Genomic DNA, 57671 nt, shown 5'->3' on the forward strand with positions numbered 1-57671 from the left:
AATAACTGGTCCTCCCGGAACGCGGAAATCCGGGTCGTACCATTCCGGCTCATCACGTCTGATGGCAAGCAATGCCACACAGATTAGCCCATACATAATCAAATGAAGAAACGAAGCAACTTCTGCAAGCAATTGCACCTGTCTGGTCGCCGCTAAGACAATGATCGGGCCCCCAGCCATGCCCAATGCGATATGCGGTGTACCGTATTGTAGATTAATCTGGCTTGCTCGTTGTGGTAATAATGCGTCCTTTGAGACACCGTAAATCGCTCGAGACGTACTTAGTATCGATGCATTTGCTGATGACATTGTTGCCAGTAAGCCTCCAATAATGATTACTAGTGCGCCTGGTGTTCCCAACAATTCCCGTCCAATCTCTACCATCGCCGTCTCACCTGCTGCTTCTAGTGCTGTTTGATCAAACACATCTGTCGCGACGAAGATCGTTACTACGTATAGAGCTGTAACAATTAGAACCGAACCAATCATTGCCAATGGCAGGTTCCGACCTGGATCTTTCATCTCTCCAGCAACGGTCGCAACCTGCGCAAACCCTAGATATGATGTAAACACAAGTGCGGCAACTGAGAGAATTGGAACGACTTCCCAGACATTCTCAGCTTCAGAAGGAGGTGTGTCAGCGTCTACGATTCCGAACGCTTCTAGCATCCCGAATGCCAGAAACACAACCAGCATCGAAAGCAAGAGAGCAACAATTCCGTTCTGAAGCTTGGCGGCGTTCTCTGTTCCAGTAACGTTTAGTATGGTGAATCCAATTCCAAAAACCACCGCAAGCACGGATACAAGAACGCCTGAGCTTATACTAATTGAAATTCCAACCTCGGCGAGTGCATCTAAAGCGTAATACCCTAGCCCAACAAGGTAAAAAGCGGTCGCAAATACCAACCCAAGCCATAGTGATAATCCAACAATTGTCCCAGCTAGTGTACCAAGCCCCCGAGATATAAAATAATACCCTCCACCGCTTTTCGGCATCGCTGTTGCCAGTTCGGATGTTGGAAGTGCTACTAGCAATGCAACAACGCCTCCAACTGCAAATGAGGCTGTTGCCGCTGTGCCAACTTCTGACCCAGCAAGCCCAGGAAATACAAAGATTCCCGCTCCGATCATCGTTCCAATACCGATTGCGAGCCCACCTGCTAATCCGAGTGTTCGTTCAAGCTCAGAATGTTCTGTGATCGTCGCTTCATCGGTTTCTACAACTGATTCTTCACTGTGTGGCGGAGAATTTACTCCAGTATCACCTTGTCTTTCACCCATACAAGTGAATAATACGCTGGGCGACAGTTATATATGATGGCTAATTATGGCTTATTGATATTTACTTTTCCTAAACGGAAGTAACGTTAACCAATCACCTGTCAGTGTTTAGTACAAATGATAACTATCCAAACCTCCGCTCGGTATGAAATTTTTACTGACACAGGTTTGAGACAGACATCAATTCACGTATTTGTAGAAGCAATCGCGCTAGATCAGTATCAGGATAACTTATTGCCGAGGACCGATAGAGTCATTTTCCACGTAATACCTAATTTTAAGAATATATGTGACAGTAATTCTCTAACATTACTGTTTATGATATTAATAACCATTGCACGTCAAATATATTTTAGCATTGATCCAATCGAAATTAAGCATTAATTACGATTATAAATAGAAAAAATTAATTATAATAACAGATAGGGAATAAATGGAAAATGGGCAATCTTAGCTCTAGTCTATCTCGAGTATCAGGAGAATCGCTATTGTCTGGGAAAGTCTCTGTCTTTCCCGACACAGCACTACGACAACTGTTGGATGCCTTCTTGCGACGAGGGTTGGTTGAACCATGACACAGGGAAGCGAACAAAGCCAAATTGAACCGGACAGTGAGACGGACTATCTTGACTCCCCGGTTCACATGTTCCGACCATCAACCTCGTTTATGCGAGATCACCTCAAAACGATATGGGGACTTTTTGCGATTTGGCTTGTTGTTACATTTGGCCCTGTTACAGCCACCTGGGTCGCTACAGATACGATGACAAATATCTATGTGCTTGAATTTCAACTACACTACTTCCTAACTGCAATTGGATCTCCCGTCGGGGCTCTTGTTTTATGCGGAGTGTACGCTTGGCGACGCGACCAACTGGATGCGAAATACAATGTTGCACACTCATCTGAAACCGAAGACACAACCACACAGTCAGCCGTAACTGATGGAGGTGATCAGCTATGATTGATCCAATTTTACTTGACGCTGTTTCTGGATTCTTTGACGGTGGGTTCAAACTCATCCCGGCACTAACCCTTGCGGCGATGTTGGTTGTATTTCTGGGTGTTGGTTACTTTTTCCGTGTTGCTGCTGTCGATGATATGTGGGTTGCTGGCCGGTCCATTGGATCAATTGAGAATGGCATGGCCATTGCCGCTAACTGGATGAGCGTTGCAGCGTATCTTGGTGTTGCGTCAACGGTTGCACTACTGGGGTACTTTGGCCTTGCATATGTTGTTGGGTGGACTACTGGATACTTCATCCTATTAATCTTCCTTGCAGCCCAGTTCCGTCGATTCGGAAAGTACACTGCTCCGGACTTTGTCGGAGACCGTTACTATTCTGATCTTGGTCGAGCAATCGCTGCTACAACAACACTTCTAATTGCTTTTGTTTACATTATCGCACAGGGTAATGGCCTCGGCCTGATGGCTCAGTATATCTTCGGTGTCCCATATGAGTATGGTGTTATTTTGCTCATGTCGATTACAATTGGATACGTCGCTCTATCTGGGATGCTTGGGGCAACAAAAAACATGGCACTACAGTATGTTATCCTAATCTCAGCGTTTTTACTCGGGCTTTACGCCACTGGCTGGACTCAAGGGTGGTCTACTTTTATCCCATTCATTGAGTACGGTGAGCAAGCAACCGCGATGGCTGAGATTGAACGCCAGTATACTGAGCCCTTTACTGATGCCAGCTACTATCATTGGATTGCTCTTTGTGTGAGTTTAATTGCTGGAACATGTGGCCTTCCGCACGTTCTTGTTCGGTTCTATACTGCAGACAACGAGCGAAATGCTCGCTGGGCAACGGTTTGGGGACTATTCTTTACACTTCTGTTGTTCTTAGGTACAACGGTGTACGCCGCATTTGGATCCCGTTTATACCAAGAACAGGTTGGAGATTACACTGATATGACTGATACTGCCTCTGAAATTCTTGTTGTTTTCACAACGTACTTAGCTGGCTTACCCGAGTGGTTGGTTGGTATTGTCGCCGCTGGTGCTATTGCTGCTGGTCTCGCGACAACTGCTGGCCTATTTATTTCTGCCTCTTCGGCAGCTGCTCACGATATCTATACAAATCTGTATAAACCAAACGCGACGCAGCGAGAGCAGATGATTGTTGGTCGATCAACAATCCTCATTCTCGGTGCTATCGTTACGGTCTTGGCGCTTAACCCACCGGCGCTGATTGCTGAAGTCGTTGGTATGTCGTTCGCCCTTGCAGGTACCGTTTTGTTCCCTGTCTTTTTCCTTGGTCTTTGGTGGGAGAATGCGACTCGAGAAGGGGCAATTGCTGGAATGATTGTTGGCCTTATTATCGGCTTTGGATCGATTCTTAATGAAGTCCTTCCACAGTACATTGGAGCTATTTCAGGAGAAGCAATTTTCCCAACATTTGCTACTGTCGTTCCAGCGACTTCTTCGTCTCTTGTCGGTGTTCCGGCGGTAATGCTCACCATTATTATTGTCTCTTTGTTCACAGAGGAGCCACCTCAGGATGTCAAGCGACTTGTCCGCCAATGTCACAGTCCTCGTCCAATGGATGATATGCAATCAGCTGAGGAAGCAGTCGCAGACGGTGGAAATCCGCAGGACGACTAACCACCCAAAGCCATAATCTCCATTTATTTATACGACTGGGTTTGGTTAATTAATCCGTATTCATTTTGTATGGATGCCTATATCCTCTGTTACAGCAGGCATAATACTGAAATTCGACCATGCCATATGATGTCATTGGGAGAAGAACTGTGACCACTGTCACCAAACCGAACGATCAAAATAAGAATGTTTCCGTCGATGATCTTGAGGACCGCCACCGCCGACATCAAATTCTGTCGGACGGCACTTCGGTCGTCGCTACGCTATCTGCTACTGGGATTAACGATGATAATACAATCCATACCGTACTCACCATTGATGGGGAACCGTTTATAATAACCTTCGAACCTACACCAGAGGATGCAGCTGCTCTTGTTGCCCTCCACGAACAACGAGACATCCCCTTTGATGGCGATTTGTCTAACCTCGTAGGTGAAACGTTTAAAATTCGCTTTGAAGACTACCCAGATCGCGTCACGTTTGTCGATATTGACTATACGCTCTCAGTATCCGCCAATGACAATTTAGACCAGAGTTCCGTGGCTTCGCTTCAATCTACCTTATCTGAATCACATCGGCAAGCGATCTACAGAGCTGGCTATCATGACGACGCTAAGCATCAACCACTCGAAGCCACCGTTGATGGCATCGACGTGCTCAAAAATGGCAATACCCTCCAAGTACGAATTAAAATTCACGGGACATCGCTATACTGGCACGTGCCTATCCCAGATAATCTGGGGAGTTCTGGTAATACGACATATCACCAACTCGTCGAACAACTTGGCAAAGGATCTCCTTCTGAAATTCCGGGTGGGCGGCTTTTTCTTCTCCAAACTGATACGATTGGGCCAAATATTTCGCGACGTGGAGCACTTGCCGTTGTTGAGGATAGTATCTCCAGATGGCAAATATTCACCTCAGCATATGATGCTCGGGCGGCTGCGACCCGCACCGCCCCTTCCGATCCAACCCAATTCAGGACGACAGATGCCCAGCGTGGTTGGCTTATTGCGAAGGCATCCATATATGCACTACTTTTCATTTCACTGATTAGCGTGATTACAGAGAGCATCCTTCCAACGTTCAGTGCTGCAGCCATCTCGGTAATGCTAATTTTTTTTGCTGGTGTTGGACTATTTACTGGCGTTATACTCGTGTTACTAAATGACTAAAACTACAGGGGATGTGGCGCGAATGGACCGAGGTTCGTGAAAACCACAGTACGACATGAAGCTTCATACTGTGGTTTATAATTGCGTAGTTTGGCGGAAAGGCAACCATACCAAGACCACAAATGTGTTTTTAAATAGGTAAAAAGTAGATGAATAAACATTAAAGCAAATATTGCTGGTCAAATTTGGCCTAATATATCCACTTTTTGGATAGTGTGAACTACCATACATGTGAGTGTTAGACAGAAAAGTCACTTTCTATCTCAGTGGATTGGCCTGACAGTTGGGACAGGTGCACTCGTTCTCGCCCCTATCGGTTTGCTTGTGCTCGGAGCCAGAGAAGCAGCCACACAAAGTGATTTTTCATATATCCTTGCTGGACTTATCGTAATGATTGGAAGTATACTCATCAGCGTTAATTATGAATTCTCGTCTCGAACAATCTCACCTGACTGGTCTCTTGGACTAGAAAAGTCTCTGTACACTGGTATAATCAGCATCGTTATCGGCGCTGTCATGACGTACGGCTTATCACGACATGCTGGCTTTTCGGTAATTGTTGCTGCAAGCGTTGTTGGCATTCTTGGTGGTATTGTCGCTGGTAAGTACAGTTCACTTGTTTATTGCGGTGCGTTTGTCGGTATGACGTCTCCTTCCATCTTCGGTAGTTATCTTCATGTCGTTGGTGCTGCGATACTGGCAAGCTTTGTTTGGTACCTTTCCCGTCCGATGTTTCGGGGAATGGGAGGAAAGCTTGGCACTGTCGCATTTGTTGGGGTAATAATTTTAGTATTGTCTGGTGGATATTCTGTTGAGCAACACCACACTGCAGGACTGGAGACACTCTATCTTGCAATTATCTATTCAGTTTTGGGCGCATTAGGAACCTACTTACTACATACCAGCGGTAAGACAGATAATGTGATTGCATCAGCAACTGTCGGACTTGTTGGTGGTGCTATGCTCCCATTCATCCACGCTTCTGGCGAACTTCTCGCAGCAAGTGTATTTGCTGCTTCATTCGCTGGCATGAGTACCCCAGAGCGAATCCCAAGCTCCTCGTGGATGGCAAGTGTAGGTATTTTATCTGCTGTTGGTGTTGTTTATACAACAGCAACTAAAGACGGCTGTGGTGGATTGCTCGGAGCGATTGCTTTCGGAAGTTCGCTTATCATTTACGGCATTGTGCAGTTGCTGAGAAAATAAACTGTTCTGACATCAAGCGACAACTGTTTGATCCAAGTCTCGTGGCATCCGCCCCGAAACTCCGTGAGGTACCTCGGAGAAAAGTCCTAAGGCACATAGTTTACCTTCTCTGTAGACTTTGCGTGGTAGCGTATCATTGACATAACCCTTTTTTCCTTTCCAATTATGGTTTTATAATATGGATTCATTTAAGGGGGAAATATCAATATCGGACATCGAGTACGAGCCAATTAGTGTTAAAGACCTCCTCGTTCAGATGAAAAATACCGCCGAGTTAATGATTGATCTTTCTTATACTTCCGTCTTATACCAGAATGAGGAACTAGCAAATGAAGTACTTCGACTTGAGGAGCGAATGGATATTCTGGAGCTCAGAGCCCAGATGAGTCTTTTAATGGCTGCGCGAAATCCAACTGACGCAGAACAGCTTGCTCCCGTTCTTGGGATCGTTGCTGCAACAGACCAAATCAGCGATGCTGCCGGTGATATTGCTAAGGTTGTTCTTGAAGATGTAAGGCTTCCAGAAGCAATGCGTAGCTCTCTTCCAGAGGCACTAGAATTACTTGTAAAAGGTGTTGTTACATCTGATTCAACATATGCTAATCAAGCTCTTGACAGTATCGACCTAGAATCACAGACAGGTGTTCGAGTAATTGCTATTCGACGCGAAAATGAGTGGATTCTAAACCCAGGTCCACAGACCAGAATCGGTGTTGACGATGTTGTATTTCTTCGTGGCCCCAGGCCGACAATCGATGAAGTATATGAGAAACTAACTGGGGAAGCCTATACATCTCCTGTTTCTGAGCAACCACAAATTGATGACCTTGAGCGAGCGGTTGACACGATCGTCCATATGAAAAATCTTTCTGAGTTATCGGTAGACCTTGCTTATAGCAGCGTCTTATTTGATGATAAGGACCTTGCACAGGAAGTTCGGAATCTTGAGGTCGAAGTTGATGCACTTGAATCGCGGCTGGAGGCGTGGGTCCTTCAGGCGGCTAGTGATGCTAATGATCCCGTTTCTCTTCGCGGGTTGATCCATCTTAGCACAAGCACTGAGGTTATCAGCGATGCAGCGATTGACATTAGTGAAGGTGTTTTACGGGACATCACGACTCATCCAGTCGTACGATTAGCCGTACAGGAGAGTGATGAAGTAATTACTCGTATCCAAGTCGACGCAGGAAGCGAGTTGGATGGCACCCGTATCCTTGATGGCGTTCCTGATAAAGACATCTCAATGTCAGTTATTGCAATTCGACGAGATGATGACTGGATCCTTGCTCCTGAAACGGAACTTACGATTCAAGCAAATGATATTCTTATTGCCAAGGGCACACAGCGTGCTGCTGAGGTATTCCGCAATTATTCATAGTGAAGTACTCGGGGTCAAGCTTGAGGCACCCTGCCTGGTTTCTCTGTAGAATTCACGCCTGTAGAGACTGTGCTCCCTGCGTGGATAGCTGCCGGCAGCCGACCAGCTGTAAAAACAGTGCGTCACGAAACCAGAAAACCACCCCAAAGAGCATATCAACGCAAACAGAGGAGAAAGTTCATATAAACCCAACAACATACCCAGCAACGAAAATAAAGATCACCATCCCAAACACATCTACGATATTTGTCACAATCGGGATCGTAGTATCATCTGGATCAATACCGAGCTTAAATGATACGTATGTCGCTGAGATACTAAATATTACGGCGATAACTGCAACCGCATATCCACTTACAAGTGCAATAATTAGTAATTCTACAAGCGTTAGCGTAGATCCAATTACCTGACCAATTATCCATGCCCCGATCGCTAGCGCAGTAAATACTGTGCCAGCAAGTCCTAGTATAGCTATAATATTTGCTTGGAGAATTTTATCCCGAGGATCAAAATTCGCCGTTCCTAGATGTACTCGTGTTGATAATCTAGATGAAAGAATCGCCCCAAGATTACCTCCCATGTCCACCATCGTTGGAACCATTACAGCAAGAATTGCAAACTCCTCCAGCATTTCCTCCGCGTCGTCAAGGGTAATCCCAGCCCATAAAACAATGATTGAGAGAACGATCAGTAACGGAAACATGTTCCCGACGATCCGGCGCGTTTTCCAGGATCCAAGCGATCCCTGAGGGACTACCATCAGACAATCACCTCAATTGTAAATACGGCAAGCAGCAAAAATAACATTCCAAAGATATCTCCCAGTGTTGTCACAATTGGACCGACAAGATTGTCTGGGTCGTATCCGAGTCGATACCCTGCAAAAATTAGCACGAGTAGTCCGATAATCATCACAACTGACGTTAGTACTCCAGCGATGAGCATAATCCCCACAAACTCGTATAGAGCAGCAGCTTCTCGTCCTAATATCTCTAGGGCACCCCAAGAAATTACTCCAATTACAATTGAGATTCCAATTCCATTAATAAATGATGCAATTACTGCATTTACTAGTCGGTCATTCCACTCCAACTTCGGTTTGATCAGTCCCTGATGCAGCCCACTTGAAATTCGCCCGCCAAGTGCACCATACACATTTCCACGTGTCGCTAAAAACACTGGAACCATCACCAACAACCCCGGAAACCGTGCCACGCTGTCGAGTAACTCTTCTAAGACCAACCCAGCAAATAATCCACCTCCAAGGGCAATAATTAATATTGGTAATGACTCTCGATAGATCCGCCACATCTCTTGACGTGGATCCATGTTATGTACAATTTTGCCCATCCATGAAAATCGTTTGTGAACTGGTTTCCCTTCAAGCTCAAGACTTTGATAAATCGACTTGTGGATCGTTTGACTTCCCTCTACCCCTGTGGAAGTGGTATTCCTCCTTGTGGATTTCAGCTTGCTTCTAATCCTTCGGAGACAATGTTCCTTGCCTCACAGCAGAAATACGGGCAGCGATCGGCCGAGCGTCGCACGAAATACACAGGTCTTGTTTCACTGTATCTATGACACTTCGAGAGCTACGACATGACTGTTGCCAGGACGCTTATCTAACCATCTGGTAAAGTGTTCAAATATTGTGTCAAATATTATTTTGAGGTAAAATTAAATAACTTTGCCGAATATATTATAAAAATATTTTATTTTGCCGAAAAACAGTTGCTTGATAAACTTTTCTCGCAGATATTACCTTATTAACCTCGTTTAAATCATTATAAATCATGTTCATCCTTAATGTGGATGAATTCAGTAGGGACTGCACATTTCATCATATCGTATTTAGTGTGGTACTCTGGGGAACTGGCTAGTAAGGTATCAAAGTTTGTCGTCGGTATCCTTTATTTGGTACAACAATCGGCCCTCGTATCAGCCTGCCGCCGTCCTTCAAATTATCCTGGCCTGTCAGGTAAAAATTCACTTTCCGTTCGATTGGGCCATTCCTTATGTGTACCGCATGTGAACCGACTTTTCCATTTCGAAGGTGACTAACTATGGCTACAGATCCTGAATTTCCAACTGACCGTCCAAGTCAAAGCAGCGATGAGCCTGTTCCTCCCGAGGAGTATAGTGAGAGTGAGAAAATTGACTATGATGTCACACCTCCAAAAACGGATTATAAATCATTATTCAAGCACTTTGGACCCGGTATTTTACTGATGATGACTGGCGTGGGAACAAGCCACATTATTACTATACCCACCGCTGGTGGTCGATTCGCATGGGCTCTTCTATGGGCAATTCCGCTAGCCTATGCATTCAAGTGGTACGGTTTTCGGATGGCATACCGTTTCACGTATGCAACCGGAAAAAGCATCATGGATGCGATGAATGCAACGAAGCGTAAGTGGGCTTTGTGGTATGTTTTGTTAGTGTTTGGTGTACAAATGTTAATTGGCCAAGCAGGACGGTTGATTGCTGCAGCTGCTGTACTTTATTTTGCCTTTACAACGCCCGGATTTGTCGATCTGCCAATGTGGGTGTATGCTACAGGGATCGGCGGGATTAGCGTTGGTATTATTCTATCGGGTAAGTACCGCCTTGTTGAGTGGGTTGTCAAGATAATAATGGTGGTCGTTGTCATTGCGTTTGTGCTTGTCTACTTTGTCAACCCGCCTCCAGCTGATGCGTATGTTAATTTCTTCGTGATCGATGTGCCTCCTGAAGCATGGCTTGTCTTCGCTGCAAGCATCGGGCTTCTCCCAACCGGAATTGACGTCTCATTACAAGCATCTGAGTGGGGCTTAGCGAAAAAGAAAGGTCTACCTCGCCTGCGTCGCCGTCTTGAACAGGAGGGAGCAGCAAAAGATATCGATAAATTCAACGGTTCAACTGATGTCAGTGATTTCACCGTTGATTACGATCAGCTTTCTGACCGAACACGCGAATACTGCTACCGATGGTTCAGAATCGGCGTCCGTGACTTTGACTTTAGTAATGTTGTTTCGCTTATACTCGCCATAATTATTATGTCCCTATCGGTTGTTTGGATGTATCCGTCAGATGTTGAAGGAGAAGCTGCGATTGGAGAGATAGCTGCTATTTTTACTGAATCCGTTGGATCATGGATGATGGCTCTCTTCCTTCTCGGCGCGTTTGGAATTACATTCTCTACACAGTTCAACTATTTCGATGGTCGTCCACGAGTTATCTCTGCCGCTTGTCGAAACCTGTTCCCTAGAGTATCTAAATGGTCTGGAGTCGAGAACTCACCAGACGGAGCATCACGCGTCTGGTATTCTGAGTTGAATATCTGGCGTATTTCAATGATGTTGTCCTTTGTTGGTGCCGTTGCAATCATCGCTGGTGTTCCTGAACCCGTATTTGTTGTCTTGGTTGCCTCAGCACTTGCAGCCGTGATTGCACCAATTATCTTCTTCTTTAACTTCTGGTTCTGCCTGAAAGCAATCCCGGAAGACAGTGAGTTTTATCCAGCACAATGGGAGATTTACTTCACGTGGATCAGCCTCATTGTATTTACCTTCTTGATCATTCTTTCACTGCTAGCAATGTTCGATTTGATCGGTTGGATCATCCCAAATGCATAATTATATTCAGATAGTGTCATGCCAACATTTACTATAGATAAAGAACGATTTCTCGGGCTTGCGATCCTTGGTTTAGCTATTGGAATGGTCACGCTTGTAGGTTCATTCTTGTCTCCTACCCTCGGTCAATACTATATTGGAGATCTAGTCCAAGAAGAGTCATATGCAACAGTCCATGTCGATGAGTCAGATGAGAAAATAGAGATAACTGTTACCAGTCTTCTGAATGCTGATATGATCCAAGTACAACACTCAGCAATCAATGAGTCAGTGGCTACAACAAAGCTCAATGAAACAGGATCTGAACTTCACTTAGAACCAGAAAGTTCCTATCTTGATGCACCAATCGAAGAAGGAGATGTCATTGAGTTTGTTATTCATGTTGAGGATGATAGTGGCTTAGACGCAATTGACACCAGACAGTACGAAGTTAACCATACTTATCCCACGTGAAGATGTTCCGTAAATTGTCGCTCACACGTTAGCGAATGACTGTAACTGGAACAGCTGATCGACGAATAACTTTTTCCGCCACACTTCCGAGCAGCACTCGGTCAATTCCTTTACGACCGTGACTTCCGATAAATATATGATCGATGTCGTTGTCCATTGCGAACTCTACAATTGTGTTGTGTGGTGTGCCTTCGGCAAACTCGTATTTGGCATCAAATCCGGCATCGTTGAACTGCTGTTTAAATTCAGCAAGGTGGTCTTCGATTTCTTCCTGTTCGGCTGCCTCCTGATATACGCGGGTCTGTGTAACTGGAATTCCCGGTGCGACCACATGTAGTAGAGTAATTTTTGATCCCCAAAAATTATCCAGTGCAAACCTGACTGCTGCTTGACAGGGGTCTGAGTCGTCCACTGCGATCAACGCATGGGCATCATCTGCTGACATACAGAATCTATATGTTGTACTCAGTTTTATTATAAAGACTTTTGGCTCTGATCAAAATTTATCATGTTCCTTTATGATGAATAGATCAGAGACTATTGAATTTTATCCACTGTATTTTTATACTAGTATACGAGAAGTCTATGTCATTATTAAATGTATTGGTTGGTGTAATACGTACATTGATCCTCGATTATTCATGTAAGTATATGATAGTCACAACTCACACGTATGATTAATGTAGGTGTAAACGGATACGGAACAATTGGAAAACGAGTCGCTGACGCTGTTGCAGCCATGCCGGACATGTCTCTTGTCGGGATCAGCAAAGCGAGTGCTGGCCACACAGCAGATGCAGCCCACTCACGTGGTTACGATATCTATCCTCCGGATGGACGACAAGAAGATTTTGCACAAAGCGGAATTAACACGGCAGGGGTTGTCGACGATATGATTAAACAAAGCGATGTTGTTGTCGACACCACCCCGGCTGGAATGGGTGCTGAATATCGGCCCATTTATGAGGAGCACGATACACCTGCAATCTTTCAAGGTGGAGAACCCTCTGAGGTCGCCCCAGTAAGCTTCACTGCTCGGGCAAATTATAATGAGGCAATTGGAGAAGACTATGTTCGAATTGTATCTTGTAATACTACTGGGCTAAACCGCCTCTTTGCTCCATTGCTTGAAGAATATGGGATTGAACGGGCACTTGTCACGCTTGTCAGGTGCCGAGGCGAACATGCTGTGATTTCTGCTGATCCGGTTAATCCCCCATCTCACCACGGTCCAGATGCGCTTGAAGTGCTTCCTGAGATCGGCGACATCCAAACGATGGGAATGCGGGTCCCAACAGTTCGCCATCACTTCCATACAGTCAATGTTGAGCTTGAGGATCCTCCGTCTGAGTCTGACATAATTGAGTTTCTCTCTTCAGAATCACGACTTCATCTTATCGATGAAGACTTAGACATGAACTCTGGATGGGACTTACAGGAATTCGCTCTGGACCGGGGGCGCGATCGTATGAATCTCTATCAGAACCAGATATTTGAGGGCTCAGTTACTGTTGAAGGGAATCAATTATACCTGTTCCAGTCAATTCATCGTGAGAGCGATGTCATACCAGAGAACATCGATGCAATCCGAGCGATAACCGAAGGAATCGACAAAGAAGAGAGTATTGCACGCACCAACGAAGTGCTTGAAGTCGGAGGGTTCTAATAGATGTCTCAACACCAGTCTTCCCGTGAGCAACATGAAGACTCTGATAATCTCCTTTGCCAAGGTCTAGGTGCGAGTCCTGGCGAAATAAGTGGTAAGGTTACCATTGTAAACGATCTTGAGGAAACAGATCAGGTAACTGAACAAGATATTATTGTTACAGAGATGACGATGCCGGAAATGGTTCCCGCAATGAAACGGGCAAGTGGCATTGTCACCAATCAAGGCGGGATTACGTGTCATGCCGCGATTGTCTCTCGTGAGCTAGGAGTTCCAGCAATTGTCGGTACAGGAGACGCAACAACTGAGCTAGAGGATGGGCAAACAGTCGAAATCGACGGTGACCGGGGCACAATTAAGAAGGCAGAAGCTTCGGACGTACTCTCCTCGTCTAGCGAAACTGATGACACAAGTCAGACATCTAATTCATCAGAAAGCACCTCCTCATCAACAGCTACCACGGACCCAGCTGTTCCCACAACTACAGCAACCGATGTGTTTGTCAACGTTTCAATTCCAGAAGCAGCCGAAAGGGCTGCAGCAACAGACGCAGACGGTGTCGGTCTTCTCCGGGTAGAACATATCCTGCTATCATTGCAAAAGACGCCGGCAAAGTACGTTGAGGACCACGGCGCTGATGAATTCGTTGATCAAGTTGCACAGGAAGTAGAACGAGTTGCAGAAGCGTTTTATCCACGTGAAGTCCGAGCTCGGACAATGGACGCACCAACAGACGAATTAGCAGAGCTTGAAGGCGGAGAGGCCGAACCCCACGAACATAATCCAATGCTTGGCTGGCGAGGCATCCGACGAAGTCTTGATGAGACTTCACTAACAAAGCTTGAGCTTCGTGCGTTTAAACAGGTTCGTGACAATGGATACGACAACCTCTATGTAATGTTCCCCCTTCCAAATGATCCTGAAGAGGTTGTTGAAGCACGTGAGCTAATGCGAGAAGTTGGGATTAATCCCGACGAAACTAAATGGGGTGCAATGATAGAAACCCCAGCAAGTGTCCGCCAAATCGATGAAATTATTGATACCGGTATTGATTTCGCTGCATTAGGTACAAACGATCTTATTCAGTATATCTTAGCTGTTGACCGGAACAACGGCAACGTAGCAGATGTCTTTGATGAGATGCACCCAGCAGTGCTAGAAGCTATGAGTGAAGTCATTGAAGCCTGCAATGAGAATGATGTGCACACAACGATTACTGGACAGGCCGGATCTCGACCAGAAATGGCTCGATTCTTGGTTAATGAGGGCATCTCTTCTGTATCAGCAAATATAGACGCAGTGGATACCGTTAGAGAGGTCATTGGACGAGCGGAACAAAAACTGATCCTTGATGAGGTCCGGGCAGAACGACTTGACTAATCTGGGCTAATCATTTAAGAGCATGCGTGGCACAGGTGTACCGATCACGACTCCATTCGACTCATCTGGAGATATACACGAAACAAAGCTTGTTGATGTTGCTGACTGGTTAATGGAGAGCGGCGTTGATTTTCTTGTTCCTACCGGATCGACGAGTGAAGCTGAACTCCTTACAGCAGAAGAACGCCATCAGGTTACAAAGATTGTTGCCGAGACTTCATCTGTTCCTGTTCTCGCTGGCGCTGGTCATCCCGGTAGAAAGGAAACACTACAGCAGATATCAAAAGCCGTGAGTGCTGGAGCAGATGCTGTTCTGATTGTTACTCCTTTTTATTATGAGCATTCTCAATCTGATCTCATTACTTACTATCGATCGATTGCGGATGCCTCCTCTCTTCCTGTCTATCTATATAATGTTCCAGTCTATACTGACACCTCGCTCACTCCCTCTACAGTTCAGACTCTATCAAATCATAGGAATATCCACGGAATCAAAGACTCAAGCGGTGACCTTCAGCAACTAAAGCGAATTATCACCTTGACTAATGATTCATTTGATGTTCTTGTTGGGAGTGGCGGAATCTATGCTGATGCTCTTCTCAACGGAGCAGATGGGGGGATTCTTGCCCTTGCCAATATAGCTCCTGAACTCACAACGGCGATTTACACAGCTGTATCAAATGATAATGTTCAAAAAGCGATTGGCTTGAATAGACAAGCAGCGGCGTTAAATCACGCAATCACACGTCAACACGGAGTTGCTGGACTGAAACACGCCATGCAATATCGAGGCATAGACGCCGGTGGTATTCGGTCGCCACATACTTCGGTTACCGAGCGTGATGGAAAAGAGATACAAGATATCTTAGACCAGACTCCTATGATAAAATGAACTGTCCCGGAGACAATTCTTGGGGCACTCTGCCTGCTTTTCCCTGTAGAATTCCCATTTTGCAGCAGCATTGATATTTTACAACAGTTTCTGGCCAATGCTGACAAGTGTCTGCACTACATTTAAACAACTGTGCTTTCCGATGCAGAAACGCTCACTGAACTTCTTATTGCCGCCGTTGTCAGCCTTGGCGGGCTTGTTTTGGCGTATATAGTCATCAGCAAAGGCATTGAATACCTCGCTTCATACCTACCAGGTACTGATCCACAAACAATCCGCTCGGTATTCCGACGGCCAGTTGTTGGCACGGCATTTCTTTTTATTGTTTGGGTGTTTCTCCAACCCCTTCCGATTCCAGCACAAGCTCAACCGGTTGTGACACCAGGTTTTTGGACAGTTGGTGTTCTTCTTTGGCTTCCCGGGTTTCTCCGTGCTGGACGCATTGGAATTAAAGCAGCCGTCAAAACGGAGCAACTTGAACAGACGGTAGCCCCTATCGTTCAAAACATTTGGACGATTGTGATCCTACTTTCCGGAGCTGGCGTACTCATGTCAATCTGGGGCATTGAAATCACACCACTGCTTGCTTCTGCAGGTGTCCTCGGCATTGTACTAGGATTTGCTGCCCGGGAAACAATTGCTAACTTTCTTGCAAGCTTATCTCTGTATGCTGATGATACCTACCAAAAGGGTGATTTTATTGAGATTGAAAGCGCCGATATTACGGGATATGTAAATGACATCAGTATACGAAGTACAACACTTACAACTCTTGATGGTGACATCGTTACCATTCCAAACGGACAACTAAACGAGGAGATTATTACAAACCTTTCAACTCCACAACCAACACGTCGATTACACTTACCAGTCGGTGTCTCGTATGAGGCAAATCCAGCTGAGGTAAAATCTGTTTTCCATAATGTTGTGGAAAAAGAAGGATTAGTTCTCAATCAACCAGAGCCTCGTGTACATCTTCGTGAGTTTGGTGACTCTGCAGTTATTTTCGAACTGCTCGTTTGGATCGACCAGCCTCGGAAAAAACGAGTTATTGAAGACAGGTTAAATACGGCAATTTATGACGCACTCGCAGCAGCTGACATCGACATTCCATATCCCCAGCGCGATGTTCGTATATCAACTGCTGATGACTCCCCGGGACGTGATACTGATCTTGTAGATAATGAGGAGGAGTCGGATTGAATAGGTGCTATGATTCTTTTTCTTTCTCTTTGTTTGATGCAGCAAGTTCTCTATCTAGCAGTGAGTCATCTGTGATATTGATCTCTTCTTTTGATAGATCAAGTTCTTCTTCTAATTGTCTCTCAAATTCTCGCTCAGAGATTTTCCCAGCAACATACTGCTCTCTGAGCTCTCGTGCTTCTACCGCTTCCAACTGCTCGTTGCTGTCGGATTCTGTTGTTACTACAAACTTGTATCCAACATATGTGATGATAATAAAGAGGGCCATCATCAGTGGTACAAATATCATCCCCATCATTGGTCCACCCATATGTGAACCAACTCCACCCATTGACATTGCTAACGAGAGCATCACCTGTGAAAGTAAAAATATTGCTACGGCTCCTACTAATAGCCATTTAACCAACGCATCTGTTATAGGTTCTCTCACATGTAGATTACGTATTCAAACGACTTGAGAGCTATTGTATGCTAAATTATATAATCTCAGGTTGTTTCAAAACTCAGAGGCTGGGCTCTTTGTTTCAATCGTAATCTCTGATTCATGGAGAACACTTATTAAGGTTCTATTTCTTCTCCCTGTACGTGCATGCTACACACTACTGGTGACCTCCTTTCTATCGATGTCGGGGCTTGTTCAACGACGGATATTGATATCGACTCACTTACCTCCAAGTATATCGGTGGTAGAGCGCTTGCAACTCGATTAGCCCACGAACGAATTCCGTTTGATGCGGATCCGATGGGACCAAAGAATCGACTTTTCTTCACGACCGGTCCACTGCAGATGTCACAGATGAGCTTTACTGGACGGATGAATTGCACTGGTATATCTCCTCTTACTGATGGTCTGTTATCTAGCAACGCTGGTGGATTCTTATCTCGTAACTTTGCTAGTACGGGTTACGCTGCAGTTGAGTTAGCTGGCAGTAGTGATGAACTTCTTGTTATTCACGTTCGAGATGATGAGGTCCAATTTGAGCCAGCCCATAGCCTCCATGGTGCAACCGTTCCTGAGACACTCGAATATCTTGAAGCAGAACGGGATATTTCACCTGATCAAACGACAGTTATCGGGCCAGCTGGTGAGAATGCCGTTCGATTTGCTTCAATTATGACATCTGGTGAGCGAGCCTTTGGACGAGGAGGTCTCGGTGCTGTTATGGGTGCAAAAAATGTGAAGGCGGTCACCTTTGCTGGCGACCGTGCTCCATCAATTGAGATCCCATCAATCCAACAGGAGATCCACAGAGAAGCAGCAACTGACGACCATATTATGAAAGACCAGGGGACTGTCTCAGTTATGGACCTAGCTAATGAGATCAATGGTCTTCCGTCATACTACTTTTCAGAACAATCCTTTGATGGAGTCGAAGAAATCAACGGTGCCGCAGTCGCAGACAAAAAGTACAAAAAAGGAACCTGCTCAACGTGTGCTTTTGCATGTAAACTCCCAACGCGTGATGAAGAAACTGGCATTGAGACAGAGGGACCGGAATTTGAGGTGGCAATGGCACACGGGTCAAACTCGGGCGTCGATGAAATTGTTTCAGTAATGAAATCAAATGACCTTTGCGATTCCTATGGGCTTGATGCCATCTCTGCAGGCAACACGATTGCTGCTTACCTTGCCGCTGAAGACGAATTCGGCAACACTGACTTAATTCATCGGTTACTTGAAAAAATCGCCCACAGAGAAGGAATTGGTGATAAATTAGCTGAGGGAATTGATCGAGTCCACGAGGACCTTGGCGTTGAGAACTGGTCCGTAAAAGGTCTTGATTTTGCTGCACATGAAGGGCGAGTATTACATGGCCAAGGACTTTCCTATGCGGTTGCTAACAGAGGTGCTGATCACATGTATGCAACGTTTTATTCTGTTGAGTATCCACTTGCTTCAGAACACAAAGCAATGGATCCAGAAGGAACTCTTGGTAAAGCATCCCGACTTGTCCGTAGAGAGAATTTGATGGCTGTCAACGACTCAGGTGTTCTTTGTAAATTCGCCCGTGATTACATGACTCCAGACCGGTATGAAGAACTGTTTGCGTGTGAGTTCGACACACTTCTCAATGTTGGCGCGAAGACGGTCACCCTCGAACGGCATTTCAACAATCAGCGCGGGTTCGATGCTAGTGATGACCGTCTTCCATATGACCTCCCTGATTTAAACGAAGCCATCAATGAGTACTATACAGAACGCGGATGGAATGCTGGAGTTGTTCCGGATAGCCAGTTACCGGCTGATCTGTAGTCAAGCAATCTGGTTGTCTACAGAGAAAGCAGGCAGCGTGCCTCGGGGCTTGACCCGAGGTTGTTGACCAGTAGCATACCTTTTTGAATATGTAATGCCACTAGCTACACTGATGACAGTCGAGGTACAACAGATTCAGTTGTCAAATACATCGTTTGAAGGTAACAATAATGCATATCTTCTCAAGACGGAGGAAAAAACAATATTAATTGATACTGGTGATGGCACACCAGAAACCCTAAATCAACTCCAGAACGGGATTTTAGAGTACAATACCGGTATCTCTGATATTGATCATATTTTTCTTACACATTGGCACGATGATCATGCCGGATTAGCCGGCGAAATTCAGGCAAGGAGTGGTGCATCTGTACATGCACACGAGAAGGATCTCCCACTCGTTGAACAACGTTCCGAAACTTGGAAGAACATGTACGAAACCAGAATGGAGTACTATGACCAGTGGGGAATGCCTGAGCACAAGCAACAAGATCTTGAATCGTTCTTCAGACAAACCGATCTGACAATGCGGTCACCAGACGTGACGCCGATTCAAGATGGGGATACATTCACCTTTGGATCGACAACATTACGCGTAGTTCATATTCCTGGACACACAGCTGGACTGTGTCTATTTGAAGTCAATAATGGAGCGGACATTGCCTTTACCGGTGATACCCTATTGCCGATGTATACACCTAACGTTGGTGGGGCTGATCTTCGAGTTGTCCAACCGCTTAAACAATATCTTGACGGCCTTGGCCAGATAATTGACGCAAACTATACCCGTGCATGGCCTGGACATCGATCCCCGATTGATAATCCGGTAACCCGTGCGACAGAGATTATAGAACATCACAAAGACCGCACGATTAGAATAATCAACGTGCTTGTAAATGAAGGTCCTTGTGACGCCTGGACAGTTAGTAATCATCTTTTTGGAAAACTTGAGAATATACACATCCTCCACGGTCCCGGCGAGGCATATGCACATCTGGATCATTTGGAACGGACCGGTGCAGTACATTACGAAGCAGGCACATACCAGCTTTCATCACACGTTGAGTCATTAGCTGAGTCAAATCAGTCCAGTGAAATAATTGATATATGCTTCTGAGCGATATCTGCCCGACTGTATTTTCTAGGCGTGTCCAAGTTTTATTATTTTATGCTAGGCAGAATCAAGTACTATAGGATCTGGAGATCCTGTTGACTAACACATATAGTATGCCCTTAATTGCCAAATATAGTTTATTTTATACGGTGACTAAACCGCCTCATTACTGTAGAAACCCCGAGACAAAAACTCCCGGATTTAGCCGCGGGTAGTTCAAGTGAGGATCGGTGGTAGAGCTACCTATATTACTGATCTCAAAATCCATATAATCTAATTGAATTTAAACTTAGATGCGTTATCGACAGAATTAGCAACTACAGAAATTCATGGAGTCCATGTGAATCGCCAAAACGTAGGGTAGGTAAAATATATCTGTGCGATAGTTGTATGTGTATAATCTTATATGACACAACTTCAATGAGTTAACTTCCATTTCTGCAGGCCACCTCCTCGTTCTCAACGAGTCGCCGAAGGCGGCGAGTAGACAGGGGTAGCTCACTAGAGAATAATGCTAAATTGAGCTCAAGCATATCCATTTTCGACATGAGTAAATCACAAGTTTGTTCAGCCACTTTTTCTGCCAGATAGCATGTCTGAACCGGCAGTAAATCATTCATCTCCATACAAGTTACCTCCTGAGAACTCCAGTCCAACTCGCTTTCTCACAGTTTCTGGTCATATCACCTCGATGTGTATGTCTCATACTCTTGAAAGGGCTATAGAATATCACGCTCCAGACGCGATTATTGCAATCCCACCTGACGAACATCATGTTCCTGGAGCATTATATGATTCTTCACAGTCCGTTCTTTCCTGTGGCCGAGTACAAACTCCCGACTCATATTTGGTCAACAAGGATACGATGATCTACACAATACCTCACAGTGTTGAATCGCTGTCAGTAGAGTCACTTGAACCTGTAGATCAAGCATCTGATCCTCCGGCATCCTTCGATGCTTCTCTTTCGATTTATATCACGAATCAAATTTCACTCCGTATCAACCCGTACGACCGTACAACAACGCTAAAAGGTCTACAATCGTATTTAAATCAGCTACCAGATTCATTAAACTATGAACAAGGCATCCATTGCTCTACGGAACTCCGTTCTGGATATCGGACCATTAAGTCTATTGACGGAACAAGATACCAGATTGTCGGGATCGGTCAGGGAGACGAAACAAGTAGTGCTGGATGCGATACACAAACTGATACTATTGGTATATTTGATGTTTTTGAGAATGGTGCAGTTACTCACAGTGAAATGGATCCAGTAAATTTTGGAATCCGTGGGTTGCAGGGTGTTGGTTCCACACGAGCTAAATACCTTCGACAGAACGGGTATACAACAGTACAACAGATTGCTGATGCAACACTTCGTGATCTACAGCAACTACCAAAGGTTGGCCGATCTACCGCACAGAACATTAAACAAGCAGCACAAGGACAAATTAGCAATAAACCTATTATTACGGGAGAAAATCCGCTCCCTGATAAGGACCCCATTTATATTGACATCGAAACTGATGGGCTTGCTCCCTCAACTGTCTGGTTGATTGGCGTCCTCGATGGTACAGCTGAACATGGTAGTTATCTTGCATTCAGAGAGCAACAGCCGGAAGATTTTCGACATATTGAAGATTTTGTATTCTGGGTGCAGGCCAATGCCGCCGACCGACCCATAGTTACATGGAATGGTTACGGGTTCGATTTTCCTGTACTACGTGACCAAATTCAACAACACTGCTACGATCAAATCGAAACGTGGGAAAGTCTACGCAAGATTGATCTATTATGGTGGGCGCAACACCAAGATGGCGGCAACGCTATTTTACCTGGGCCGACCAATCAACTAGAGCAGGTAGCAGAAGCGCTTGGTTGGACGCCAAATACGACTGGGATTAATGGCCAACTTGTGGCGAAAATATACACTGCGTATCGGTCAGCGTTTAATAATCAACGTGATGAACAGTCTACATACCGCCCTGATTGGTCTCGGCTTGAAAGGTACTGTGAGGACGATGTACGTGCACTCGCATCAATCTACGAAGCACTAAAGAACAGCCACCAACCTATTGATAACCAACAGCAAAAACGTCGATCAAATAGCACACAAGGGGCACTTTCTGATTTCACATGAGTAATAAACGACGACCAGACACAACTTTGAACGAGGCTTCGCTATCGGAACGTAATTTTGAAGAAGCATATCCTGAATACCAAGGACAGATCAAATATGCTGAGCGCATCAACCCCAGAGACGGAAAATCCGTTAACCCGGATAAGGTTCTCCGACCGAAGCTCGCTGATCGTGTTGGTTCTGACTTGTGGACACATCAGGCAGAGGCACTTGATCTCCTTGCCGAACAGGAGAATGTTGTTGTGACAACGAGCACATCATCTGGAAAAACGTGGGTATACGCCTTACAAATTGCACGCAACTATCTGCGTAACCCAGAGAACACTGCGCTTTGCCTTTTTCCGATGAAAGCATTGACGCGCGACCAGAAGAACGAATTACAAACAAAGTTGCAGGACGACTGGAACCTTGATATTACTATTGGTGTTTACGACGGTGATACAAGTAGCGATCAAAAGCGCCGAATTAGAAAACAGGCAAATGTCATTTTGACAAACCCTGCTGGCCTAAATGTCTATTTACTTCGCCATAACAAAGATCGTGGCTGGCACCGATTCTACAATAACCTTGAGTTAGTTGTTGTTGATGAAGCTCACGAATACAGTGGTGTCACAGGAACTCATGTTGCATTTATCATCCGCAGATTGCGCCGTCTGCTGAACTATTATGATACAGATCCACAGTTTGTAATGACAACGGCAACGATAGGTAATCCTGCAGAGCATGGAGCCCGACTTACAGGCGCTGAATTTTCTGTTGTTGATGAGGACGGATCACCCCGCGGACAGCGGGATATTATTTTCTGGGAACCACCGATTGATGAGTCTCAACTCTCAGACAACCCAGACGATCCACTTGGAGATTATGAACAGGCTCGGGTTGCAACGGGAACAGAAGCAGCCAGTGTAACCGCACATCTTGGTATTAATGGAGCACAAACGCTACAGTTCTGTACAGCCAGGCAGGGAACTGAGGTTGGAGCAAAACAAATCGTAAATGCAGCACAAGACCATCCCGAAAGTGGCTTTGTTGAGACTCAAGCGTATCATGCTGGTCTCGGCAAACAGCAGCGAAGGCAGGTTGAAACCCGGCTCAAAAACGAACAACTCGATGCTGTTGCAACAACAAATGCTCTTGAGCTGGGAATCGATATTGGATCAGTTGATGCAACTGTGACAGCTGGATATCCAGGAACACGACAATCATTCTGGCAGCAGGTCGGGCGGGCCGGCAGAGGAGATAACGATGCAGTGTCCGTTCTTATCGGTGGTATGGATGCAATGGATGGCTACATCTTCGAGCATCCATCGTATCTGACTGAAGCAGAGTCCGTCGAAGATGCTGTCGTATCGATTAGTAATGAACAGATATACAGCGATCATATTTTGGCCGCTGCCTCAGAACGCCCACTCCAGTCAGAGGATGCCATGTTCTTTGGGGATGAATCACGGTTTGGAGAGACTGTTGCCATGTGGCAGAAAGCAGGATTTCTTGAAGAGGTAGGCTCGCTTGATGGAGGGGGTGTCACTTACACCGGAGATCCCCGTCCCCAATCTCGGATCTCATTGTACGGAACTGACAGCACCGAATATACAGTCATCTGTAAACATGGCGAAATTGACCATGACCCGGTGTCAAAAGAGCGCGCCTATCGAGATTACCATGAAGGTGCACTATTTCTCCATGCTGGACAACAATATAAAGTTGCTAAGGTTGATCATACATCACCGCGACCACAAATTACTGTCACAAAAACAGACGTTCACAGCTACACACAGACTCAATCGAATAAATCTATCCAAGACATTACCGTCATCAACCATCGGCCTCTTGCAAATGGATATGATCTGTACTTTGGAGAAGGGACTGTCAACATACAGTACGACCGGTACCACGTGCGCGATATCTACACAGGAGATATTATTCAGCACGGACTCAAAACAGGTTCTCCACCACTCGAACTGAATACTGAGTTGATGTGGGTTAGCCTCCCGGAACAGCACTGTTCAAAGACTATTGCGGCTCTTGACGGCAATTATCTTGTCCCATCTACTCGGGCGGAGGAAGATAGACGAGTTCCAGATGAACCAGCACGATATACATATGCCGGTGGACTGCATGCAGCGGAGCATGGAATAATTCAATTAGCACCTCTTGAATTGATGATTGATAATGCAGATGTTGGTGGCTTATCGACTCCCCGTCACCATCACCATACAATTCCCGGGCCTGTTTGGTTCATCCATGATGGAATTGATGGAGGCGTGGGATTCTCGAAAGCAATCTACGAGAACTTCACAGCCTTGGCCAAACGAACATTAGACCGCGTTGAGAATTGCCAGTGTTCTCGTCGCAGAGGGTGCCCACTCTGTGTCATGTCCGAGCATTGTGGCAACAACAATGATCCATTAGACACACTTAGCGGTTCAATGATCCTCAATGATGTGCTGTGTGCAATCAACGAGAATTAACACATTCCAAAGTTTGCTCAGATAAAACGGCTACCAAGCGAGTGTAGCGTTCATAGTGTGATTTATCATAATCCCTATTATTGATCGGATATAATCCCATACAACGCTGTTTGTCATGAAATACCATACTATTATTGTCATTGTGACCATTATTTTCACAGGCGGGTGTGCTGAGCTGATTGACACTAACGATGGGAATAGTGAAAATGATGAAGATGATCCATCACACATAACTAACGTTAGTGGGGACGTTGCCGTTCATCATATAGACGTTGGGCAGGCAGATGCGACACTTATTGAAACTCGTAAAAACGAGACAATGCTGATCGATTCTGGAGATCACTGGGATAACGGTGAAATTGTAATCGACTACCTTGAGCAACAGGATATCACTAAGATTGATCACCTTGTTGCTACACACGCGCATGCAGATCACATTGGTGGACATGCTGATATTATTGAAACGTTTGAGACAGAATACGATGGAATCGGTAATGCCTACGATCCCGGTGTTGAGCATGACACTCAAACATACGGTGACTACATCAACGCAACAGAAGAGTATCTTGGTGAGCTGCTGATAATCGAAGAGGGCGATGAAATACCAATTGCAGGAAACGTGAGTGCATCCATATTGAATCCACCGGAGGAGCGACAGTCAGATGACTTCCACGAGAACAGCGTGGTAATGAAGATCGAATTTGGTGAATTTGTCTATATCACAACCGGCGATGCAGAAGTACCGATAGAACAACGATTAGTAGAAGAATTAGACGTAGATCTCTCCGCACATACATACCAGGCCGGGCATCACGGGTCGAATACTTCGTCGAGTGAACCGTTCCTTGAGGCAATGTCCCCAGAAGTTGTTGTTATCTCAAGTGACTTTGACAGTCAGTATGGACACCCTCATGATGCGGTGCTCGAACGGTTTGCTGCCCACAACATCGAGACATATTGGACAGGTATACATAATACAACGGTTGTAACAACTGATGGAATAAATGTCAGCGTTACCACTGAGCAAGAAGGGCCAACCGATCCGCTACAACTTCGTGATATGAACCCAGTCGAAGATGCTTCTAGCAATTCGCTCGGACAACTGACCGACACCATATTAATCGATCAGACCCCACTGATACAAGTATGACACTCAGTGGAATATATACAGCGGCGGTCGATCGAATTGTAGATGGGAAACATGCTGTCCTGTTAGTTGAAAATGATGAGGGGGAAACAATCGATGAGAAAGTGGTACCTGTCACAGAACTCCCAGAACAGGCGCAGGATGAATTAGGACTTGTCTCGGTAAAATTTGCTGATGACTCCCCGATTGAGTACACATACTTGCAAACTGAAACGCAAAAGCGCCGAGAATCAATTAAAAAGACACTTGACCATATATCAACACCACTATCTGAACGAACTGAGGATGAATGAACACTCCCACTGACTGCAACAATTGGTTTTGCTCTTCTGCAGGGATGAATGCTCAATTCAGATAATGTAGTATATCTGACTGCAAAATCCCTTGTACTTTTTTTTGCACTACTGCTCCAAAGCATTTAATTGAATATATGTTCAATTGTATTTTTGATGGCACAACTGACAAAGCCGCCTTGTAGATGGGGACGATTACTTCGCTGGTATCGTAATATTATGAATCGGCCTGATGTATGTAGACAACCAACAGTGGATATCCACTGCCATTACTGGATTACTGACAGTCCGGAGGGATTCGGCAATGAGTGAGCTGGATCACGATCACGGCCCTGATTGTGACTGTCCTGACTGTGGCGACCCAAGATCAATGGACTTTCTGGATAAGTATCTCACTGTCTGGATTTTCCTTGCTATGGGTATTGGAGTTGGGCTTGGATACGTCGCCCCGGGTGTTGTTGAGCCGATCCAAGATTATTATCTTGTTGAGATTGGCCTTATCGCCATGATGTATCCGCCGTTAGCGAAAGTCAACTATCGACAATTGCCTCGTGTCTTTAGTAAATGGCGGATTCTGAGTTTAAGCCTCCTCCAGAACTGGCTGATTGGTCCCACTCTTATGTTCCTTCTAGCGGTGATCTTCTTCAGCGGGTTAGTGCCACCGTTTCCGGCACATCCTGAATACTTCCTTGGGCTGATTTTTATCGGGATGGCTCGCTGTATTGCAATGGTGCTTGTCTGGAATGACCTTGCTGATGGGTCCAGTGAATACGCCGCAGGATTAGTCGCATTTAACAGCCTTTTCCAGATCATTACTTACGGTATCTACATCGCATTTTTCGCACTGTATCTCCCAGATGTACTTGGGCTGGACCAGCTTGCCGCTGGTATTGGAGACTTTGATGTCACGGCGGCACAGGTATTTGAAGCAATTGCTATCTTTCTTGGCATCCCATTTGCTGCAGGACTACTCACACGCCTTGGAGGTGTTCGAACAAAAGGCGAAGAGTGGTATCAAGAACAGCTCGTTCCTAAAATCAGCCCCTTGACGCTGATCGCACTGCTTTTTACTGTGATTGTGATGTTTGCTACTCAGGGAGAGAATATTCTCGCACAGCCACTTGATGTTGTCTGGATTGCTATTCCATTAACTATCTATTTCATCATCATGTTCTTTGTCAGTTTCATGATGGGGCGCGGCATTGGTGCTGATTACTCAACAACAACGGCGATCGGATTTACTGCCGCTTCGAATAACTTTGAACTTGCAATTGCCGTTTCAGTGGCAATATTTGGGGTTGGCTCTGGTGTTGCCTTTGCCACTGTTATTGGTCCATTGATCGAAGTCCCCGTCCTGCTTGCCCTTGTATACGTAGCAATTTACTTCCAAGAGAAATTTGATTGGGGAGGGTACGATACTGGGCAACTTGAGAATACGAACTCACCTGGTGACGATAACTAATTCCCGTCTCTTTTCTTTTCCTCGTAGTAAGCTCCTTGCTCCCCAATAGATATAGCTGCGTATACTTTGCTCATTTCCATATTATTCAGTAACCAATCCGCAGCTTTGTCAATGGGATTTTTCTGTTCTTTCTCTACAGGTCGTGTACCACCGGAGGAGGCATATACTGTATCAAGAAACGATGTCCGAATTTGTTTATTCTCAAAGATCCCGTGGAAGTATGTCCCGAGGACTTTCCCTTTACTAACTCCGTATTTAACCGCGCTTGTCTCGTCCTCAGGTGTCAAAAATGGTGTTGACACACTATCTTGTGCTGTTGTTTGTCCCATATGTATCTCATAGCCAGTTGCCTCTCCAGTTGCCCCTGAAATCGGGCCTGTTCCAGATACAATGAACGTTCGTTCTCTTACTGTTTTTTCTGTCTGAAATTCTGTCTCAACAGGAAGCAATCCAAGTCCATCTACAGTGGACTTTTCAACTGTCCCTTCAAGATCTGCATTATGAATTTGCTCGCCAAGAAGTTGGTATCCGCCACAGATTCCAATAATTGGCCCATCAAATGATCGTAGTTTTTCATCGAATCCTGCTTCAGTAAGTGCTAGAAGGTCATCAACTGTATTCTTCGTCCCTGGAATAATTACAGCGTCCCCGTCAGAGATTTCCGCAGTAAGCGGCCGATACGAAACCCGTACTCCCGGAACAGTGGCGAGCGGATCAAGGTCTGGAAAATTAGATATCCTTGGTAGGCGTGGTACTATGATCGTTACCTGCTGTTCCGTTGGTACCGTATCTTTACCAACTGTTGTCTCTACATCTCCTGCTGGAATAGAGAGACTATCCTCTTCTGGTAATCCAAACTGTCTCCAAGGAAGAACCCCCAATACTGGAATCCCAGTTTGGTTCTCAATCCTGTCTATGCCTGGATCAAGGAGTGTCTCATCCCCTCGGAACTTGTTAATCACGACCCCAATCACCTGATCTTTTATATCATCTGGCAGCAACTCAATCGTACCTAAAATCGAAGCAAATGCTCCACCACGTTCAATGTCTGCGACAAGAATAATAGCCCCCTCTGTAAACCGTGCTGTTTCAACGTTTGCTAAGTCTCGATCATGGAGGTTAATCTCAGCAATTGAACCTGCACCCTCTGCGATAATCACATCATGAGAGCCAGAAAGCCGGCTCCACGCCTGTTTGGCTGCGTTATATGCATGATTCCACTGTGATTCATAATAGTCACGGGCATCATACTTGGCAACAACGTCCCCATCAAGTATTAACTGGCTCGCTTCATCTCCATGTGGTTTGAGTAACACCGGATTGATATCTGTATTCGGCTGTCGTCTTGCTGCATGTGACTGAACATACTGTGCTATTCCGACTTCGCCGAATGTATCCTCTTGTGTTGCTTTCGGGACGGCGCGGGCATTGTTTGACATATTCTGCGCTTTAAATGGTGCTACGGTGAACCCCTGATCCGCGAGTATTCGACAAAGTCCTGTCACAACTGTTGACTTACCAACATGAGATGCTGTCCCAGCAACAAGAATTGTCTCAGTCATTAATACTCACTTCCCCGTCGAGCTTGATATCCTGCCTCTGAAGGGTGTTTTTCCTTTTCAACATGGGAGATTAGATCTGCAATATCTGTTATCCAATCCGGTCGCTTGTGGCCTCCTGTTATAATAATCTCCAGTTGGTCTGGCTTATTTTCCAAGATATTACGCACTTCACCTTCTTCGATCAAGTCCCGTTCGACGGCATACAATAATTCATCAAGGACTAGCAGATGGACTCCATCTTTCGGATCACCGGTGCTTGAAAGAATATCTTCTAACTCTGCCTGTTTTACGCCCTCAAACAAATCCTTAACCCGGGTTATTCCTTCCATCGCCGCCTTTCTGAACTTTTCATTGTTTTGCTCTGGACGATGCCACCCTTCGGCTCCAACTGACTCACGACTCACATTCGGTATACTATCAAGCACGGTATATTCTCCCGGTCGATACGGACCTTCTTCAACCGTCTTTAGAAATTGTAACATATGTACTCTATACCCATGTCCTGCTGCACGGATGATCGTTCCAAGTGCCGCCGTAGTCTTGCCTTTACCATCGCCCCAGTAGACTTGTATCAGTCCAAACTCATCTGGAGCGTTTGAGGATATATTCCAATCAGGCATAGTTAACTAATCGGTCAAAGATTCCACTTGCTGGGTGAAAGTGCGTATACGCACCTACTGTGTTATACTCTGTAAGACCATCTTGACTATCATTAATTCCTGTACCCTGTTTAACGTCAAATACATACCGGGCGTCCGGTCCTGGGCGCGCTTTGGAGTGGTGAAATTCATGACCTCGATATTTCTTCCCTTTGTCTGTTACTGCTGTCTTCTTCACAGCCTGCAACTCTGTGTATCCAAGCGCCTCCCGGTTTCCATCAAACGTTATTTTAGCTGGAAGCACACCTGCCATGTCATAGTGGCCTGGTGTTAGATTACTTTGGTCAGTGACCACAATCTCTTCTGCGAGAGTCATCAATCCACCGCACTCTGCATACATCGGGGTACCATTGACAGATCTAGTATATATCTCATCAAGTGTCTGGCTATCGGCCAATTTTTTGGCTTGTAACTCTGGGTATCCGCCAGGAAGATAAATTACATCGGCATTAGGGACCTCGTCACCAGCAATTGGAGAAAATACCTTCAGTTCCCCGGTTGAACGGATTCTAGTCACGGTTTCTGGATAATAGAATGAAAATACTTCATCACAAGCCATTGCGACCGTTTTGTCTGTATTTGTTCTTTGCTGTGCTTTGTTTGCCGTTTGTCGGTCTGCTGGTGGCTGTGCTAATGACCGTATTTGCTCAATAGCGAGTGTTTCGGTAATCTTATTGAGGGAATCCGTACCGATGATTGAGTCCGCTCCGTATGTAAGCCCAAGGTGTCTGTCAGGTATCGCTAAATCATCGTTTGGTGGAACTCGTCCAAGGTACTCTATCTCCTCAGGAAGCGACCGCTTAATCCCTTCTTCATGTTTTCCTCCATGCGCTCGCTGTGCGATTATCCCAACAATATTAACATCATCATATTGGTCAAATCCCAAGGCCATTGCTCCAACGCTTTCCATACATGCATTAGCATCTACGACAAGGATAACTGGTAGATCAAGACCCCGAGCAACCTCGGCTGTTGAGGTTTCCGTTCCATCATATAACCCCATCATGCCCTCAATAACACATAAATCTCCACCAAATCGCTGGTATTGACGATACATCCCATCATTTCCTTGCAGCCATGGATCAAGCGTGCGAGAGGGCTGGTCAGCAACCGCCTGATGATGCATTGGATCAATAAAATCTGGCCCCGCCTTGGCTGGCTGTACATCACATCGCTGTTCGAGTCCCGCTAATATTGCTAACGTTGTCGTAGTTTTTCCCACTCCAGAGTGCGTTCCAGCGACAATAACTCCAGGTATATCAGACATTGCTCAACACCTCAATAAGATCATCATTCTCCTCAGGCATCCGAACAGCGATACGAATATGATTGTCTAATCCATGAAACGTCCGGGCATCTCGGAGTTTAATCCCAGCTGACTTAGCTGTTTTACAAATTTTGTCAACAGATTGTTGTCCTGTGTCTATCAATAAAAATGGGGCGTCTGAAGGAATAACTGTGAAATCTGATGCAAGCTCATTCCAGATTCGTATACGTTCTTCTTGGACTCGGTCTTTTGTCTCTGATACGAATGATTGCTGCTGAAGACAGTAGGTACCTGTTAGTAATGCTGGTGTACTCAGATTCCATGTTCGTCGTATTGAGTTGATCTTTTCTTGGTATTCTGCACTAGCAACTGCATATCCAGCACGAATTCCAGGCAGTCCATACATTTTGGTGAGCGATCGGAGCACGATTGCTCCAGGAGTTCCCGCAAGTGAGGACTGATTTGTAAAATCAAGAAACGCTTCGTCGATAATAACTGCTGTATTCGCTTGTCTGCATTTCTGAATAAGTGTCTCGAGGTGACTTCGACTATACAGGTAGCCAGTAGGATTATTTGGATTACAAATTATAACTGCTGTATACTTTGATGGGTTAATATCCAGTATTTTCTGAGAATGTACACAAATTGGGTCTCCTCCTTGTAATCTGACTTCACGATGGTATTCGCTAAAACTTGGTGCGGGAATTGCAACCCGATCTCCTTGATCAACAGTGCTCTGTACTGCCAGTCGAAGAGCTTCGAGCCCGCCAGCTGTTGGAACAACTAACTCATGATCACAGCTGACAGCGTTACTCGCGTGCTTCCGAAAGGTTGTATATGTATCATCTGGATACCGTCGTGCGAGCTCAAAACCAGACTCATACTGTTCACGTACGCCATCTGGAACAACCGGATTTGTATTTGCGCTAAAATCGATCAACTCATCGTCTGTTGTTCCTCCGTGATGTACACGATTAACTTGTCCTTGTGTCATGCTTATTCCTGAGTCTATTGGATTTAATTGATTGCGCTCATCTGCTGATATTCCTCAAATTACCGGTGGCTACATTATGTGACGGCTCAAGGGGCTTAGAGTCTATGTGTATAGCTATTACGCGTGAAAGATGACTTGTGCTGTACATTTGCTGTCTGTAATTATATTTGCATTAGTTCAAGCGTAATTGTTTTAACGATATGAGCAGACACTGGAAAATGATGGGGTCGATTTCACTACCACACGACGCACCTGCAGGCCCAACTAAGCCTGAGATACGAGCAGTACTTATTGACAAATTCAATCTCGATGATGATGATCACTTTGTTGATGTCGGGTCATGCACTGGTGCTGTGAGTATCGCTGCCGCACGGCACGCAGGAAAGGTGACGGCCATTGAGAGAAACCCTAACAGTGTTAAAGCAACACAAAAGAATATTGCAGCAAATCAAACCTCGGCCCCAGTTACGGTGCATCAGGCTGAAGCACCTGAGGCGTTCCCTGATGAGGCTGATGCTGTCTTCATCGGTGGATCTCGTAACTATATCGAAGTTATCGACAAAGCGCTTGCATCTGGTGCAGATCGAATCATTATGAATGTAGCCCGTATTGAACGTGCTGGGTGTGCAATTGAGACATTTCGAGAACGTGACATTCTAGCCGACGTGCTACAAATCCGAGTTGACCACGGATACACACTAGCTGGTGAGACGGCGTTTGAGAACTTAGATGCTGTGTATATGATTATTGGCTCAACAACAGGTGATACAATATGAAATTATATGGTATCGGAGTGGGCCCAGGAGACCCACAATTGCTAACAATTCGTGGGAAAAGAGTGCTTGAACAAGTTGATACAGTGTTTATACCTGGTGACCTTGCCCAAACAATTATTTCTGGGTATGTTTCTGCATCCAATATCGTTGAGATCCAATTTCCAATGACGACGGATAAGGATAAACTTCAGAAAGCGTGGCAGACAGCAGCTGATCATGTGGTTGAAAAAACAGATGACAAAGCTGCATTCGTTACGATCGGTGACCCGTCAATTTATTCCACGTTTGGTCACTTGCGGCGAGCACTGCGAAACAATCATTCCACAATTGATATCGAAGTTATTCCAGGGGTTAGTGCTGCGACCGCATTTGCCAGTGCGTTTGATGTTGATGTCGTTAGTGGTACAAATCTCATGTTAGCTGAAGCCCCTAATGGTACTGCACCAACTGGACCAGATCAAATGGTCCTTCTGAAAATCACTGACGTTCCAACAACTCATTCGAAGTTGACCGAAGCTGGATACGATGTTTGGTATGGTAGACGGTTATTTATGGAAGATGAATCAACAGTTATCACGCAGAACCCAGATGATCTTGAGGATCGCGATTACTTTACTCTTGGATATGCTCGACATCAAGATATTCGGTTTCCGTCTATAGGTGGAGGTGAGAATAATGGGACCTAACCAGACGAACCACGAGCGGTCCGTTGGCGACCGGAAAAACGGTATTCCATTTATTGGTGCTGGTCCAGGAAATCCTGGATTGCTAACCGTTACTGGTCGACAACTGTTAGAAAATGCTGACCTCGTTGTCTACGCTGGGTCACTCGTCAACAGTGATATCCTCTCTGCTTATTGTTCAAGTGCTGAACAGGTATCCAGTGCATCAAAAGAGTTAGACGAGATCATCTCAGTGTTAGCTACTGCGTATAACAATGGGAAATCCGTTGTTCGGCTCCACAGTGGCGACCCGGCAATCTATGGTGCAATTGTCGAGCAGATCGATGAACTTGAGAAGCGAGATATTCCTACATATATCGTCCCTGGCGTAACTGCTGCCTTTGCAGGGAGTGCTGCGCTCCAGACACAACTTACGTTACCAGAGGTTGCTAATCACGTCGTGATAACCCGACCCCATGGAGAGACATTGGAGGAAAAACAGGATCGCATCAGTGAGTTTGTTGGAATGAATGATACAACGACCTGTGTTTACCTTGGAACACATGCGATTGAGGATATTATGGATCGACTCATAGCCGATGGACATGACCCACAGACACCTGTGGCGGTAATCTACCGGGCCTCTTGGCCAGAAGAAGACGTGATTACTGGCACAGTTACGACAATTGCCGAAGAGGTCAATGCAGCTGGATATAACCGGTCTGCTGTCATGCTCATTGGCAAGGCTGTTACCAAGGCTAACTATGCACGGTCGTCACTATACAGTGACTGGCAGCACAAGCAAAACACCGATGAGGTTGGCTCTAACGGTGATCGAGATGAGTGATACAACCCTCAGTAGTGACGCTCAGATTACTATCATAACATTTGACCGAACTCAGCCGCTTGCAGATGAAATCCTCTCATTGCTACGGCCCACTTATAACATCCAAGCAGTCCCTTACGAGTCTTCTGTGTTTGAAGATTACTGGAAATCAACGGATTGTTTTATCTGCTTGATGGCAAGTGGCATTACAATTCGGAAGATAGCACCCCTAATAGACAGCAAGTGGGAAGATCCAGCAGTGGTAACTGTTGACTCAAATGGGACATATGCAGTACCATTGCTTGGCGGGCACCATGGAGCAAATCAAATAGCAAACGAATTGAGATCACTAGATATAATCCCAGCTGTTACAACTGCATCTGAAATTGCTGGTAGACAAAGCGTAGAACAACATGCGGACACTCTCAACGCTACAATTGAAAATCGCCCATCGACTGTTGCGACAAATCTAGCAATTCTTGAAGACAATCTTGCGCCAATTGTCCGTGTCGATGGCCCGAGTGCTGTTCTTGTGGACGACCAAACAACAGTTCTTAGCCGCAATGTAAATGACGGAGTTGTCATTGGTACTGGAAGTAAATCAGGAGCTACGAAGGAACAATTTCTCAGTGCTTGGCAGTCAACACTTGCTACAGCTGACCTTTCGTTTGAGGATGTTGAGTGTATCGCTACGGGTACGTGCAAACAAGACGAATCAGGATTATTTTCTGCGGCACAGCAATTGGATTTAGGCGTTGTCTGCTTTGACAAGAACACACTCTCACAGCATCAAGGTCCGTCTGAATCAAAAGCAGCCGAGATATTAAACTGGCCAGGTATCGCGGAAGCAAGTGCAATCGCCGCTGGACAGGACCATGAACTGTTGGTCAAGAAGCAGCAGCATGAGAAGACAGTAACGGTGGCGGTTGCACGATGACTGAAAATACTGGTAAGCTCTACGTTGTGGGTATTGGACCTGGGCTTCCTGAGCAGATGACCACCCAAGCACAAGAAATAATTAAAACTGCCGACTGTATTATCGCAGCTCCACTTTACCAGCAATTCCTCCGGCAGGGAAATATTATTTCTCAAACAGAAACGGAGCGTACTCCTGACGTGCTTGACTCTTCAATGGACCGACAATCAGAGCTAGCAACAGAGGCGTTCCAACGAGTAAGAGAAGGACAAACCGTAGTTCACATCTCTGGCGGTGATCCGAATGTATACGGTAAATCTGACCTTCTGTTTATCATTGCCCAACAGCAGAATATCACGGATATTCCAATTGAGGTTATCCCCGGTGTTACTGCCGGACTAAGTGGTGCCGCAAAGCTTGGTGCTCCACTTTCAAGCGACTTCTGTACAATCTCTCTGGGAAGTAACTGGCGGGATTGGACTGAAATTGAAACCAAAATACAGGCTGCTGCCGAAGGCGGATTCGTTATTGTGCTGTACAATTGCTGGCGAAACTATAGTCAGGCTATTGATGTATTGCAGGCTGTTCATGCTCCAGAGACGCCTGTCGCAGTTTTCTCCGATATAGGTCGCAAAGACGCCGGCCGTCATCCAAACGGGGAAGATCATCATATCACTACGTTAGGTGACATAGATGAGATTAATTCACACATCAATGGAATGTCTACCTCAATCTTAGTCGGTAATGAAAATACTGTCATTTGGTCGAATAACCATCGGAAGTACCTTATCACACCTCGAGGTACAGAGGTGCCAGAGAAATTTCAACAGTCGCTATGACAACTACACAACACAGTTCTGATTCTGAATTGAACGGACATATTTTTGCCATCGGCATTGGTCCCGGGAGCCTCTCAGGAATGACTCAGCGAGCACACAGCGCCCTGAGATCAGTTGACGCTATTGTTGGATACAGTACGTACGTGGAATTACTTCCGGATGAGATTCTTGAATCCACAGAAACAGTCCATCAAACAGCGATGGGTGGTGAAGTATCCCGTACAGAGAAAGCTATTGACTATGCAGAAACCGGCAAGGAGGTTGCACTCATTGGTAGTGGCGATCCGAATGTGTATGCACTTGCAGGTTTAGCGCTTGAGATTTTAGAATCACGATCGGCCACAGATATTGAATTTACTGTTGTTCCAGGAGTTCCAGCAGCCCAATCATGTGCTGCTCGGCTGGGAGCACCGCTGGTTACTGATACGGTAAGTATTAGCCTCTCTGATTATCTTGTTCCAGCCGATCAAATATTATCTAAACTGCGTGCCGTTGCTGCTGAAGAGTTTGCGATTGCAATTTATAATCCATGGAGTTCTCGTAGAACAGGGATGTTTCAGCAAGCGTGTGATATCCTGCTTGAACACCGCTCTCCATCGACGTTGGTCGGAATTGTACAAAACGCAGGGAGAGACGAAGAGAGAACTCGAATTATCGAACTTTCCGACCTTTTGTCGGCCGGAGATACCGATCTGATTGATATGCGGACAACTGTGTTGATTGGAACAACTGAGACCTACGAGTGGAATGGGCATATGATCACCCCACGCGGATACGAACAAAAATATGACTACTGATCATGACGAGGCCATCCTCCTTATTGGCCACGGATCACCAGAAGAACAGGCAAACAGCCAGGTTGAGACGATTGTAGAAGCATTTGACCAGCATATTGATGTGCCGGTTCAAGCTGCGTTCGTTGAACAAGCCCACCCAGCAGTTGACGAGGCAATCATCTCATTAGCCGATGACTATGACGAGATCGTTGTCCTTCCGTTGTTATTGTTTGGTGCGAAGCACGTTAAGATAGATATCCCTCTTAAGATAGAACAAGCTCGAAAAGAAATCACTGGGGCTACTGTTCGATATGGATCACATCTCGGCGTGCACGCTGGAATGATTGATTTAGTTGCAAATCGAATCGCAGTTGCCGAGTCAGAACTCGAAGCTGACCGCATATCTGATGAAATTGCTGTCGTGTTCTGTCCTAAGGGGTCCAGTGACCCAGATGCAAATGCAGATACATATAAATTTGCTCGGTTACTCTATGAAGGAAGAGAATTCACGACGGTTAACCCTGCTTTCCTTACGATGACTGATCCGGTACTTGATGATGTTCTCCACATGACGGCAAACCAATCCCCCGACGCAATCATCGTTGTACCGTACATGTTCGGAGACGGTGTACTAACAGAACGAATCCGAAATCAGGCTGATGATTTTACAGCGGAATATAGTGATATAGAGGTAACAACTACGAATGTCGTCGGGAGCGATGTTGATCTGATTGATGTCCTTATTGACCGGTGGAAAGAAGCAAGAGGTGATGCTGTCAGTATGTCTTGTGACACATGTCAATACCGAATGACACTTGCTGATCTCGAAACTGAGGTAGGTGGTAAAGATGCACTTATCCAAGCGATTGAGCACCAACACGCACATGATCATGACCACGGTCACAGCCATGATCACAGTCATGGACATACACACAGTCATTGAGTCTCGCGCCTATATCAACGATTTCGGAGTTAAGTCCTGTGGCATCTGTCTCGATATTTCTGTGAAACGAAATAAGCAAAAACACTCTGAGTTATATAGTTGAAATCCTCTGCGGAATAGATTATGTCGCAGTTATTGTAGCGTCTTTTCAACGTATTCAGCTGAGAGTTCCTCAATCGAAATTCGGGTAGTATTTGGGAACTTCACTATTTGATCGGTTACTCCGGCATAATCAGTATTATCGCTGGTGTCCACAAGAAGTAATTTAGCGGCTTTTTCGGTAAGGTTCCTCGCAGCAGATTCCGTTGCTTCAGTTATATCTCCGGTGGCCGTGTTTGCTTTTCCATCAGTTACCAATACTATAGTACCTTTAGCTGGGCTGACATCAGAAAGTAGCTTGGCTGCTGTGTTTAACCCTGCTGGCAATGGTGTTTTGTCACCTAGTGGCAGTTCCTTCAGATGGCGGGCAGCAAGTGCTACACTGTCCGTTGGTGGTAACACAATGTCAGCATCTTCTCCTGCAAACGTTATAAACGCGATCTCATCTCGGTTCTGATAGCTATCTTTGAGCAGTTCCATAACTACGCTTTTTGCCGTTCGTATCGCCGGTTTCATCGATGCACTCGCATCAACAACGAATACAACAAGAGCAGTTTCCTGACCCTCTTTTACGGACGTTTGTAAATCCGATTTGGAAAGCTCTGTATCTCCACGTTGTGCAGCCTGGCGAATTGATGCAGATACATCAATATCGTCCGCATTGTCAGCTTGCTCAGTTCTGATTTTTGCCCCTGTATTTGCTGCGTCTGCAACGGATGCAAGCCGTCCAGTTTCTGATGTGCTCTCTGGATCTGTATCAGGAAAATCCACTGAAAGTGAACCAACATCTGTTAGCTCCGTTGACTGCTCGTTAGCTTCTGAGATAGACTTATCTGAATATTGATCATTATCCTTTAACGATCCTTGACTTACACCTCTGTCCGAATCTGATCCGTTCTTTTCTGCACTTGTTGAGTCCCCATCTATGTCCGGGGAAACATTGTCATTCTTACCATTGGCGTCTTTTTTTGGATCTCGGTTGCGTGTCTCATCATTGCCATCACGATTAGATGCTGAATCTTGCTCATCGGAATTATCATTTAGGTCGTTCTCGAGCACATCTTCAACGTCTGGCTGCTCCTCAAACGGGGAACTCTGAAGACGGTGAGGAAGTGCTAAACGAGCTGCAGTATGGATATCTGACGCTGTTACCCGTGTTCGTTCATTAAGCGCGGCAAGTGCTAACGAGCCCCGAGCAGTAGCAATATCTGCTCGGTGCCCATCAACTCCTGCATTTCGACACAGAGTTGCGATTTCTCGACGCAGTGAATCAGGTAAATCAACATCTGATAACCGTTCTCTGGCGTGACTGATTTGCTCCCTGAGTTTGCTGACTTCATCTTGGTGGGACTCCGTAACCGCTTCTTGATTGAGCGCCCGATCAATTACCGTAACCCTTTCATCAATCTCTTCAGCCCCCTGTACCGATACTTGCATAGCAAACCGATCTTTGAACTGCGGTCGGAGGTCTCCTTCTTCAGGATTCATCGTGCCAACAAGCATGAATGACGCAGGGTGAGTAATACTCATACCTTCCCGCTCTACACGATTGATTCCACTCGCTGCGGCATCAAGAAGAACATCAACGAGATGATCATCGAGAAGATTTACTTCATCAACATACAGTATTCCCCGATTAGCCTGCGCAAGCAGTCCTGGATCAAATGTTGCATCTCCTGAGAGAGCATCCGAGACTGAGAGTGTTCCAACTACCCGCTCACGAGTTGCTCCAAGAGGCAATGTTACGAGTGGCACTGGTCGTGTATCAACAGGTACGTCATCACGACTCTGGCAGTCTTCACATTGTAGTTCTGGATTCTCTGGATCACATCCATAAGGACAGTCTGAGATTACCTTCTGCTCTGGAAGAACTTCAGAAAGAGCCCGAACTGCTGTTGACTTTGCGGTCCCTTTTTCTCCCCGGATCAACAACCCATCAAGTGAATCGTTCACTGCAAGCACGAGTAATGCCTGTTTGAGGTCCTCCTGCCCAACAATCGCTGGGAACGGGAGGTAGGCATCTGAATCCTCCAAACCAACCATACTTGTAGTAGGACAATAACAATTTAACAAAGTTATGTTGCGGGTCGTCATCTATACCGCGACAACGAACGAAGTGGGAGCAATCCAAAAAGCAGCATCTCAACTAGATGAGATACAGCTTGTAATACAAACACCAGACAACCTTGAGACAACAACGGACATCAAAGAGTTCTGTACCACAGCAAGCACCGCAACAGCTGTCGTCTGCTGGCTACACGGCTCTACGGATGATATGCCCGGATATGAAAAATTACGACATAGCCTATATGACCGCGATATACCATTTATCGTTCAATCCTCGGGAAAATCACGCAGTGTCCGTGATACAACGGCTGATGAGACGGTGAGGGAAACAGTCTCTCAGTATCTTGAACACGGCGGGGTTGTGAATTTTACTAATCTTGTCCGATACCTTGCAACGGAATACACTGAATGGTCCGGGTCATATCAACCGCCAATCGAGCTACCGACAGAGGGAGTTTATCACCCTGATTACCCAGCGGCGTCGTATGATGAATTGCTCGCTAACTTTGATCCACATCGACCGACAGTGGGAATCTGGTTTTACCGGTCTCATTGGACACATGAAAATACACAATACATTGATGCTCTTATTCGAGAGCTCGAAGCACGTGATATTAATGCACTTCCTGTCTTCTGTTCTCCGGTCAGTGATAATCAAGACCAGCATGACGCCCGTTGGGTTGCACAGAATTGGTTTCAAAACGGAGATGACACGATTGTTGACGGAGTCATTACTGGGTTTATGTATTCACTTTCGATGAGCCAACGAGGCCGTGATAGCACTATTGACATTGATCCTGAAGATATCTTTCTACGTGAGCTTGGAGTCCCCGTTTTTCAGGTAGTCACCAGTATGCAGACTCGATCAGAGTATATGGGGAACCCAGCTGGATTACAAGGATTTGAACTTGCATTGGCAGTTACACTTCCAGAACACGATGGTAATATTATTACCCACCCGATAAGCGGAAAAGAGCCCGTATCTGGTCAAGACAATATTGATGCTACCCCAACACAACATCGTCCCATTGCCGATCGTGTTGGACATGTCGCAGGCCTCGTTCAGAAATGGGCAGAATTGCGATACACCCCTAACCCAGACAAAAGAATTGCGATTATTCTGCATAATTACCCACCAAGTGATGACGGCATCGGAACTGCATTTGGCCTTGACACTCAAGCAAGTCTGATCAATTTTCTTCAAGAATTACAGTCCCGGGATTACAACTTGCCAAAACTGCCTGAGTCTGGCCAAAAAATCATCGAAGAGTTAATTGAACAACTTACCGGACGAAATCACTGGCCGGATCCACAACAAACACATGTTACATATGCCGACTATCTCGGACCAGATACCTACCAAGATTGGTTCGAGTGCCTTAGTGAAGAGGTGCAATCCCAAATAAAAAAAGAGTGGGGGGACACACCAGACCATCCAATTGCAATCCCAGGAGTTCAGTTTGGTAATGTTATAATTACTGTACAGCCCCCAAGAGGATTCAATATAGACAGATCAAAAGTATACCATGACTCTGATTTAGTTCCTCCTCACGAATATATTGGATTTTATCTGTGGCTTCAATACAGGTATTGCGCAGATGCGGTTGTTCACTTTGGGACTCACGGCAGTCTTGAATGGCTCCCTGGAAAAAATGTGGGGCTTGACTCGACCAGTACACCTGATCAGCTGATTAATGATCTGCCAAACATCTACCCTTATATCATTAATAACCCTGGTGAAGGGACACAGGCCAAACGACGATCATATGCAACAATTGTTGATCATCTTACTCCGGCCATGACAACGGCAGGTACATATGACGAACTTGAAGAACTCCAAGAGCTAGCGAACCAATATTATACAGCTGAATCAACATCTACGAAGGAACGTTCTGAATTTGCCAAAACAGTCTATAATCACGTTGATGAGCTGGATCTCTGGACGGAGCTTGGAATTAAAGACCCATCATCGGTATCTCTTGAAACCGTTGTCGACAGACTACATGAATATATTACAGATATTAAGCAAACACAAATCAAAGCAGGATTACACACCTTAGGGGCCCCACCAACTGATGATGAGTTAGTGGAATTCATCGTTTCGCTTACTCGCTATCCGAATAACAAAGCACCAAGCCTCTACAATACTGTCGCTCAGTGTCTAGGCATTGATCCTTCCTGCATTACTGATATACCACAGGACTGTATTCCTGGGACTACCAAAACATATAGTGCAGTCGCAGAAACTATACAAGAACAATGTGTTGAACTTGTTACATGGCTTGCCAAACATGATTACAACCAAGAGCACATTGACTTAGACTTGATTCACGCTAAGCTTGATCCAATACGTCCCAATAACGTTCCAGATTCTGCATATGAACAACTGCATACGGTGCTTGAATATATATGCGATACGGTATACCCTGTTCTCATGCAGACATCACAGGAGGATATACAGGTTGCTAATGCACTCGAAGGAGAATACATCCGACCCGGCGGATCAGGTTCACCTACAAGAGGGGGCGTTGATCTTTTACCCTCTGGACGAAATTTCTACACACTTGATCCAAGAAAGATTCCTGCTAAGAGTGCTTGGAATATCGGACAACAACTTGCAGATGAGATACTTGAGCGGCACGTCGAAGAAAACGACACTTATCCTGAAGAAGTTGGTATTGTTACGTGGGGTACCCCAACTGTCCGAACTCGTGGAGAGACGATCGCTCAAATCCTTGCACTGATGGGAGTGCAACCAGTCTGGAATGATGCCGGTCGCGTCAAAGACATTGATGTTATCCCTCTGAATACTTTGGAAAGGCCCAGGATAGATGTGACAACACGAGTCTCAGGCCTGTTTCGAGATTTGTTCCCTCAAACAGCGGGTATAATCAATGATGCTGTTGAGATGGTTGCTGCATTGAATGAATCCTACGAAGATAATTATGTGAAAAAACATGTTGAGAAAGGTGACAGTACAGATGATACAAATCGGGTTTTCACGACTAAACCCGGGGGATACGGTGCTGGGGTGAACAAGGCAATCACCGAGAGCAACTGGGAAACGGGTGAAGATCTTGCGGAAGTATTCATGCAATGGAGTGGTTATGCAATGAAAAGTGATGGTGCCGTCATCCCAGCACACGATGCGCTACAAGAGCGACTGAGTCGCATCGAAGCGACTGTCAAAATAGAAGACACGATGGAACAGGATGAGTTCGATAGCTCCGATTGGTATGCCTTCCATGGTGGATTGCAACGCGCTGTTACAGAAATAAGTGGAAGTAGCCCTCAGGCATATGTTGGAGATACAAGTGATCCTGAACAGGCGACCGTTTACACAAACACAGAAAAAGTTCGTAAGACAATGCGGACTCGCGTACTTAATCCTAAATGGATAGATCGCATGAAAGAGCACGGATACAAAGGAGCCGGTGACCTCTCCACAGGCGTTGATGTCGTACTAGGATGGGACGCAACAACCGAGGTTATTTCTGACCCTCTCTGGGAAGATGTCGCTGATACGTACGTATTTAATGACAATCTCCGCGAGTGGATGGAATCCGTTAATCCGTGGGCTGTGCTGAATATTTCACAAACACTGCTGGAAGCCATCGACCGTGAACTATGGGATGCAGATGAAGAAACTGAGAAACATATCCAAGAGATTCATCTTGAAATTGATCGTTCGTTAGAATCGAGTCAATCAAGCCGTGAAGCAACTGAGAGTGAGAACTAATGACAGAAAATGATGAATACATCGACTTAGGAGCAACAACGGAACAGGGTGAAAAAATCGCTGATACTAGTATGGAATATGTTCGTAAACTAGTACCAGAAGAGACCGTTACCGACAGGTTACGGCAAAAGGCGGTGCACGCAACTGGTGATCCAGAATTTGCACATCTTCTCCGGACTCAGCACGATCCAGCTATTGCTGGAGGCCATGCTATCCTCGATGAGTGTATGATAGTTACTGACGTGACTATGCCGTATCATGGAATTACTGACCGAGGTCATAACTGTCAAAAAAGATCAGCAATCAATTACGATTCTTCCTCTATAGAGCAAGAGGAGATAACACGAACTGCAGCATCTATCTTCGCGATGGACAGGGACGGTCTCCTTGAGAATGGGATTATCGTTATCGGAAATGCGCCAACAGCAGCTTTTGCTCTTGCTGATTGCATTAAGGCTGGTACACAACCGGCGGTAATCGTTGCCACTCCTGTTGGCTTCGTCAAAGCCGATGAAAGTCGTAAAACAGTTCGAGATGTTGCGGAGAAGTATAACATACCGGCAGTTACAAACGTTGGCCGCCGAGGTGGAAGTGGCTTAGCAGCTGCGCTAACAAATGAATTCGTGCATATTGCAACCGATATTCGTAATGGAGAGGTCTCTGAAGAATGACTGATCAGTATAATCTTGACTCTGGACCAGACCCTGCGTCGTTCGCTGAATCAACCCCAGAGATCCATAACTCAGACAGTCCAGTCTATGTAATTGGAATTGGACCAGGACCAACAGATTTTCTAACAAAACGAGGTGAGAAATTGATTGCGTCTGCCGATGTTGTTGTTGGATTTGATTCCGTTGTCGAGTATATTAAGCCGATAACAGATGCAGAATTCCTGACCTGTGGGTATCATGATGAACTACAGACTCTTGATGAGTTTGCACAGCAGATTGCTAAAGGAAATCAGGGAGTAGCAGTGACAATGGGTGACCCGAATCACTCAGGATACCAGTTCGTTGGAAAAGTACAACAAGCAGTTGACGCTCCTGTCCAAATAATCCCTGGAATCTCGTCAATACAGATTGCTGCAAGTCGAGCACGAACACCACTTGAAAAAAGTAAATTTGTTACATTACACAAAAGCGGTGGCATTGATGATGAATTGGAGCAGTTAGTAGAACACGTTGGAACCCGCCACCTGTTGATTTTACCCCGTCCATATGACTGGATGCCAGAGGATATTGCTGCGTATCTTTTAGAGCACGGAGCTTCGCCGTCACTGTCCGTATTTGTCTTTGAGCATCTCACACAGCAAGAAGAAAAGATAACAGACACTACCCTGCAGGCACTACAAAGCACAAATACTGACGACTCAACCTATTCCGACCTTTCTGTTTTAGTCGTACGCAGTTCAAGTTGAATCCGTTCTGGCCTTAGATGAACTTTGTACAGGCGGTCGAGGCGACAGCTCCGGGGATTGACCCCGGAGAGGTTCACCAACAACCAGGGAGGTGGCTTCAAGGATTGGCCTCTGAGCGTGTTCAATTGGATGGATACGCTTCATTGATTACCGAAGTCAATGTACTCTGTCCAGATCAAATAATATTGAAGTATAACAAATGCAATTGTACTTCTATGCAAGAAATCCCAACTGTGTGTTGTTGTATACAGACGTCAAACTCTGGTGCTCAGGGTCAGGTAGTGAATACTGAACTTAGTTGCTCTTATCATATGTATATAGATAATAGACGGGAAACCTCAGAAACTTTGGTATAAAAAGATACTTCGACAGTCACTATGGCTAAACAACAAGCAAGCAAAGACGAGCAGAGTTCGAGTGCAACTGATCAGGAGCTCGGCCGCGTAGCGTTAGTCGGTGCTGGCCCAGGTACCCCAGAGTTACTTACTAGACGAGCGTGGAAGCGACTACAAAATGCAGATGTCGTGCTCTATGACTCTCTTACAACTGATGCAATTATTGACTCTCTTCCGCAAGCAGTCGAAGCAATTGATGTTGGCAAGCGTTCCCCTAACCGAAGGACTCAACATGAGATTAATAGATTAATGCGCGATCGAGCTCAAATGGGTGATAATGTTGTTCGACTTAAAGGAGGGGACCCTAATGTCTTTGGACGAGGGGGAGAAGAAGCAGAATATTTAGCAGGTGCAGAGATTTCTTTTGAAGTTGTTCCAGGCATATCTAGTGTACTCGCTGTATCAAGTGTTAGTGGTATTCCTCTTACTCATCGAGATTATGCATCCAGCCTGATGGTCATCACAGGACACCAAGATCCTACGAAAGATGAAAGTGCAATTGACTGGACAGCTGTTGCAAATACACTTACAGCAGGCGGAACAGTCGTCATCTTAATGGGTGTAAACACCTTGTCAGAGAACGTTGCTATGCTTAAAAAGGAGGGAGTTCCGACTGACATGCCTGCCGCAATGGTAGAGAAAGCAACGTGGGAGACAGAACAGATCATCACTGGAACGCTTGATACAATTGTATCCCAGCGGGATGAGATGAACATTACCCCACCTGCAGTCACAATCATCGGCGAAGTTGCCAAAGTTCGGGAAAATGTTATTCAATTTATGCAAGAGGGATTAGGTTAATCGATCTTTTACCAAGCAACCTCTCAACATAGTGTATGGATTGACAGACCTCTTATAGAACGGTCCGACCAACAACCCATTGACCAACTGTGTATGGCCATTTGACTATGTCGGTAACGTGTACACTTTGTCGGCGTGTTATTCCAGACGAACAAATTCCATACTCACAGATTGTTCAAGAACACCTCCTCCGTCGTGAAGAACAAGACAGCCGTCCAACAGTCATGCTCTCTCGTCCTCAAGGAGCCGCCAACGGCGGCGAGTAGGCAGGGGTAGTTCACTATTCGTCGGTGAACTTTCTTTGCACAGTGGTGCTGACTTTTTTCAGGCAACGACTTCCAAGTAAGTCTTCGAACTGCTTTTGTCAACTAGTTTCGTTTGTTTTACTGTGTCGCCCCAAGCGACTGAAATTGAACTTCGTAAGCGGAAGACAATACAATTTAGGGATAAGAATATACAGGTACATCACTCCGAACATGATTCCGTGACAATTGAGACTCGAGCAATTCAACGCGTCTCAATGAAACTTGTTGACTGGAATCTGGTTAGTCTCAGTGCCCTTCTGCTTTTATTTGGGGGATATTTTGCCTACACGACGCACGTGCTTGGAGGGCTGTTGTTTATTGTACTTGGTTCTTGGAGCCTATATCGAACCTACCAGAACCGATATGCGGTATATATTTGGACTGATGGGAAAGCCGGACCAATTACAATATACCCCGTTGCTCCCAAGCGTTGTCACTCGCTACTCACATCGCTTATTCAGCAAAAATAAATTCTTCTGACATAGGTGATAGTCATTCAGCTATTCGATAGGCTGGTAATATCACCACATCATATCTCTCAGATACTCAAATGATTCCATCACGAGACAATCTTAGAGTGATCAGATAAGCTCTATTTTTCTCTTGCAAAATTTTCGGAGAATATCCATTGATATAAACCGGCCTAGGTATCATATTCGTGTGGTCAATGATGACCGAGGGAATGGTATGAGCGGTTCCGAAGATGTATCGATTGACGGAAACGGGGATGACGCCAATCCAAGAACAGCGTCTCCGTCTGAGAATGATGCAATTGAATTTGGCATTGATGATAAGCCACCAATTGGTCAATCGGCACTGCTTGGTGTCCAGCATTATCTGACAATGATTGGGTCAACCATCGCAGTTCCGCTCGCGATGGTTGGAGCAATGGAGGGAGTTGGTGCCGATCCAGCAACCGCCCAACTTGTTGGTACCTTCTTCATTGTTGCCGGTGTGTCAACGGTTTTACAGACAACGATAGGGAACCGGTATCCGCTCGTTCAAGGAGCTAGCTTTGCGATCCTTGCACCTGCGCTTGCAATCATTGGAACACTCGGTGCAGCAGGGACAACGAACTTTGAGAGTATAATGGTAGAACTTCAGGGGGCAATGATCGCTGCTGGTATCTTCCAGATTATTATCGGCTATTCTGGACTCTTTGGATATCTTAAGCGTTTCTTAAGTCCCGTTGTTGTTGCTCCTGTAATTGCATTAATCGGACTCTCGTTATTCGATGTTGGACAGATTACAGCAGCTGACCAAAGTCTTTGGCTTATAGGTCTGACACTTGCTCTAATTGTTCTTTTTTCACAATATCTTGGCGGATACAGTCGCATCCTGAATCTATATCCAGTATTACTTGGACTTCTCGGCGCATGGCTTGCTGCTGCTGTCCTTTCTACCACAGGGGTCGTGTCTGAAGATTCAACTGCGTTTGTCGAGGTCAGCGCCGCTACTGAACCGGCTCTCATCCAACCAATCGTTCCATTCCAGTGGGGAATGCCAGAATTCACAACTGCGTTTGTTATTGGGATGACTGCTGGTGTTGTTGCTTCGATGATTGAGAGTTTTGGCGATTACTACGCTGTTGCCCGCATGTCTGGTGAGAATGCGCCAAGTAGCCAACGAATCAACCATGGCCTCGGCATGGAAGGTGTTGGTAACCTTTTTGCTGGTATCATGGGTACTGGGAACGGTGCAACTTCCTATTCTGAGAATATTGGAGCAATCGGGATTACCAACGTAGCCTCCCGTTATGTCGTTCAGATTGGTGGTATTATTATGATTATCGCTGGATATATCGGAATTGTTGGTGGCTTTGTGCAGACGATTCCTGACCCAATTGTTGGTGGCCTGTTCTTGGTAATGTTCGCTCAGATTATCGGCGTTGGACTATCCCAGCTCCAACACGTCGATTTGAATAAGAACCGAAACGCCTTCGTCGCTGGTTTAACACTCCTCTCTGGGCTTTCAGTACCAACATACGTTGGACAATTTGAGGCTGGTGATATCCAAGCTGGACTCGTTGATCTTTCTGTCCTTGGATCGCTGTTAGATGCACAACCTCTTGGAATTCAGATCGCAGAGGTGATAGCTCAAGTGCTGTTTGTTGTCGGTACAACCGGTATTGCGGTGGGACTGATTGTTGGTTTTATCCTTGATAACACAATTTCTGGCACTCGTGATGGCCGAGGCCTTTCTGCCTGGGAAGAACTCACCGAAGACGATGACGACTTTGAGGCAGTCCATGAACGCTATCTGACTGGTAATCGCGATAAGTAGCACTTCTATACCAGTTGAGAACCCGTTTAGCAATCTCATCTGGAGTCAACTGCCCCACGCCCGGTGGCACAGGGATTATTAGTGATCTTGGACTCTTACAGCGATGGCAAGGCGAACTCCCACCCGCTTTAGCCGTGAAGCCGACAACTGGGAATCTCTCCACGGACGTAACCACGGCTGGATATTCAACGTCAAAAATCAAAGTTATGCAAGTAAAATACCACGCATAATTGCCGACATAAAACAACGGTACCTCCGAATCACCGAAGCAGAACCACGTTCCAACCGGCGGATAGGAGGAACGGCTTCAGTGTGGCCCTTGCCTCGCTGTCAGCGTAAACATTTTTGTTTCTACCGAAAATGAGAATGGATTGCTCAGTCAGCTACTAACTCGAAGATCACTTCAGCCGACAGATGTGATCGACAAAGAAATAGACAGAGTGCCTCGAGGCTTGATCCCAAGGTACTTCACATTCGTGACGCTTCCTTGGCTTCTTCAGCGCGTTCAAGTGCAAACTCAAGTTGCTTTTTATGTAGATCTTGAAGGACCTCGGGATCGGCATCGGACAACTGTGTGGTGACAGAAATTCCGGGAAGTGAGGTTATCATCTGGTCTCCACTGCTTTCTGGTTCCACATCTTGTTGCGATTGATCTTCGGACATACTGCTATGTATGGTGTTGATGACTAAAAGATGCCGTACCGTGACAAACGAATATCCCAAGTGCTACGGAATTTTATATACAATTTTGTCACATAGCACATAAGCTAAATCACTTCAGCACATTAGGTGGTCTATGGTATCACATCACACTAGTGTCGGAACACCATATGCGCCACATGATGAGGAAGACAAAAAGGCGATGCTGGATGCAATTGGTGTGGCTGATGTTGAAGAGTTGTACTCTCTTCCATCTGAACTACAGTACGATGGATCCTTCGGAATCGAACCTCGAAGTGAGCAGAGGACTATCCAAGAAGTTAGTTCTCTTCTTCAGCACAATGAAGATGTGATCGAGTTCCTTGGACGGGGACATTACACGCATTACGTTCCGTCATTGGTTGATCACCTCTCTGACCGATCTGAATTCCTGACAAGCTATACACAGTATCAACCTGAAGTCTCACAAGGATTCCTCCAAGCACTTTTTGAGTATCAATCTGTGTTTTCTGAGTTAACTGGCCTTCCAGTTGTTAATTGTTCACTTAATGATCCGGCCACTGCTCTAGGAGAAGCAGCTAGAATGGCTGCTCGCGTTCGTGCGGCGGATGGGGATACAATTTTGATCCCAGAAACATTGCCAGATCGACAGCATGAGGTGCTTCATACATATGTTGATGCTACTGGAATTAGTATCCAATCCTATGCATACAATGATGGTGTCACCGATCCAGCGGCTATTGAAGAGCATGTTGATGAAGACATATTGATGATATATACTCCGTCACCGACAATTCTTGGAACAATCGAGCCCAATCTCGAGCAAATCGGTAATCTTGCGTCGGATCATGATGCCCTCTTCTGTGTTGGGTCAGATCCAGTTGCTTTGTCGATACTTGAATCTCCGGAATCCGTTGGTGCAGATATTGCAATCGGCAACGCCGGTGTCTTAGGCATGCAAACGAGTTATGGATTTGATGTAGGATTCTTTGCGACCAGAGATGATTTTATCCGGCAGTTACCAGGTCGGCTAGTTGGGGCAACAACAGATGCAGACAATAACCGTGCTTACACTATGGTGCTACAAACGCGCCTTCAGCATATCCGCCGAGAGCGTGCTACATCAAATATTTGTACAAATGCTGCGTGGGCTGCACTTCGATCAGTGATGCATGCAGCAATGCTCGGACCACAGGGCTTGGTTAATTTAGCTTCGACATGTATTGAAGCACCAAAACAACTTGCTGACGAGCTTGATTCTATCCAAGGTATTGATGCCCCAGTACATGACCAACATCATTTTCGCGAATTTGTTTGTCGTACGGAGAAATCAGCAGCACATATTGCCGATCAGTTGCTGGATGAAGGATGCGCAGTTCATGTCATCGATGATCATCAAATTCAGATTTGTGTTACGGATATGAACCGCGAGCACAGTGACAAGCTAGTTAGTGCAGTCAAACAGGCAGTATATGGCCGGGCTGTTCAATAACTAACTTCATATAGCTATAATAATATTGTAACTTTGCAAGATTAGTTCTTCATTTGGTACCTTGGTTTGGTCCATATATTCGATTTTCAGAATAAATCTGTTCACCTGTTTCGGCTCGATGACGAAGTTTGTCTGCCCATCCATCATATAGTGGCGGAATCTTGGCAAGCTCACCAGCGAGTTTCTTGTCATCTGGCATCTGAAATCGGACATTTGTTGTCCGGTCAATTGTCCATTCAGGATGAGGACGTTCAACGAGTTGTAGCTGTTGTCCAGCCTGTACCTCTCCCGGGTCTAACACACGCATGTACCATCCAGTGTATCCTGTTTCTTCGAATTTTACTGCTAAGTCAGGACATTCCCACCGTCGAGCGAGCTTCCAACATGGTGATCGAGGTTGTGAAACCTGTATTGTCGCTGTTCCAACTTCATATATGTCCCCAATGCATGCTTCAGATTCCATTAGGCCTCTTGTCGTAAAGTTTTCTCCAAATGCCCCTAGGGTTAACTCGACCTCAAGCACTTCTCTCCAGTGACTGTAGTGTTCCTCAGGATAAACGCAGACGGCCTTTGCTGGTCCTCCGTGATTGTTTAAGTCCGCTTGTTGGTCGCCCTCAATCCCCGACTTATCAAGATAAACAGCCCGATCAATCGGAGTCTTGAACATCGCAGTTTCCCATTGCCGGTTCATCGGGTTTTCAGCATCTGAATCACCTCTGACTTCAGGTGTACCAATTTGCAGTGATAGAATCGTTCCAGTTGGCACATATTGCATATCAAATTGAAATGACTTGTATGTACAGACATGAGCAGAAATTGACAAGCTCTATCAGAGTGATCATATGCTGAAATCAGTATCTCCTCTTATAGGATGAAGCCTCACCTCGAATGTTTCTCGGACAAAGTGAACTGCCTCGGCCTGCTCCGCCTGTAGATTCTATGTTATATCGAATAAATCTTGGTTGAAGACACTTTTACCCAACTCCGGCCCTTTTCTCCGATGTGATCCCTGATGTCATCACTGACTCTTTATCGATTGCAGGCATGTCCATTCTGTGAGCGTGTCGTCAAGGTACTGCAGAATCTGAATCTCTCATACCAATCTAGATTTGTTTTACCGATGCATTCGGATCGATCAGTAGTCAAACGCATCACCGGTGCTCGTACAGTTCCCGTACTGATTGATGATCAGACTGGTGCTGTCGTAGCTGAAAGTGACACAATAGTCACATACTTACAGAAAACCTACGGTGATCGATAATGGATGTCCCATTCGATCTCCCGAAGTTCTCTTCAATTGATCCTCCAGACATAGATACGACAGCTCCTGACTTTACCCGGACGTTAGTAACTGAGGAGTACTGGGAAAATCAATCACTCTCTGACCTTACTCAAGATCGATCTGTGCTACTGTGTTTCCATCCGATGATCGGGAGCTTTCCTGCAATATATTTCTGGAATGAGGTCGCTGATCGAGATTGGGAAAATGAATATAACGTCCGGGTGGTTGGCTGCACTATTTCAACGCCGTATGCACTGATTGAATTCATCAAAAAACGTTCTCTTCCCTCTCCGATTTTTAGTGATCCAGCAAATACGGTCGCTGAACGATTTGATATCGCTCACGACCTCGATGGCATGGCCGGTGTTTCTGAGCCGCGACCAGCAACGTTTTTAATTGATCACGAAATGACTATCCGTCACCGATGGATTGCCGAAGAATGGCCGGAATTCCCTCCATATGATGCGATTGAGACAGCACTACAGGAGATCTAACATACTTTACTCGTTAGTGTCCGTGTTGATACTCCCTCAACTAGTAAACTACCGTTCTGATTTTCAGTAGTATTTGGAAGCATTCAATCATATTCAGTAGTACTGGCGAGGATGTACCGTGTGATACTCCCGCCGGACAACTGCTGTCCGGTGTTACTACCGTTGTTTTGATGCAATCCACCCGTGTGTGTCTCTCATCGTTTCGCAGTGAGTGACAACGAACAGCATCGAGACAGGTGGGTCTGACGACCGATCGCCTGATCCTGTTGAGTATCGGTCGCGGACTGAACGCCAGACATCCCGGCAGTTTGTGACTCTGCGGGGGCAGCAGAACGGGCACCCTCTGAAGGTGATGAGAAGCTGGCGTGGTTCTCCGCCGAGCTATACTCAGCAGGGTTCGCCTCCTCCATCTTGCTTTTTGAGAGATATTTCCGCCCGACGTTGACCGCTCCAACCACATCACGGTCGCATTCATACCCGCAGTGCGGACAGTGGAAATACCCACCGTGACGACACTCCGTGTGGTCGTTCGGTTCGTTCACCGTCTCTCCACGTTCACCGCATCGGGGACAACTCCGACTTGTTCCCCACGGATTCACCGTCGTCACGTCGATCCCAAATAACCCGGCCTTGTACTCGACGTGATCAAGCAGTTCACCCCGTGCCCACGAACTGATCAACCATCCCACCGTACCGCTTGCATCGGACGACTCTATCTGCCCAAGAGACTCAAACACGGTGGTTTCACAGTCGTTCTCAACAGCCAGCCACATCAGTTGGCTCGCCACGTCGTGTTGGATTTGCTCGCGTAGGCGACGTTCCTTCCGGCGCATCTGGCGATACTCACTGAGTAAGTGGTCAAACCGTTCCGTGTGTACTTTCTCCTGTCGCCGGAGTTCTGCCGGCCGGTCGTTGATGCCTTCGGCGTCGGCTTTTACCCGGAACAGTTTGTCTTTCGCTGGATGGTCGATGAACTTGGACGGCGCAACCTGCTCGTGTGTCACGTCACCGCCGTTGAGGACGGGGACATAGCCTGTGGAAGTTAAATGAGTCCTGACACACTAAAACATGTCATCTGTGAAATACCAAAGAACACGCAGCTCAGATTATACATTTATTTCTTCAAGCTGCTCTGTTGTCCCACACAGTGGGCAGCACAAATCGTCTACACTGTGGTCTTCTGCGATCTCATATGTATAATGGTTCTCCCACATATCTAGCTCGCAACGTTCATTTTGACACTTGATTTCCATTGTCGAAGGCATACTATTATATACTACACCATATTATCAGTCTACCGTCACAATAGCCTTGTGATCCACTAAACAAGAATTGTGCCCTGAATTTTTCTCTCAACTATTAGCAGAATGTGGTGTATGTTGACATTATCTCTTGCTCTCCGAAATCGGAACCAATAGATGATACATCAGCAAATGAATAGTTGATGGGTACTGATCAAAAGGCACAGTTAGCCGATAGTAGCGATTCCTCGGAAGATTCACCTGTTTCTGATAGTTCGATGGTTGAGTTTCGAGGGATCAAAAAAGGATTTGTGATGTGTGTGCCCCTTGCTCTCGGTGTTGCCGGATACGGAGTTGGATTTGGATTACTAGCCAACCAGGCTGGACTGAGTGTGCTTGAAGCGGCATTAATGAGTGCAACAGTGGTTGCTGGTGCTGCACAGATTGTCGCAATTGAGATGTGGTCTGATCCTATACCGGTTAGTGCAATTCTACTGGCGGTATTTGCTGTGAATCTTCGATATTCGCTTATGGGCGCTGCATTACATCCTTGGTTCAAGCGTTTATCATGGAAACAAACCTACGGCAGCCTCTTTTTTATGGCCGATGAGAATTGGGCACTGACAATGAACGATCTCCAGTCTGGGAGTGGCCGTGGAGCCTACCTCCTTGGAAGTGGCTTAGCAATCTGGTCATTCTGGATTCTTTCAACAGTATTTGGTGCTGTAGCTGGAGGATTGATTGATAACCCGGCAACGTATGGTTTTGACTTTATCCTTGCAGCCGTATTTACAGCTCTTGCTGTTGAGCTCTGGGATGGAAAAAAGACAGTTCTTCCATGGGGGGTCGCTTTATTTGTCGCCGTGTTCACTGCTGAAATTACGACCGGTGAATGGTATATTCTCGCCGGAGGAATAGCAGCAGCGATCGTGGAGGTGATTCGATATGATTGACAGTAGCGCACTTACTGTTGATCCCTATATTCTGAGCATTATTGCTGGAATGGCAATTGTGACCTATATTACGAAGGCGGGTGGACTCTGGCTTCTTAGTCGATTTGACGTTAGTGACCGCGTAGAAGCTGGGCTCTCAGTGCTTCCTGGTGCAATTGTCATTGCCATCCTTGGACCGGAACTCGCTGATGGTGGGCCTCCAGAATGGGCTGCAGCTGGTGTTGTACTGCTCGTAATGGTAAAAACTGAAAATATCCTACTTGCACTGATTGCTGGGCTTGGTGCTGTGTTGCTTTTCCGTACGCTATTTTAGCTTTTGAAGCAACACTCAGGTGAATTGCTCCGGATTGTCCTCCTCCCCCAGCTAAAGCTAGGGGCGCTCACCTCGCACTGCTGTAAGCTTCGAAGCACTCTTCCTGTTTTCTCTGGATATCCCTGGTGCCAAGCTGTTTTCTGTAAATACTTTTGATACTCTTTCCGGTACTGTGACTGATAAGTGCCAAGAAATAGCAAGTATATAGCGTGGAATATGGAGCCAAATCGATCCGTAGCTGAAAGTAAGCGTCTCCACCAACGGGCACTCGATACACTTCCTGGTGGTGTTTCGCATAATGTTCGATATGAAGATCCGCATCCCATATATATTGAGCGAGCCGAGGGCCCTCACGTCTGGGATGCCGATGGAAACAAATATGTTGACTTTTGGATGAATCATCTTGTTAGCGTGCTCGGACACTCATATCCGGATGTTGTTGAAGCAGTACAGAAACAAGCTGAACAGGGACTCCACTACGGAGCAATGAATAAAAAAGCACTTCGGCTAGCTGAACGTGTGCAGGATTTTGTTCCCTCAGCTGAGCGGGTTCGATTCTGTGCTTCTGGAACAGAAGCAACAATGTATGCTGTTCGGCTTGCCAGAGCGCATACTGGTAATGATGTCATTCTCAAACCGACCGGAGGTTGGCATGGAGGAAGTACGGATCTTTCTGCATATGTTAATCCGCCGCTTGAACAGCCGGAATCAGCTGGATTACCATCTGGGTCCGTTGATGATCTTTATGGCTTTCCGATGAATGATACTGATGCTGTTCAAGCCCTACTTGAGAAACATGATGTCGCTGGTGTTATCTTGGAACCCGTGCTGCTGACTGGGGCTGGAGGATCTCTTGATACATCGTTCCTACAGTTTCTCAAGGATGAAAGTGAAGAACGTGGATTTGAGCTGATTTTTGACGAAGTTGTAACCGGCTTTCGTGTCTCTCCAGGTAGTTATCAGGCCCGCATCGACATTGTCCCTGATATCACTACGCTTGGAAAAGTTCTCGGTGGCGGATTGCCGGTTGGAGCACTATGTGGTCGTGCTGAACTTTTTGAAAATACACGTCCCGATACCGATATTTCTCCTGATGAACGTGTTCTCGCTGGCGGGGGCACATTTACTGCGAATCCAATGACTGCAACTGCCGGCCTGAAAACCTTAGAGGTTCTTGATAATGAACCGGTATACCAGCACACAGAACAAAAGGCGAGTAGACTCCGAGATGAACTTAACGCTATTTATGAAGAGCTTGGTATTGATGCTGTTACTAAAGGCTTGAGTTCACTCTTCTTATCCCATTTTCAACCAGAGTCTTCACTTAACGACATTCGTAGTATCAAGGAAGAGACAAATAAAGAGGCACTACATGAATTCCACACCCGGCTTGCTGACCGCGGCTACTATTTCCTTCCTGGACATACCGGAAGCATTTCATACCAGACGACTGACGAACACATTGACGGATTTATAGCAGCAGCAGAAGATGTGGTCGCTACAATGCAATCTAAAGGAGCGCTCTGAGGTTACTGAGATAGCAAAATAAATACTGACTATGATTAGATCGACTCAACAATTTCGACCCCTGATGATGCACCTATTCTTGATGCCCCAGCCTCAACAACCTCAATAACCTCCTCAAATGATCCAATCCCCCCAGACGCTTTGATCTCCACCGACGAACTTACCGCATCCTTAATTGCTTGCACCTCATCTGGATCCGTTGGACCACTGTATCCAACCGCAGTCTTCACGAAATCAGCACCTGCCTTTTCTACCAACTGTGCTGCATGCCTAATTTCATCGCGTTCCAGCTCTGGAGACTCAATTATACATTTCAACTTCCGATCGCCGATCATGTCTTTGATGGCTGTGATTTCACTTACAACTGTCGTCTCATCGTTATTAGCAAATGCTGTTCTATTAATTACCATATCAATTTCGTCAGCGTACTCAAGTATTGGCTCAATCTCTGCTTGTTTGGCGTCTCCATTTTGTACGCCATATGGGAACCCGATAACGACCCCTACATTTGCTTCGTCCCCGAGAATATCTGCTGATAGCTCAGCATGATACGGGACAACAACTGCAGAACGGAAGCCATATTCCAGCACCTCTTCGCATAGCGTACGAATCTCTGATTTGGTTGCCGTTGGATC

The 57671-nt window shown here is 45.8% G+C and carries 52 protein-coding genes and 1 pseudogene (2 of these 53 cut by a window edge); 38 read left to right on the plus strand and 15 right to left on the minus strand.

The window, feature by feature from the left end; translation table 11 throughout:
- On the minus strand, window positions 1–1281 hold the 5' portion of the coding sequence (locus K0C01_RS09655; protein WP_221169499.1) for an APC family permease. It extends 144 nt beyond the left edge of the window; 1281 of the gene's 1425 nt are visible here — the first part of the coding sequence; its start codon is at window positions 1279–1281; its stop codon lies beyond the left edge, outside the window.
- A 571-nt stretch (window positions 1282–1852) separates the two neighbouring features.
- On the opposite strand from K0C01_RS09655, the gene K0C01_RS09660 reads away from it, so the two are divergent.
- The 5 genes from K0C01_RS09660 to K0C01_RS09680 all read left to right on the plus strand — a co-directional run bounded on the left by K0C01_RS09660 (window position 1853) and on the right by K0C01_RS09680 (window position 7653).
- Window positions 1853–2245, plus strand: a complete 393-nt coding sequence (locus K0C01_RS09660) for a DUF4212 domain-containing protein (RefSeq protein WP_221169500.1) — start codon at window positions 1853–1855, stop codon at window positions 2243–2245.
- The gene (locus tag K0C01_RS09665; protein WP_221169501.1) at window positions 2242–3894 is read left to right on the plus strand and encodes a solute symporter family protein; all 1653 of its coding nucleotides are present in this window, start codon (window positions 2242–2244) and stop codon (window positions 3892–3894) included. The genes K0C01_RS09660 and K0C01_RS09665 overlap by 4 nt, the downstream gene beginning before the upstream one ends.
- Before the next feature lie 149 nt (window positions 3895–4043).
- Window positions 4044–5069 carry a hypothetical protein gene (locus K0C01_RS09670; protein WP_221169502.1) on the plus strand — a complete coding sequence of 342 codons (1026 nt, stop codon included), beginning with the start codon at window positions 4044–4046 and terminating at the stop codon, window positions 5067–5069.
- 231 nt (window positions 5070–5300) lie between these two features.
- Window positions 5301–6275 (plus strand): DUF2070 family protein, encoded by a 975-nt coding sequence (locus K0C01_RS09675; protein ID WP_221169503.1) that lies wholly within the window; start codon window positions 5301–5303, stop codon window positions 6273–6275.
- Window positions 6276–6453: 178 nt separating this feature from the next.
- Entirely contained in the window at window positions 6454–7653 is a 1200-nt protein-coding gene (locus tag K0C01_RS09680; protein WP_221169504.1) for a potassium channel family protein, read from the plus strand.
- A gap of 178 nt (window positions 7654–7831) precedes the next feature.
- Here the strand turns inward: K0C01_RS09680 and K0C01_RS09685 are convergent, their stop codons facing one another.
- Both K0C01_RS09685 and K0C01_RS09690 read right to left on the minus strand, forming a co-directional pair.
- Entirely contained in the window at window positions 7832–8413 is a 582-nt protein-coding gene (locus tag K0C01_RS09685; protein ID WP_221169505.1) for a magnesium transporter, read from the minus strand.
- A complete protein-coding gene (locus tag K0C01_RS09690; RefSeq protein WP_221169506.1) occupies window positions 8413–8982 on the minus strand; it encodes a magnesium transporter in 570 nt (189 codons plus the stop codon). Before K0C01_RS09690 ends, K0C01_RS09685 begins: the two co-directional genes overlap by 1 nt.
- A 734-nt stretch (window positions 8983–9716) precedes the next feature.
- Between K0C01_RS09690 and K0C01_RS09695 the strand changes: the two genes are divergently transcribed.
- Together K0C01_RS09695 and K0C01_RS09700 are read left to right on the plus strand one after the other, a co-directional pair.
- Window positions 9717–11270, plus strand: coding sequence for an Nramp family divalent metal transporter (locus K0C01_RS09695; protein WP_221169507.1), 1554 nt, complete (start codon window positions 9717–9719; stop codon window positions 11268–11270).
- 18 nt (window positions 11271–11288) lie between these two features.
- Entirely contained in the window at window positions 11289–11723 is a 435-nt protein-coding gene (locus K0C01_RS09700; protein ID WP_221169508.1) for a hypothetical protein, read from the plus strand.
- Window positions 11724–11751: 28 nt separating this feature from the next.
- On the opposite strand, the gene K0C01_RS09705 is transcribed toward K0C01_RS09700, so the two are convergent.
- Window positions 11752–12168: a universal stress protein gene (locus K0C01_RS09705; RefSeq protein WP_221169509.1), complete on the minus strand. Its 417-nt coding sequence runs from the start codon at window positions 12166–12168 to the stop codon at window positions 11752–11754.
- A gap of 228 nt (window positions 12169–12396) precedes the next feature.
- Between K0C01_RS09705 and K0C01_RS09710 the strand changes: the two genes are divergently transcribed.
- From K0C01_RS09710 to K0C01_RS09725, 4 genes and pseudogenes are all read left to right on the plus strand, one after another.
- Complete coding sequence (locus K0C01_RS09710; protein WP_221169510.1) at window positions 12397–13389, plus strand: type II glyceraldehyde-3-phosphate dehydrogenase; 993 nt, start codon at window positions 12397–12399, stop codon at window positions 13387–13389.
- A gap of 45 nt (window positions 13390–13434) precedes the next feature.
- A pseudogene (locus tag K0C01_RS09715) lies at window positions 13435–14769 on the plus strand (aldolase/citrate lyase family protein); the annotation flags it as partial.
- Window positions 14770–14791: 22 nt separating this feature from the next.
- Window positions 14792–15661 (plus strand): dihydrodipicolinate synthase family protein, encoded by an 870-nt coding sequence (locus K0C01_RS09720; RefSeq protein ID WP_221169512.1) that lies wholly within the window; start codon window positions 14792–14794, stop codon window positions 15659–15661.
- A 132-nt stretch (window positions 15662–15793) separates the two neighbouring features.
- Window positions 15794–16864 (plus strand): mechanosensitive ion channel family protein, encoded by a 1071-nt coding sequence (locus K0C01_RS09725; protein ID WP_221169513.1) that lies wholly within the window; start codon window positions 15794–15796, stop codon window positions 16862–16864.
- Window positions 16865–16871: 7 nt separating this feature from the next.
- Here K0C01_RS09725 and K0C01_RS09730 read toward each other — a convergent pair whose 3' ends face one another.
- The gene (locus K0C01_RS09730) at window positions 16872–17201 is read right to left on the minus strand and encodes an SHOCT domain-containing protein (protein WP_221169514.1); all 330 of its coding nucleotides are present in this window, start codon (window positions 17199–17201) and stop codon (window positions 16872–16874) included.
- Between the two features lie 252 nt (window positions 17202–17453).
- On the opposite strand from K0C01_RS09730, the gene K0C01_RS09735 reads away from it, so the two are divergent.
- Entirely contained in the window at window positions 17454–19118 is a 1665-nt protein-coding gene (locus tag K0C01_RS09735; protein ID WP_221169515.1) for an aldehyde ferredoxin oxidoreductase family protein, read from the plus strand.
- Window positions 19119–19230: 112 nt separating this feature from the next.
- Complete coding sequence (locus K0C01_RS09740) at window positions 19231–20235, plus strand: MBL fold metallo-hydrolase (RefSeq protein WP_221169516.1); 1005 nt, start codon at window positions 19231–19233, stop codon at window positions 20233–20235.
- Between the two features lie 422 nt (window positions 20236–20657).
- Here K0C01_RS09740 and K0C01_RS12830 read toward each other — a convergent pair whose 3' ends face one another.
- A complete protein-coding gene (locus K0C01_RS12830; RefSeq protein ID WP_255568268.1) occupies window positions 20658–20780 on the minus strand; it encodes a hypothetical protein in 123 nt (40 codons plus the stop codon).
- Between the two features lie 44 nt (window positions 20781–20824).
- Between K0C01_RS12830 and K0C01_RS09745 the strand changes: the two genes are divergently transcribed.
- The 5 genes from K0C01_RS09745 to arsB all read left to right on the plus strand — a co-directional run bounded on the left by K0C01_RS09745 (window position 20825) and on the right by arsB (window position 27748).
- A complete protein-coding gene (locus tag K0C01_RS09745) occupies window positions 20825–22375 on the plus strand; it encodes a ribonuclease H-like domain-containing protein (protein ID WP_221169517.1) in 1551 nt (516 codons plus the stop codon).
- Window positions 22372–24846 (plus strand): DEAD/DEAH box helicase, encoded by a 2475-nt coding sequence (locus K0C01_RS09750; protein WP_221169518.1) that lies wholly within the window; start codon window positions 22372–22374, stop codon window positions 24844–24846. Before K0C01_RS09745 ends, K0C01_RS09750 begins: the two co-directional genes overlap by 4 nt.
- Before the next feature lie 115 nt (window positions 24847–24961).
- Window positions 24962–25996 (plus strand): ComEC/Rec2 family competence protein, encoded by a 1035-nt coding sequence (locus tag K0C01_RS09755; RefSeq protein WP_221169519.1) that lies wholly within the window; start codon window positions 24962–24964, stop codon window positions 25994–25996.
- Window positions 25993–26286: a DUF3006 family protein gene (locus K0C01_RS09760; RefSeq protein ID WP_221169520.1), complete on the plus strand. Its 294-nt coding sequence runs from the start codon at window positions 25993–25995 to the stop codon at window positions 26284–26286. The genes K0C01_RS09755 and K0C01_RS09760 overlap by 4 nt, the downstream gene beginning before the upstream one ends.
- A 304-nt stretch (window positions 26287–26590) precedes the next feature.
- Entirely contained in the window at window positions 26591–27748 is a 1158-nt protein-coding gene (gene arsB / locus K0C01_RS09765; RefSeq protein WP_221169521.1) for an ACR3 family arsenite efflux transporter, read from the plus strand.
- Here arsB and K0C01_RS09770 read toward each other — a convergent pair.
- The 4 genes from K0C01_RS09770 to K0C01_RS09785 are packed head-to-tail and all read right to left on the minus strand — an operon-like array spanning window position 27745 to window position 32230.
- A complete protein-coding gene (locus tag K0C01_RS09770; protein ID WP_221169522.1) occupies window positions 27745–29310 on the minus strand; it encodes a cobyric acid synthase in 1566 nt (521 codons plus the stop codon). The two genes, arsB and K0C01_RS09770, sit on opposite strands and share 4 nt — an antisense overlap.
- Window positions 29310–29930 (minus strand): cob(I)yrinic acid a,c-diamide adenosyltransferase, encoded by a 621-nt coding sequence (locus K0C01_RS09775; RefSeq protein WP_221169523.1) that lies wholly within the window; start codon window positions 29928–29930, stop codon window positions 29310–29312. The genes K0C01_RS09770 and K0C01_RS09775 overlap by 1 nt, the downstream gene beginning before the upstream one ends.
- Entirely contained in the window at window positions 29923–31227 is a 1305-nt protein-coding gene (locus K0C01_RS09780) for a cobyrinic acid a,c-diamide synthase CobB (protein ID WP_221171245.1), read from the minus strand. The genes K0C01_RS09775 and K0C01_RS09780 overlap by 8 nt, the downstream gene beginning before the upstream one ends.
- Window position 31228: 1 nt before the next feature.
- On the minus strand, window positions 31229–32230 hold the full coding sequence (locus K0C01_RS09785) for a threonine-phosphate decarboxylase (protein WP_221169524.1): 1002 nt from the start codon (window positions 32228–32230) through the stop codon (window positions 31229–31231).
- Window positions 32231–32451: 221 nt separating this feature from the next.
- Between K0C01_RS09785 and cbiT the strand changes: the two genes are divergently transcribed.
- From cbiT to K0C01_RS09820, 7 genes are read left to right on the plus strand one after another with little or no spacing between them, the layout of a single operon-like run.
- Entirely contained in the window at window positions 32452–33006 is a 555-nt protein-coding gene (gene cbiT / locus K0C01_RS09790; RefSeq protein ID WP_221171246.1) for a precorrin-6Y C5,15-methyltransferase (decarboxylating) subunit CbiT, read from the plus strand.
- Window positions 33003–33692 (plus strand): cobalt-factor II C(20)-methyltransferase, encoded by a 690-nt coding sequence (locus K0C01_RS09795; RefSeq protein WP_221169525.1) that lies wholly within the window; start codon window positions 33003–33005, stop codon window positions 33690–33692. Before cbiT ends, K0C01_RS09795 begins: the two co-directional genes overlap by 4 nt.
- The gene (gene cobM / locus K0C01_RS09800) at window positions 33682–34515 is read left to right on the plus strand and encodes a precorrin-4 C(11)-methyltransferase (RefSeq protein ID WP_221169526.1); all 834 of its coding nucleotides are present in this window, start codon (window positions 33682–33684) and stop codon (window positions 34513–34515) included. The genes K0C01_RS09795 and cobM overlap by 11 nt, the downstream gene beginning before the upstream one ends.
- Window positions 34508–35431 (plus strand): cobalt-precorrin 5A hydrolase, encoded by a 924-nt coding sequence (gene cbiG, locus K0C01_RS09805; RefSeq protein WP_221169527.1) that lies wholly within the window; start codon window positions 34508–34510, stop codon window positions 35429–35431. Before cobM ends, cbiG begins: the two co-directional genes overlap by 8 nt.
- On the plus strand, window positions 35428–36249 hold the full coding sequence (locus tag K0C01_RS09810) for a precorrin-3B C(17)-methyltransferase (protein WP_221169528.1): 822 nt from the start codon (window positions 35428–35430) through the stop codon (window positions 36247–36249). The genes cbiG and K0C01_RS09810 overlap by 4 nt, the downstream gene beginning before the upstream one ends.
- Window positions 36246–37046, plus strand: a complete 801-nt coding sequence (gene cobJ / locus K0C01_RS09815; protein ID WP_221169529.1) for a precorrin-3B C(17)-methyltransferase — start codon at window positions 36246–36248, stop codon at window positions 37044–37046. Before K0C01_RS09810 ends, cobJ begins: the two co-directional genes overlap by 4 nt.
- Window positions 37036–37968, plus strand: coding sequence for a sirohydrochlorin chelatase (locus K0C01_RS09820; RefSeq protein ID WP_221169530.1), 933 nt, complete (start codon window positions 37036–37038; stop codon window positions 37966–37968). The genes cobJ and K0C01_RS09820 overlap by 11 nt, the downstream gene beginning before the upstream one ends.
- Before the next feature lie 132 nt (window positions 37969–38100).
- On the opposite strand, the gene K0C01_RS09825 is transcribed toward K0C01_RS09820, so the two are convergent.
- Window positions 38101–40110 carry a VWA domain-containing protein gene (locus K0C01_RS09825; protein WP_221169531.1) on the minus strand — a complete coding sequence of 670 codons (2010 nt, stop codon included), beginning with the start codon at window positions 40108–40110 and terminating at the stop codon, window positions 38101–38103.
- A 34-nt stretch (window positions 40111–40144) separates the two neighbouring features.
- Here K0C01_RS09825 and cobN point away from each other — a divergent pair, with 34 nt between their 5' ends.
- The 7 genes from cobN (at window position 40145) to K0C01_RS09860 (ending at window position 49074) form a co-directional block, all read left to right on the plus strand.
- Window positions 40145–43873 (plus strand): cobaltochelatase subunit CobN, encoded by a 3729-nt coding sequence (gene cobN / locus K0C01_RS09830; protein ID WP_221169532.1) that lies wholly within the window; start codon window positions 40145–40147, stop codon window positions 43871–43873.
- Window positions 43873–44544 carry a precorrin-8X methylmutase gene (locus K0C01_RS09835; RefSeq protein WP_221169533.1) on the plus strand — a complete coding sequence of 224 codons (672 nt, stop codon included), beginning with the start codon at window positions 43873–43875 and terminating at the stop codon, window positions 44542–44544. The genes cobN and K0C01_RS09835 overlap by 1 nt, the downstream gene beginning before the upstream one ends.
- Entirely contained in the window at window positions 44541–45290 is a 750-nt protein-coding gene (locus K0C01_RS09840) for a cobalt-precorrin-7 (C(5))-methyltransferase (RefSeq protein ID WP_221169534.1), read from the plus strand. The genes K0C01_RS09835 and K0C01_RS09840 overlap by 4 nt, the downstream gene beginning before the upstream one ends.
- 377 nt (window positions 45291–45667) lie before the next feature.
- The gene (gene cobA, locus K0C01_RS09845) at window positions 45668–46486 is read left to right on the plus strand and encodes a uroporphyrinogen-III C-methyltransferase (protein ID WP_221169535.1); all 819 of its coding nucleotides are present in this window, start codon (window positions 45668–45670) and stop codon (window positions 46484–46486) included.
- 107 nt (window positions 46487–46593) lie between these two features.
- Window positions 46594–46752 carry a hypothetical protein gene (locus tag K0C01_RS09850; protein WP_221169536.1) on the plus strand — a complete coding sequence of 53 codons (159 nt, stop codon included), beginning with the start codon at window positions 46594–46596 and terminating at the stop codon, window positions 46750–46752.
- 122 nt (window positions 46753–46874) lie between these two features.
- A complete protein-coding gene (locus K0C01_RS09855; protein ID WP_221169537.1) occupies window positions 46875–47261 on the plus strand; it encodes a hypothetical protein in 387 nt (128 codons plus the stop codon).
- A 217-nt stretch (window positions 47262–47478) separates the two neighbouring features.
- Window positions 47479–49074, plus strand: coding sequence for a uracil-xanthine permease family protein (locus K0C01_RS09860; RefSeq protein ID WP_221169538.1), 1596 nt, complete (start codon window positions 47479–47481; stop codon window positions 49072–49074).
- 468 nt (window positions 49075–49542) lie between these two features.
- Here the strand turns inward: K0C01_RS09860 and K0C01_RS09865 are convergent, their stop codons facing one another.
- Entirely contained in the window at window positions 49543–49737 is a 195-nt protein-coding gene (locus tag K0C01_RS09865) for a hypothetical protein (RefSeq protein ID WP_221169539.1), read from the minus strand.
- A gap of 133 nt (window positions 49738–49870) precedes the next feature.
- On the opposite strand from K0C01_RS09865, the gene gcvPA reads away from it, so the two are divergent.
- Entirely contained in the window at window positions 49871–51226 is a 1356-nt protein-coding gene (gene gcvPA, locus K0C01_RS09870; RefSeq protein ID WP_221169540.1) for an aminomethyl-transferring glycine dehydrogenase subunit GcvPA, read from the plus strand.
- Window positions 51227–51275: 49 nt separating this feature from the next.
- Here the strand turns inward: gcvPA and K0C01_RS09875 are convergent, their stop codons facing one another.
- On the minus strand, window positions 51276–52001 hold the full coding sequence (locus K0C01_RS09875; RefSeq protein ID WP_221169541.1) for an MOSC domain-containing protein: 726 nt from the start codon (window positions 51999–52001) through the stop codon (window positions 51276–51278).
- 237 nt (window positions 52002–52238) lie between these two features.
- Here K0C01_RS09875 and K0C01_RS09880 point away from each other — a divergent pair, with 237 nt between their 5' ends.
- Window positions 52239–52487, plus strand: a complete 249-nt coding sequence (locus tag K0C01_RS09880) for a glutathione S-transferase N-terminal domain-containing protein (protein ID WP_221169542.1) — start codon at window positions 52239–52241, stop codon at window positions 52485–52487.
- Window positions 52487–53002 (plus strand): redoxin domain-containing protein, encoded by a 516-nt coding sequence (locus K0C01_RS09885; protein WP_221169543.1) that lies wholly within the window; start codon window positions 52487–52489, stop codon window positions 53000–53002. The genes K0C01_RS09880 and K0C01_RS09885 overlap by 1 nt, the downstream gene beginning before the upstream one ends.
- A gap of 194 nt (window positions 53003–53196) precedes the next feature.
- On the opposite strand, the gene K0C01_RS09890 is transcribed toward K0C01_RS09885, so the two are convergent.
- On the minus strand, window positions 53197–54006 hold the full coding sequence (locus K0C01_RS09890; RefSeq protein ID WP_221169544.1) for a zinc ribbon domain-containing protein: 810 nt from the start codon (window positions 54004–54006) through the stop codon (window positions 53197–53199).
- Window positions 54007–54446: 440 nt separating this feature from the next.
- On the opposite strand from K0C01_RS09890, the gene K0C01_RS09895 reads away from it, so the two are divergent.
- The 3 genes from K0C01_RS09895 to K0C01_RS09905 all read left to right on the plus strand — a co-directional run bounded on the left by K0C01_RS09895 (window position 54447) and on the right by K0C01_RS09905 (window position 57036).
- Window positions 54447–55196 (plus strand): AzlC family ABC transporter permease, encoded by a 750-nt coding sequence (locus K0C01_RS09895; RefSeq protein ID WP_221169545.1) that lies wholly within the window; start codon window positions 54447–54449, stop codon window positions 55194–55196.
- Window positions 55189–55509 carry an AzlD family protein gene (locus tag K0C01_RS09900; RefSeq protein WP_221169546.1) on the plus strand — a complete coding sequence of 107 codons (321 nt, stop codon included), beginning with the start codon at window positions 55189–55191 and terminating at the stop codon, window positions 55507–55509. Before K0C01_RS09895 ends, K0C01_RS09900 begins: the two co-directional genes overlap by 8 nt.
- 216 nt (window positions 55510–55725) lie before the next feature.
- Window positions 55726–57036 (plus strand): aspartate aminotransferase family protein, encoded by a 1311-nt coding sequence (locus tag K0C01_RS09905; protein WP_221169547.1) that lies wholly within the window; start codon window positions 55726–55728, stop codon window positions 57034–57036.
- A gap of 35 nt (window positions 57037–57071) precedes the next feature.
- On the opposite strand, the gene deoC is transcribed toward K0C01_RS09905, so the two are convergent.
- On the minus strand, window positions 57072–57671 hold the 3' portion of the coding sequence (gene deoC, locus K0C01_RS09910; protein WP_221169548.1) for a deoxyribose-phosphate aldolase. Its footprint extends 69 nt past the window's final position; the window shows 600 of its 669 coding nt (coding positions 70–669); the start codon falls outside the window, past its right edge; the stop codon is at window positions 57072–57074.

The organism is Salinarchaeum sp. IM2453, assembly GCF_019693215.1.
Lineage (GTDB): Archaea > Halobacteriota > Halobacteria > Halobacteriales > Salinarchaeaceae > IM2453.

Coding starts and splice junctions, on each gene's coding strand:
- K0C01_RS09660 (WP_221169500.1), top strand. CDS start 1,853: ATGACACAGGGAAGCGAACAAAGCCAAATTGAACCGGACAGTGAGACG.
- K0C01_RS09665 (WP_221169501.1), top strand. CDS start 2,242: ATGATTGATCCAATTTTACTTGACGCTGTTTCTGGATTCTTTGACGGT.
- K0C01_RS09680 (WP_221169504.1), top strand. CDS start 6,454: ATGGATTCATTTAAGGGGGAAATATCAATATCGGACATCGAGTACGAG.
- K0C01_RS09685 (WP_221169505.1), bottom strand. CDS start 8,413: ATGGTAGTCCCTCAGGGATCGCTTGGATCCTGGAAAACGCGCCGGATC.
- K0C01_RS09690 (WP_221169506.1), bottom strand. CDS start 8,982: ATGGATCCACGTCAAGAGATGTGGCGGATCTATCGAGAGTCATTACCA.
- K0C01_RS09695 (WP_221169507.1), top strand. CDS start 9,717: ATGGCTACAGATCCTGAATTTCCAACTGACCGTCCAAGTCAAAGCAGC.
- K0C01_RS09700 (WP_221169508.1), top strand. CDS start 11,289: ATGCCAACATTTACTATAGATAAAGAACGATTTCTCGGGCTTGCGATC.
- K0C01_RS09705 (WP_221169509.1), bottom strand. CDS start 12,168: ATGTCAGCAGATGATGCCCATGCGTTGATCGCAGTGGACGACTCAGAC.
- K0C01_RS09710 (WP_221169510.1), top strand. CDS start 12,397: ATGATTAATGTAGGTGTAAACGGATACGGAACAATTGGAAAACGAGTC.
- K0C01_RS09720 (WP_221169512.1), top strand. CDS start 14,792: ATGCGTGGCACAGGTGTACCGATCACGACTCCATTCGACTCATCTGGA.
- K0C01_RS09730 (WP_221169514.1), bottom strand. CDS start 17,201: ATGTCAATGGGTGGAGTTGGTTCACATATGGGTGGACCAATGATGGGG.
- K0C01_RS09735 (WP_221169515.1), top strand. CDS start 17,454: ATGCTACACACTACTGGTGACCTCCTTTCTATCGATGTCGGGGCTTGT.
- K0C01_RS09740 (WP_221169516.1), top strand. CDS start 19,231: ATGACAGTCGAGGTACAACAGATTCAGTTGTCAAATACATCGTTTGAA.
- K0C01_RS12830 (WP_255568268.1), bottom strand. CDS start 20,780: ATGTCGAAAATGGATATGCTTGAGCTCAATTTAGCATTATTCTCTAGT.
- K0C01_RS09745 (WP_221169517.1), top strand. CDS start 20,825: ATGTCTGAACCGGCAGTAAATCATTCATCTCCATACAAGTTACCTCCT.
- K0C01_RS09750 (WP_221169518.1), top strand. CDS start 22,372: ATGAGTAATAAACGACGACCAGACACAACTTTGAACGAGGCTTCGCTA.
- K0C01_RS09755 (WP_221169519.1), top strand. CDS start 24,962: ATGAAATACCATACTATTATTGTCATTGTGACCATTATTTTCACAGGC.
- K0C01_RS09760 (WP_221169520.1), top strand. CDS start 25,993: ATGACACTCAGTGGAATATATACAGCGGCGGTCGATCGAATTGTAGAT.
- arsB (WP_221169521.1), top strand. CDS start 26,591: ATGAGTGAGCTGGATCACGATCACGGCCCTGATTGTGACTGTCCTGAC.
- K0C01_RS09770 (WP_221169522.1), bottom strand. CDS start 29,310: ATGACTGAGACAATTCTTGTTGCTGGGACAGCATCTCATGTTGGTAAG.
- K0C01_RS09775 (WP_221169523.1), bottom strand. CDS start 29,930: ATGCCTGATTGGAATATATCCTCAAACGCTCCAGATGAGTTTGGACTG.
- K0C01_RS09785 (WP_221169524.1), bottom strand. CDS start 32,230: ATGACACAAGGACAAGTTAATCGTGTACATCACGGAGGAACAACAGAC.
- cbiT (WP_221171246.1), top strand. CDS start 32,452: ATGGGGTCGATTTCACTACCACACGACGCACCTGCAGGCCCAACTAAG.
- K0C01_RS09795 (WP_221169525.1), top strand. CDS start 33,003: ATGAAATTATATGGTATCGGAGTGGGCCCAGGAGACCCACAATTGCTA.
- cobM (WP_221169526.1), top strand. CDS start 33,682: ATGGGACCTAACCAGACGAACCACGAGCGGTCCGTTGGCGACCGGAAA.
- cbiG (WP_221169527.1), top strand. CDS start 34,508: ATGAGTGATACAACCCTCAGTAGTGACGCTCAGATTACTATCATAACA.
- K0C01_RS09810 (WP_221169528.1), top strand. CDS start 35,428: ATGACTGAAAATACTGGTAAGCTCTACGTTGTGGGTATTGGACCTGGG.
- cobJ (WP_221169529.1), top strand. CDS start 36,246: ATGACAACTACACAACACAGTTCTGATTCTGAATTGAACGGACATATT.
- K0C01_RS09820 (WP_221169530.1), top strand. CDS start 37,036: ATGACTACTGATCATGACGAGGCCATCCTCCTTATTGGCCACGGATCA.
- K0C01_RS09825 (WP_221169531.1), bottom strand. CDS start 40,110: ATGGTTGGTTTGGAGGATTCAGATGCCTACCTCCCGTTCCCAGCGATT.
- cobN (WP_221169532.1), top strand. CDS start 40,145: ATGTTGCGGGTCGTCATCTATACCGCGACAACGAACGAAGTGGGAGCA.
- K0C01_RS09835 (WP_221169533.1), top strand. CDS start 43,873: ATGACAGAAAATGATGAATACATCGACTTAGGAGCAACAACGGAACAG.
- K0C01_RS09840 (WP_221169534.1), top strand. CDS start 44,541: ATGACTGATCAGTATAATCTTGACTCTGGACCAGACCCTGCGTCGTTC.
- cobA (WP_221169535.1), top strand. CDS start 45,668: ATGGCTAAACAACAAGCAAGCAAAGACGAGCAGAGTTCGAGTGCAACT.
- K0C01_RS09850 (WP_221169536.1), top strand. CDS start 46,594: ATGTCGGTAACGTGTACACTTTGTCGGCGTGTTATTCCAGACGAACAA.
- K0C01_RS09860 (WP_221169538.1), top strand. CDS start 47,479: ATGAGCGGTTCCGAAGATGTATCGATTGACGGAAACGGGGATGACGCC.
- K0C01_RS09865 (WP_221169539.1), bottom strand. CDS start 49,737: ATGTCCGAAGATCAATCGCAACAAGATGTGGAACCAGAAAGCAGTGGA.
- gcvPA (WP_221169540.1), top strand. CDS start 49,871: ATGGTATCACATCACACTAGTGTCGGAACACCATATGCGCCACATGAT.
- K0C01_RS09875 (WP_221169541.1), bottom strand. CDS start 52,001: ATGCAATATGTGCCAACTGGAACGATTCTATCACTGCAAATTGGTACA.
- K0C01_RS09880 (WP_221169542.1), top strand. CDS start 52,239: ATGTCATCACTGACTCTTTATCGATTGCAGGCATGTCCATTCTGTGAG.
- K0C01_RS09885 (WP_221169543.1), top strand. CDS start 52,487: ATGGATGTCCCATTCGATCTCCCGAAGTTCTCTTCAATTGATCCTCCA.
- K0C01_RS09895 (WP_221169545.1), top strand. CDS start 54,447: ATGGGTACTGATCAAAAGGCACAGTTAGCCGATAGTAGCGATTCCTCG.
- K0C01_RS09900 (WP_221169546.1), top strand. CDS start 55,189: ATGATTGACAGTAGCGCACTTACTGTTGATCCCTATATTCTGAGCATT.
- K0C01_RS09905 (WP_221169547.1), top strand. CDS start 55,726: ATGGAGCCAAATCGATCCGTAGCTGAAAGTAAGCGTCTCCACCAACGG.